Below are 57,671 nucleotides of genomic sequence, written 5' to 3'. Positions count from 1 at the left end.
TTTTTCTATAGTGATACAAATATAAGCTATTAATACAATAATCCTATTTTTTGAAAATTAATTGTATGTAAAGGATTGTATTTATTGAGAAAATCATGAAAAACCATTACAATCTTTAATGTGCATTATTTCAGTTAGTTATTAAAACCAAAAAAAATATCTTCCCACTTTACACTCTTTAAATTATTCTCATAAATCAATATGAAAATCAGTTAAATATTTCGATTTTAATATCATTTACTCTTTTTTGGATAATTATCTTCAAAAATATAGGTAATGGCTTTAGTCTTAAAATTGTCCAAAATCAAAAACTTATTAACAATGTGGTAGAAAGTGGTAAAAGGTGGTAATTTATTTTATATTTTTGCTTCATATCATTTAAAAATTAGTTTTTTGAATTCATTAATAGGGACATATGAGTGTAAAGTAGATGCTAAAGGAAGGCTGTTGTTGCCAGCGCCTTTCAAGAAGCAATTGGCTGCCTCTCTTCAAGACGGATTTGTCTTGAAGCGTTCTGTTTTTCAACCTTGTTTGGAGCTTTATCCAATGAAAGAGTGGGGGTTAATGATGCAAAAAATCAATAAACTAAACCGTTTCGTTAAAAAGAATAATGATTTTATTCGTCGTTTTACCGCAGGTGTAAAGGTGGTTGAAATAGATGCTCTAGGGCGTTTATTGGTTGCTAAAGATTTAGCAGGCTTTGCTCAAATCAATAAAGATATCGTGCTTTCATCGGCGGTGAATATTATTGAAATCTGGGATAAGGACCTTTATGAAAAAGCTATTGATGATTCGATAGTAGATTTTGCTGACTTGGCAGAAGAAGTTATGGGTGATGTAAAAGACGACGAGCATGGAATATCATAACCCAGTTTTATTAAAAGAAACGGTAGACGGTTTGAATATTCAACCTAATGGAATTTATGTTGACGTCACTTTTGGCGGCGGCGGACATTCAAAAGAGATTTTAAGTCGGCTTGGTGCAAACGGAAAATTGTTTGCTTTTGATCAAGACGAAGATGCTTGGGAGAATGCTATTCCAGATGATAGATTTACTTTAATTCAGGAGAATTTTAGATACATAAAACGTTTTTTGAGATTTCATGGTGTGAAGCAAGTGGATGGCATTTTGGCCGATCTTGGAGTTTCTTCTCATCAGTTTGACGTTCCAGAGCGAGGATTTTCTACTCGATTTGATGCCGATCTGGATATGCGAATGAGCAAAAGAAATGAGCTTGATGCAAGTAAAGTCATAAATGAATATGATGAAGCCAATTTGAAGCGTGTTTTTTTAGATTATGGAGAGTTAAAAGTGGCTCCTGCACTTGCAAGAACCATTGTAGAAGCTAGACAAAGAGCTACAATTAACACCACAGAAGAACTAAAAATTGTATTGAATAAGTACTTGCCAGAACAATTTAAGAACAAGATTCTTGCTCAAATTTATCAGGCAGTTCGAATAGAAGTGAATCAAGAGATGGAGGTTTTAAAAGAATTTTTAGAGCAATCCTTAGAGATTTTAAAACCAGAGGGAAGACTAAGTGTTATTTCGTATCACTCATTAGAAGACCGATTGGTAAAACGATTCATGAAAAATGGCTTATTTGAAGGAGAGCCAGAGCGAGATTTCTTCGGAAACTTCTCGGTTCCGTTCAAAAACATTGGAAAACTTATTGTTCCAAGTGAAGCCGAAATTAAGATTAACAACCGTGCTAGAAGCGCAAAGTTACGAATAGCAGAAAAGAAGTAGTTTTTAAATTAAGTTATAGATAAGCAGATATGAAAGGCGGAGTTTTCAACTTATTAAAAGCACGATTTCTAGTAAATGAAGATGCTATTAAAAATTGGCGATTCATACTTTTTATAGTGGTATTAGCCATCATAATGATTGCAAATTCACACCAATACGATCAGAAAATATTCAAAATAGCTGATTTAACAAATGAAGTAAAAGAATTGCGGTCTGAATTTGTTGACAGAAGATCCGAATTGATGAAGTTAAGAATGGAATCTACTGTTTCTGAAAAAATGAAATCACGTGGAGTAGTGCCGTCTCAGGTACCACCAATTAAGATAAAAGTTAAAAAAACCGAAGAAAAAAGTTTCTTTAAAAGATTATGGGAGTAGAAGATAAAAACATCTCTTACCGAATTTATTTAGTTGCATTCGTTATTTTTTTGATAGCGATGGCAATTACTATAAAGCTGACTAATATTCAGTGGGTACATGGTGCGCATTATCGAAAATTAGCCAAAGATCTTACCGTTAAAATGTGTGTAATCCATGCAAACAAAGGAAATATTTATTCTTCAGATGGAAGTTTACTTGCTACTTCAATTCCAAATTACACTATTCGTTTTGATGCCGTGGTTCCAAAAGAAGAACTTTTTGAAAAAAATGTAAAACCACTATCTGAAAGCTTGGGTAAATTATTTGGGAAACCTTCTTCTTATTATGAAGTGATTTTAAGAAAAGCCAGAAACACCAAAAATCGTTACACACTTATTGCAGATAAATTAAGCTATACCGAGTACTCTAAAATAAAAGAATTTCCAATGTTCGAGAAAGGTTCTAACAAAGGTGGAATTATTGTTGAGCAAAAACCAGTTCGTGTGCATCCAATTGGTCAAATAGCAGAAAGAACTATTGGTTACGATAAAATTAATGAAGACGGGGTTAGAAAACAAGTGGGTATTGAAGGTGCTTTTGGTAAGTATTTAAATGGAAAAGACGGAAAGGTATTAAAGCAAAAAATTGCTAAAGGGCAATGGAAACCTATTAGAGATCGAAACGATGTAGATCCTCAAGATGGTTATGATGTGATTTCGAGTATTGATGTTTACATCCAAGATATTGCTCACCATGCCTTGTTAAAACAATTGCAAGATTATAATGCAGAACACGGTTGTGTAGTGGTTATGGAAACCAAAACAGGCCAAATTAAAGCCATCTCCAATTTAGGAAAAGATGCCTCTAGTGATACGTATTATGAAACTGAAAATTATGCAATTAAAGAAGCACATGAGCCAGGTTCTACTTTTAAACTAGTAGATCTACTTGCCTTATTAGATGATAAAAAAGTAGATACTAGCAAGATTTATGATCGAAAAGGTGGGTTAATTAAGTTCTACGGAAAAGATGTTGAGGATTCACACAGAGGTGGAAACCAAAAAATTTCTTTAGGCCGCGGAATGGAAATTTCTTCCAATACGGTTATGGTTCAGGCGGTATATGAAAACTACAGAAACAACCCAAAACAATTCATTGATCGTATTGATAGAATGGGATTGAGCAAGCCGTTAGGGTTGCCAATTCAAGGAGAAGGAACACCTGTAATTCCGCATCCTGCTGATAAAAGATGGAGTGCCATTGCTTTGCCATGGATGGCTTTTGGATATGGAGTTGCGGTAACCCCATTGCAAACATTGACTTTGTATAATGCTATTGCAAATAATGGTGAAATGATCAAGCCACAATTTGTGTCTGAGATTAAAGAATGGAGCAAAACCATAAAAAAATACGATAAGGAAGTAATTAATCCGAAGATCTGCTCGGATGAAACTGTGAAAAAAATTCAAGCCGTTTTAAAGAATGTGGTTCAAAAAGGAACTGGAAAATCATTGTATTCAAAAGATTTTTCAATGGCTGGAAAAACAGGAACTGCTCAGGCAAATTATGGAACAAATGGCGGAAACGATAAACATTATATTTCCTCATTTGTGGGATATTTCCCTGCTGAAAATCCTAAATATTCGTGCATTGTGGTGGTACATAAACCAGATGCAAAAAACAAAGGATATTACGGAGCAGATGTTGCGGGACCAGTATTTAAAAGAATCGCACAAAAAATCTTTACCGATGCGCCTTCAACTAATGAAATTAAAAATCTAAACCAAAAAATAGCGCTTCAAGAAAACAACTATAGAGATAATGATCCTAAAGCTGTAGCGGTAAAAAATACCATTCCAAATTTAAAAGGAATGACTGGTATGGATGCTGTTGCTTTATTAGGAAACTTAGGTGTTAAAGTGAAAGTAAAAGGAATTGGGAAAGTGAAAAGACAATCTATTCCTGCGGGAGGATCAATTACAAAAAATACAGTTATTCTTTTAGAATTATCATAAGCAATGAAAGTGGTATTAAAAGACATATTATATAAAGTTGGCATTGAAGCGGTAAAAGGTTCAACAGATATTGCTGTGAACAAAATCGAATTCGATTCAAGAAAAGTTCAAGAAAATGATGTTTTTGTTGCCATTAGAGGAACCGTTTCAGATGGCCATGATTTTATTGAAAAAGCAATTGATCTGGGAGCTACCGCTATTATCTGCGATACATTACCTGAGATTATTGCTGCAAATGTGACTTACATTCAAGTACAGGATACCAATTCGGCATTGGCATTTATTGCTTCCAATTATTTCAATACTCCTTCAGATAAAATCCGATTGGTTGGGGTTACCGGTACCAACGGGAAAACTACTATTGCCTCTTTGTTGTATCAATTATATAAAAAAGCAGGTTACAAAGTGGGTTTATTATCTACCGTTAAAATCATGGTGGACGATACCGAATACAAGGCAACTCACACTACACCGGATTCTTTAACCATCAATCAGTATCTGAACGAAATGATTTCGATGGGTTGTGAATACTGTTTCATGGAGGTTAGTTCTCATGGAGTACATCAAAAACGCACCGAAGGACTTCATTTTGAAGGTGGTGTTTTCACAAATTTATCGCACGACCATTTAGATTATCACCCAACATTCGCAGAATATAGAGATGTGAAAAAATCATTTTTTGATCATTTGCCAAAAACTGCTTTTGCATTAACTAATGTTGATGATAAAAATGGTGCTGTGATGTTGCAAAACACCAACGCAAGAAAACGTACGTATGCTTTAAAATCCTATGCCGATTATAAAGCTCAAATATTAGAAAATCAATTATCGGGATTGTTATTAAAAATTAACGATAATGAAGTTTGGGTAAAATTAATCGGAACTTTTAATGCCTATAACTTATTGGCTATCTATGGAACTGCCATTGAGTTAGGAATGGACAGCTTGGAAGCTTTACGATTATTGTCTGAATTAGAAAGTGTTTCTGGGCGTTTTCAATTTATTGTTTCTTCCGATAAAATTACGGCTATAGTTGATTATGCTCATACTCCGGATGCATTAGAAAATGTATTAAATACCATTAATAACATCCGAACCAATAATGAAAAATTGATTTCTGTAGTAGGTTGTGGTGGTGATCGTGATAAAACCAAACGTCCAATTATGGCAAATATCGCTTCTCAAATGAGTGATACTGTAATTTTTACTTCCGATAATCCGCGTACAGAAAATCCGGCAACTATTATTTCTGAAATGGAAAAAGGAGTAGAGCCACAAAATTATAAAAAGACACTTTCCATTGAAGATAGAAAGCAAGCAATTAAAACCGCTTGTCAATTGGCAAATGCAAATGATATCATATTAATTGCTGGAAAAGGTCATGAGAATTATCAAGAAATTAATGGGGTAAGACACCATTTTGATGATATGGAAACCGTAAAAGAATTTTTAAGCTAATTAACTAAATACCTAAGAACCGATGTTATACTACTTATTTGAATATTTAGACAAAACTTTAGATGTTCCAGGAACTGGGGTTTTTCAATACATAACCTTTAGATCAGCTTTGGCGTTAATGTTATCGCTTTTAATTTCTACAGTTTATGGTAAAAAAATCATCACCATTTTAAAGAACAAACAAGTTGGTGAAACGGTAAGAGAATTAGGCTTAGAAGGTCAAAATCAAAAAGCGGGTACTCCAACAATGGGTGGTATCATTATCATTATTGCAACACTTATTCCGGTGTTGTTGCTTACAAAATTAAACAACATCTATATTGTTTTGTTAATCATCACCACCATTTGGATGGGAACTATCGGTTTTATTGATGATTATATTAAAATATTCAAAAAAGACAAACAAGGCTTAAAAGGAATCTTTAAAGTAATTGGTCAAGTTGGATTGGGGCTTATCGTAGGGTCGGTATTGTATTTTCATCCAGGGGTAACCGTTCGTGAGAAATTGGCTAAGCCAGTTGCTTTTAATCAAACAGAAAATGCAATTAGCTCACCAGCTCGTGAAATGAAATCAACTACCACAACGATTCCATTTACTAAAAACAACGAATTGGATTATGCCAAAATTATTGAATGGACTGGTGAAGGGTATGAAAAATGGGCATGGTTGGTATTCATTCCAATTGTAATTTTCATCATCACTGCGGTTTCAAATGGAGCCAACTTAACCGATGGAATTGATGGGCTAGCTGCGGGTACTTCAGCAATATCGGTGCTTGCACTCGGAATCTTCACCTTTATTTCGGGGAACATCATCTTATCAAGCTATTTGAATGTTATGTATATCCCAAATTCTGGGGAGATGACTGTTTTTGTTTCTGCATTTGCAGGAGCCTTGGTAGGGTTTTTATGGTACAATTCCTATCCAGCATCCGTATTCATGGGAGATACGGGTAGTTTAACTATTGGAGGGATCATAGCGGTATTGGCCATTTCGGTAAGAAAAGAAATGTTACTTCCGGTTTTATGCGCCATTTTCTTTGCAGAAAGCGCTTCGGTAATTATTCAAGTAGCCTATTTTAAATACACCAAAAAACGATTTGGCGAAGGTCGACGCGTTTTTCTAATGTCGCCATTACATCACCATTATCAGAAAAAAGGATACCATGAAAGCAAAATAGTAACTCGTTTTTGGATTGTTACCATCTTGTTAGCTATCGTGGCAATTGTAACATTAAAATTAAGATAATGCCAAGGTTAGTTATTCTTGGTGGAGGCGAGAGCGGTGTTGGAACCGCCTTATTGGGAAAGCAAAAAGGATACGATGTTTTTGTTTCCGATTTCGGAAAAATAAAAGAAAATTACAAAGAAGTTCTTACGAATAATGAGATTAAATGGGAAGACGAACAGCATACAGAAGCGTTAATTCTGAATGCCGATGTTGTTATGAAAAGTCCAGGAATTCCAGATAAAGCCCCGATTGTAAAAAAATTGGTAGAAAAAGGGATTCCGGTAATTTCTGAAATTGAATTTGCAGCACCATTTACCAATGCAATAACCATTGGAATAACAGGAAGCAACGGAAAGACAACCACTACGATGCTTACCTATCATTTGTTAAAAGAAGGCGGATTAAATGTAGGACTTGCAGGTAACATTGGTAAAAGTTTTGCTTGGCAAGTGGCCTTTGAAAACTATGATTACTATGTTTTGGAATTAAGCAGTTTTCAATTGGATGGGATCATTAATTACAAGCCACACATTGCAATTCTTACGAACATCAGTCCAGACCATTTAGATCGCTATGAATATAAGTATGAGAATTATATAGAATCAAAATTTAGAATAACATTAAATCAAAGCAACCAAGATTATCTGATTTATGATGCAGATGATGAAGCAATTCACAATTGGTTACAAATAAATAAAGTAAAAGCACAATTAATACCATTTTCAATCACAAAGAACCTTGAAAAAGGGGCGACTTTAAAAAATAACACTATGGAAATCAACATCAACGAAGAAGAGTTTTTAATGGAAACCGCTGATATCGCATTAGAGGGAAAACATAATATAAAAAATGCAATGGCAGCGACCTCAGTTGCTACTATTTTACGCATTAGAAAACAAACCATTCGCGAAAGTTTATCCAATTTTCAGGGAGTAGAACACCGTTTAGAGAAAGTATTGAAAATTCAAAATGTGCAATACATCAATGACAGTAAAGCAACTAATGTGAATGCTACTTTCTTCGCTTTGGATAGTATGACTACACCAACCGTTTGGATTGTTGGGGGTGTAGATAAAGGAAATGACTATGCCGAATTAATGCCTTTGGTGTTTGAAAAAGTAAAAGCAATTATTTGTCTTGGTGTTGAAAATAAAAAAATAATTGATGCTTTTGGGAACATGGTAGACATGATGGTTGAAGTTGATAACATGCACGATGCAGTAAATACTGCAAGACACATTGCAGAAAAAGGAGACACCGTATTACTTTCTCCGGCTTGCGCAAGTTTTGATTTGTTTCAAAACTATGAAGACCGTGGTAACCAATTTAAAAGAGAAGTTAGAAACTTGTAAATAGAATTTAGGCTTATTTAAGTCTACTATTCAAAACTCAATTATGAAAGAAATAATAAACAGTTTAAAAGGAGATAAAGTCATTTGGGCATTCATTGCTCTTTTGGCATTATTTTCATTTATGTCTGTTTATAGTGCCAGTAGTAATTTGGCCTACATGCGCCACGGATCTGGAAATGCATTAACCTATTTGTTAAAACATGCAATTCAGGTTTTCTTGGGATTCATAATTATTTATAAAATACATAAAGTTCCGTATCACTATTTTAGAGCACTTTCATTAATAGCATTGCCTTTTATTTGGGTGCTTTTAGTGTATACTTTATTCAAGGGAACGGTAATCGAAGGAGCTAATGCGAGCCGTTGGGTAGAGATTCCGTTTATTGGAATTTCCTTTCAAACTTCAACTCTTGCGGCAATAGTGCTGTATGTATATGTAGCCCGTTATTTATCTAAAAAGAGAGAAGAGAAAGTTACTTTTCAAGCTTCCTTTATAGAGTTATGGATTCCGGTGTTTATAACCTTGGCGCTCATATTACCTGCCAACTTTTCTACCGCAGCTTTGATTTTTTCAATGGTAATTATGCTCACTTTCATTGGGCAATATCCAATTAAGTACATCGGAATAATCATTGGTACGGGAATAGCAGCTTTAGTACTATTTGTATTAGTGGTAATTGCTTTTCCAGATGCTTTTAGAAACCGTGTAGATACTTGGAAAAACCGTATTGAAAATTTCACAAGCGACAAGCCAGGTGAAGACGATTACCAAATAAAAAATGCTAAAATAGCCATCGCTTCGGGTGGATTATATGGATTGGGTCCTGGGAAAAGTGTTCAGAAAAACTTCTTACCACAATCTTCCTCCGATTTTATTTTTGCCATTATTGTAGAAGAATACGGATTATTAGGAGCATTAACTGTTTTAGGATTGTATCTTTTGTTGTTGTTCCGATTTGTAATAGCCGCACATAAGGCCAATTCGCTTTTTGGTAAATTATTGGTTGTTGGCCTCGGATTCCCAATTGTTTTTCAGGCATTAATTAATATGGCTGTTGCCGTTGAATTACTTCCGGTAACAGGGCAAACATTACCACTTATTAGCTCGGGAGGAAGTTCCATCTGGATGACTTGTATTGCCATTGGAATTATTCTTAGTGTAACCAAGAAAGACGAAGAAATTGCTCAAGAATTAGAAGAAAAACAAAAACGAGATGAGGCGCTTCAAAAATTAATTGACAAACAATTACAAGAAGACGAAGAGGGAAGTGAAGTTGAAGAAGATGATTTTTCAATTACCGAAAATCCATTGAAGGCGGTTCAAAATAAAAAATAATATAAGAAAATGAAGCAATACAAATTCATATTAAGCGGAGGTGGAACTGGTGGGCATATTTACCCAGCGGTTGCAATTGCCAATGAATTGAAATCTCATTTTCCTGATGCAGAAATTTTATTTGTGGGAGCACAAGATAAAATGGAAATGCAAAAAGTACCTCAAGCAGGCTACAAAATTGAAGGTCTTTGGATTGCTGGTTTGCAAAGAAAATTGACACTTCAAAATTTAATGTTTCCGTTTAAATTACTTAGTAGTTTATGGAAATCAAGAAAGATAATAAAACAATTCAAGCCCGATGCGGTAATTGGAACCGGTGGTTTTGCAAGCGGTCCGTTATTGCAAGTGGCAAATAGTTTTGGTATTCCAACTGTTATTCAGGAGCAAAATTCCTATCCTGGAATAACCAACAAAATATTGAGTAAAAAAGCCAATTCCATTTGTGTGGCATACGATAATTTGGATCGGTTTTTTCCAAAAGATAAAATCGTTTTTACAGGAAATCCGGTACGACAAGATTTGTTGGATGTAGATTCAAAAAAACGAGAAGGTATTACTTATTTTAATTTGGATGCATCCAAAAAAACGCTTTTAGTTCTTGGTGGAAGTCTTGGCGCTAGAAGAGTAAATCAGTTGATTGAAAAAGAACTTGATTTTATTTTGGAAAACGACATACAAGTGTTTTGGCAATGCGGTAAGTTATACCATGAGGCTTACCAACATTATAATGAAAAAGCAAATGTGCAAGTGGTTGCTTTTATTGACCGAATGGATTTGATTTATGCAGCCGCCGATTTTGTGATTTCAAGAGCTGGAGCTTCTTCGGTATCGGAATTGTGTTTGGTAGGAAAACCAACAATTTTCATTCCGTCACCAAATGTGGCTGAAGACCACCAAACAAAAAATGCCAATGCAATTGTAAATAAAAAAGGAGCAATTCTAATTAAAGAATCGGAGTTGGACGAAAAGTTTGAATCCACTTTTTCAGAATTGATTTCAAATAAAAAATTGCAAAACGAATTAAGTGTAAACATCAAGCAGTTGGCTAAGCCAAACGCAACAAAAGATATCGTAAAAGAAATAATTAAATTAATAGAATAACTAAAGAATAAGTCCTCAGATCATTAGATCCAAAGAAACTTAGAGTCTTTAAAAATGAATTTAAACCAAATACATAACGTCTATTTTATAGGAATCGGAGGCATCGGAATGAGTGCACTGGCTCGCTATTTTCAGAATGTAGGCAAGAAGGTTTCGGGTTATGATAAAACACCAACCATGCTTACAGATGAATTAATTGCAGACGGTATGGATATTCATTTTGAAGATGCTATTAATTTAATTCCAACCGATTTTTACACCGAAAACACCTTGGTTATTGTAACCCCGGCTGTTCCGGTTACGCATTCGGAATGGAATTATTTTATTGAACGCGACTATACGATTAAAAAGCGTGCCGAAGTTCTTGGATTAATTACCAAAGACACCTTTTGTTTTGCTGTTGCAGGAACACACGGAAAAACAACGACTTCGAGTATTCTTGGACACATATTATATGAAAGCGGAGCCGATGTTACGGCTTTCCTTGGCGGAATAGTTGAAAATTATCATTCCAATTTAATCGGAACTGGTAAAACGGTAACCGTTGTTGAAGCCGATGAATTTGACCGATCGTTTTTGCATTTACATCCAAATATCGCTTGCGTGACTTCTATGGATGCCGATCATTTGGATATTTATGGAGATAAAGCAGCAATTGAAGATTCATTTAGAGAATTTGCTGATAAAGTTCAGGATAAAAGTAATTTGTTTGTGCCAAAAGGCATGGATTTACAAGGAGTTTCCATTGCAATAAACGAAGAGGCAAGCTTTAAAGCGCATAATATTCGAATTGAAAACAGCAGTTATGTTTTTGATGTACAAACCCCAACAGAAACGATTTCAAATATTGCTTTTGGATTGCCAGGGCATCATAATTTAATGAATGCTTTAATGGCTTTGGCAATGGCCAAAACCTATGGCACTTCGAGCGAAGCTATTAAAAATGCATTAGCAAGTTTTAAAGGAGTGCAGCGTCGTTTTTCATATCAAATAAAAACGAATGAGTTGGTTTATATTGATGATTACGCACACCACCCAACCGAAATTAATGCGGTGCATCAAGCGGTAAGAGAATTGTATCCGAATCAAAAAGTAGTGGCCATTTTTCAGCCCCATTTGTTTAGTAGAACCAAAGATTTTGCTGATGATTTTGCGAAAAGTTTGTCGCAATTTGATGAAGTAGTATTGATGGATATTTATCCAGCGCGCGAGTTACCAATGCCCGGAATCACTTCTGCGTGGTTGTTGGATAAAATGACCAATACCAATAAAATATTAGTTTCCAAAGAGCAACTGATTGATACAATTAAACAAAGTGACGCCAAAATAGTTGTGACAATTGGAGCGGGAGACATTGGAGAATTAGTGCCTTCTATTAAAAAAGCATTACTATGAAAGTATTTAATTGGATAAACCTTCGATTGATCATGATGTTTGCATTAGTAATTTTTCTATTTGCATTTACATCCAATAGAAATGCGCACAGAAAATTGATCAAAACAGAGGTAATTTTTGTAGATAATGACGCCGATTTTATTAGCAAAAAAACGGTTAATAAATTGTTAATAGAAAATAAAACAGATGTGCGAAGTATAGCAAAAGAGGACTTAAATTTGAACAAATTGGAAAATTCTATCAACAAGAATCCGATGGTTGAAAAAGCAGAGGTGTATGTAACTGTTGATGGAGTGCTAAAAGCCATAGTCAAACAAAAGACCCCAGTTGCAAGGGTTTTTGATAGTGTAGGAACCTATTATCTAGATAATGAGGGAAATACGATGCCGTTATCAGGATTAAATACGGCTAGGGTTCCATTGGTTGTTGGTGAAATTAGTCCAAGAAATAGAAAAAAACTGGCTCAAGTTTTAAGGGTAATTTACAAGGATCCCTTTTTGAAAAAAAATATAATTGGAGTGGAGTTGGATGCAAATGACGACGTAAAAATGACCAATAGAAATTTTGATTTTCAAATTGAGTTTGGAAAAATGGTTCAGATTGAGAAGAAATTTAACAATTATAAAGCATTTTTTCAGAAGACAATTGTAGATAGTTCTTTAACAAAATATAAGAAAATAAATTTGAGATTTAGTCATCAAGTAGTTTGTACTAAATAGCAATTATAAAGCATAAAAAAAGCTTGAATTAGTCAAATTAGGCATAATATGGAGAATAAAGAAAGCATTGCGGTAGGCTTAGACATTGGAACTACGAAAATCGTAGCAATGATTGGCAAGAAGAATGAATATGGCAAACTTGAAATTTTAGGTTTAGGTAAATCTAAAAGTTTAGGTGTGGCGAGAGGTGTAGTGAATAACATCACCCAAACTATTCAATCGATCCAGCAAGCTGTCACGGATGCCGAAGAAAATTCTGGTTACAAAATTAATGATGTGGTAGTAGGTATTGCAGGGCAACACATTCGTAGCATCCAGCATACCGATTACATCAGCAGAGGAAATTCTGAAGAGGTAATTACCCAGCAAGACATTCAATCGTTGATTGATCAAGTGAATAAATTAGCGATGTTGCCCGGTGAAGAAATTATTCATGTTTTGCCACAAGAATATAAAATAGACGGACAAGCAGAAATAAAAGAGCCAATCGGAATGTATGGCTCAAGATTGGAAGCTACTTTTCACGTGGTGGTAGGGCAAGCGTCATCAATTCGAAATATTGTTCGTTGTGTACAAAGCACCGGAATTGAATTATCCGGAATTACCTTAGAGCCTTTAGCATCTGCCGATGCGGTTTTAAGTCAAGAAGAAAAAGAAGCGGGTGTTGCTTTAATTGATATAGGTGGTGGAACAACCGATTTAGCCATTTTTAAAGACGGAATTATTCGCCATACAGCTGTAGTTCCTTTCGGAGGAAATGTAATTACCGATGACATTAAAGAGGGATGTTCTATTATTGAAAAACAAGCAGAATTATTAAAAGTAAAATTTGGTTCGGCTTGGCCAGGTGAAAATAAAGACAATGAAATAGTTTCAATCCCTGGATTAAGAGGAAGAGAGCCTAAAGAAATATCATTAAAAAACTTATCTAAAATAATTCATGCTCGTGTAGTTGAAATTATTGAACAAGTTTTTGCAGAAATAAAAGCTTATGGTCATGACGACCCTAGAAAAAAATTAATTGCCGGAATTGTATTAACAGGTGGTGGAGCACAATTGCAACACATTAAACAGTTGGTTGAATACATTACAGGTATGGACACCCGAATAGGATATCCAAACGAACATTTGGCAGGAAATTCTGGAGAAGAAATTTCAAGTCCGTTATTTGCGACAGCAGTAGGATTGGTGATGAACAGTGTGGCAAATAATACACAAAGTGCTTACAAATTACAAGCTTCAATTGTGGAAGCTCCAAAACCAATTATTACTAGAGAAGTGCCTCCAGAAGTTGAAGAAGAGCCACAAATTGTAGATGAAGTAGAAGAAGAAAAGCCGGTTGAAAAGCCAGTAAAGCCAACTAAACCAGAAATTAATGAATCCTTTATGGATAAAATATTAGGAAGAGTAAAAGACTTTCTTGACAACGCAGAATAAAGACAATTAAAGATTTAAAGTAGAATAAAAAAAACCCAAAGTTTTATGATGAGCAACTCAGAATTTGGAAACATTTCATTTGATTTACCTAAGAATCAGTCCAATGTAATTAAAGTAATCGGTGTAGGCGGTGGCGGTAGCAACGCAATCAACCACATGTTTAGACAAGGTATTAAAGGTGTAGACTTTATAGTTTGTAATACCGATTCACAAGCATTGCAAAATAGCCCTGTGCCAAATAAAATCCAGTTAGGTGTTAACTTAACCGAAGGATTAGGTGCTGGAGCAAATCCAGAAGTTGGACAACAATCTGCAATTGAAAGTGTTGCCGATATTGAAAAAATGTTAGATACCAATACCAAAATGGTTTTCATTACTGCCGGAATGGGTGGTGGAACCGGAACAGGTGCAGCGCCAGTAATTGCTCAATTGGCGAAAGAAAGAGATATTCTTACTGTGGGTATTGTAACTATTCCGTTTCAATTTGAAGGTAAAGTGCGTCAAGATCAAGCATTACTTGGAGTTGAAAGATTGCGTAAGCAAGTAGATTCTTTAATTGTCATTAATAATAATAAACTAAGAGAAGTATATGGTAACCTTGGCTTCAAAGCTGGTTTCTCAAAAGCAGATGAAGTATTAGCTACAGCATCAAGAGGAATTGCGGAAGTAATTACACACCACTACACTCAAAATATCGACTTAAAAGATGCTAAAACTGTTTTAGCAAATAGTGGAACAGCAATAATGGGATCTGCAGTTGCTAGCGGAGAAAATAGAGCTAAAGAAGCTATTATTTCTGCATTAGATTCTCCATTATTAAATGACAATAAAATTTCGGGTGCTAAAAACGTATTGTTGCTTATCGTTTCTGGTACAAGCGAAATCACTATTGATGAAATTGGAGAGATCAACGATCACATTCAAGCCGAAGCAGGTTACAATGCCAACATTATCATGGGAGTTGGTGAAGATGAAGCGCACGGTGATGCTATTGCGGTAACGATCATTGCAACTGGATTTAATGTAGAACAACAAAACGAAATCGTAAATACTGAGCCTAAAAAGATCATCCTTCAATTAGAAGAGGATCAGAAAATGGTTCACGATTTATCTCAAAATAATGTAGCTGAAATTCCATCAATTATTGATGCGCCAATTGCTGTAAAAGAAGAGAAAATTATCTTTGAATTAATCGAAGAAGAACCAGCAGTTGTTGAAGCTCCTGTATTTGCTAAAGTAGACAACGATCTAGTTGCTATGAATGAATTTATTCGCAACTTAGATGTTACTTTTGAAATCGTTTCACCTATTAATGATTTGGATTTCCAATTTGAAACGCCTTCAATTAATGAAATTAAAGTAAATGAGCCTAAGTTTATTGTTAGAGAAGAAGAGCAAATTACATTCTCTTTTGATTTACCTGTAGAGCAACCAATTGAAAGCAAAAAAGAAGAAAACATTTATTTTGACTTAACTGCCGAAACTAAAAATATTGAAGTTAATGAGCCAATCGAATTTGTTTCGGTAACCGAATTAAATGAGAACGGAGTGATCAAATATTCTTTAGAAGAGTATATGGAAATAGATAATGATTTATTGAATTCTAAACCAACAGAAACTATTTCTGAGCCAGTAGAAGAATCATTAAATATTACTATGAAAGTAGCGGATTTAAATAAACCAACTTACGCTACACATATCGAAGATATTTCTCCTCTAGAAATGACTATTGAAGAGACTTTAAAACTTCGTGCAGACGAAAGAAGAAGAAAGTTAAAAGAGTTTAATTACAAGTTTCATAACAATCCATCTCGTGTAGATGAGTTAGAGAGAGAGCCAGCATATAAGAGATTAGGAGTAGATTTATCTGAAAACAGCAGCATGAATGCCAACTCTAGAATGTCTTTAGGAATTGATAGCAATGACGATGTGCAGTTGCGTTCAAATAATTCTTTTTTGCATGACAATGTAGATTAGTCAGAATTATCAAATAAGATTTAACTCGAAGTTTCCATTAGAAATTTCGGGTTATTTTTTTATCTTTGCCTCTGCTTAGTGGTTTAAATTATTGGTTTTTATATCAAATAATACCCACAAAAATTAATCATGCTTTTAATTAAATAAAATAGAAATAGATGAGTTTATCTGTAAAAATCATGGATGAAATGAAGAACGCCATGAGAACCAAAGATATGGTTGTTTTAGAGGCTTTGCGTGCCATTAAATCGGAATTATTGTTGGCGCAAACTTCAAGTGGATCCAAAGAGGAAATCTCTGAAGCGGATGAAATTAAAATTTTACAACGATTGGTAAAAATGCGTAAAGACAGTGCAGAGATTTTTACTACTCAAAATCGTCCCGATTTAGCAGAACCAGAATTAGCGCAAATTGCAGTTATTGAAAAGTTTTTACCTGCTCAATTATCAGAAGAAGAAGTTGAAGCCGTAGTTGCTAAAATCATTGCAGAAACAGGTGCTACAGGAATTGCTTCTATGGGTAAAGTGATGGGATTGGCCTCGGCGCAAATTGGTGGTCAAGCAGAAGGGAAAGTAATTTCTACAATAGTGAAAAAATTATTGGTATAGATTAGACTTCTTAGATTGTTAGACATCTTAGAAACCTTAGAATTTATCTAACTTTCTAAAAATCTAACCAGTCAAAAGATCTAACAATCTAATAATCTAAATAAAAACGGCTGCGTAGTTCAACTGGATAGAATATCAGATTTCGGCTCTGAGGGTTGGGGGTTCGAATCCCTTCGCGGTCACAGTTGTACCAATAACCTCTAATGAATTTTTAGGGGTTATTTTTTTTAATATTAAGTTATAAAATTTTCAAGAAACTCAATAATTTGATTTGAAAATAAGTCTAAATCGCTCACTAATAAATAGTAAAATAAAAAAAAATGCCAAGTTTGCTTGAGCGTTTTTTTTGTATGATAGAAGAAAAACCTTTTTTAACTTCCATTAATATAATTGATTATTTAGGCAAGCTATTTACGAAATTAATGGCTTATTAGTTAATGTTATTAAATCATATTTTATAATGCCATTTACTTATTTTATAAGTAGTTCCCGTTTCAAAGAAAGTAGTTGACATTTTCTTATATCCTTCTCTCGTTTCAAAGAAAGTAGTTAACGTTTTCTTATATCCTTCTCTCGTTGCAAAGAAAGTAGTTGGCATTTCTTTACAAATAGTTCCCGTAACAAAGAAAGTAGTTGGCATCTTGAAGAAACACGAACTGACTTTATTAAAACTTAACTTAATTGCTTAGGGAGGTGCACTATTTTCTTTAGAAGTTGAATCCTAAATTAATAGTTAATTGTTATTTTTTTTTGCATTAAGCATATTGATGTACTCTGAAGGAGTAGAATTTGTGATGGACTTAAATGCACTGTAAAAATTTGATCGTGTAGCAAATCCTGCTTTTTGTCCTATGGCATCAATAGTAATGAATTCGGAAGTGTTATTTTCTAATAAATTTTTGGCATAATTTACTCGCAATTCTTTTTTAATCTCGCTAAATTTTTTCCCGTAAATGATTGTTAGGCATTCATTGATTTGATTTTTTGGAATTTGTAAATCTAACGAAATAGTATAAATAGAAAATTCTGGATTCACATAGGGTTTGCTTTCATCAAAGTAAATAATAATTTTGTTGATGATGTCATTTAAAGGATCTTCAGTATTTAATTTTTTTTGAGTTACATTATCGTCCTTTTTTACTGTATTTTTTGTGGTTTTATTTTTAATTTCATTTTGAGGAGAAGATATTCCATAAAGTACATCTGGAAATAGCAAAAGTGAAAAAGTTAAAATGAAGAAGGATATTTCTAAGATTAATAATAAAGAGTGAGTTTTGGTAAGTCCAACACTAGGTTGGTTTATCATGCAGTTGTAGGTAAGCACTAAACCCACAAATACAAATATTAAAGGAACAATGTTTAATATCCACAACCATTGAATTAGCTTATTTGAAAATGAACCGATCTCACTTTTTTTATTTTTCGAAAATGTAAAATTTGTTAGATAGGATATAGAAGCAACAATATAAATTAAAAACAAAACAAATCGAATAGTGAAATTTTCGTAGGTATTGAAAAATATATTAGTACTTACTTGGTTTACATAATCAACGTTTTCTGTAATTCTTTTAGCAAATTCCATTTTGTATGAAAATGGTTTTAGGCAATAGGGCATTATGGCAAATAACTGAATGACTGCGGGAATAATATGTAAATAATCTATTTTAGTTAAGCCTTGTTTCTTATTTATTGTATTTCGGGTATACCAAAATAATAAAGGACCTGGTAATAAAGTAAGTGGTGAAATATGATTGTATAAAACTGCAGTCCAGAATACTGACTTATCAATCGCTAGAAAAGCATGTGTGATGATATAAACTGAAAGTACTATGAAAAATAAAGCAAGGAATAATGTGTTTTTGTTGGTCTTCCAATTATTGTAAATCAAAAGAGCAGCTAATATAATAGTAAAGATGGAAATTGAAATTACCATTGATATTCTAGTTTGTACTTACAAAATTATATAATTTTTTCTTACATATATGTTGTAAATATTAAAATTATAAGCAAAAATTAATTATTAGTTAAATTGAATATTAAAGTATACTTTTGTAAATTATTAAATTGGAACCTTTTAATTTTAAAAGCCCCCGCTTTTTTTTTAGAATAAAAAAAAGAAATCTACTTTTCTAATAACCTAACTAGCAAAATAATGATAGATATTTTTAAAAAAAATATATCGCTATTAAGTATTGTCTTTTGTATGTTTTTCTTTCTAAACGGAAAGGCTGCAACCATATACTTTAATCAAATATATAAAGCAACTGGAACTACTTACAATGTAAATACACAAAGTATAACAGGTCTACAACTTGTTTCTGGTTATTCCTTTAAAGTTGTATCTGCAGTTCCTACAGCTACTACTTTTAACTCAGGAAATAATGAAAATGTAGTACTTTACTATGTTAATTCAAGTGGTGTACAAATTAGTATTTACGGAACAATTTCTAGGCAAGATAAATCTGGGAATACTACCATAGGATTAAATTTTTTGGTTTCAAATTCAACTTATACAACTTATACAGGCGAAGCATATTTATTAGTTATTCCTGGTAAAGAAAGTAATTATTCTAATGGAGGTTCTGCATCTACCTCTTCAGATCCAATTGATCCTGTATTGAATTCCTTGCTTTCATTTCAGGCAACACAGCCTGTAATTAATTCTACAGTTTCTTCTGTTACAGTTTTAGAAAATGCCGGATATGCAGTTTTTACTTTTTCATTATCAAATGCTCCAACATCTAATTACAGTTTTACACCTTATTTAACAGGAGTAACAGCCGTTTCTGGAACTGATTTCACAAATACTATTCAATATTTAAACGGTAGCACATGGCAAACCATCTCTGGAGCATTAACGATTACCTCTTCTTCTTTAAGTTTTCAACTGCGAGTGCCAATCATCAATTATAATACTTCAGTTACCGATAAAACTTTTAATATTAATACAGGAACAATTACTGGTGGAGGGATATTAAATAATTATGGTACTTATGGAGTTGGAACTATTCAAGTACCAGTTATTTCTACTTCAGGGTCTTTAACTTCATTTTCTAGTTGTAGTGGTGTGGCCTCTTCACAGCAAAGTTTCACTGTTTCAGGAGTAAATTTAATTGATAATTTAATCGTTACTCCTCCATCAGGGTATGAAGTTTCTACAACTTCTGGCTCGGGTTTTACAACAAGTGTGAGTTTAGTTCCAGTTAGCAATGCTGTATCAAATACTACCATATATGTTCGTTTGACAGCTTCTGCTTTAAATAATGCTTCGGGTAATATTGTTTGCAGTTCAACTAGTGCTGTTTCTGTAAATGTTGCTACAAATACTGCTTCTGTAACTGCAAGTTCTGTAGGTGGAACTATATCTAGCAATAATTCAAACGTTTGTTCAGGAACAAACAGTACTCTCTTTACTCTAACAGGGTATACTGGTTCTATTCAATGGCAGCAATCTTTAAATGGTTCTTCTTGGTCAAATGTTAGTGGAGCAACTTCTGCAACTTACACAGCAACCAACTTGACAGCAACGACCTACTTTAAAGCATTTGTTACAAATGGATCCTGTACTTCAGCAACTACAAGTGTTAGTACTTTAACGGTTGACGCTTTGGTTACTGCAGGTTCGATTTCTGGAGCCGGTACAGTTTGTTCATCTATTACAAACAGTAAAGTATTAACCTTAAATGGAAATGTAGGATCTATACAATGGCAGTCTTCAAGTACTTTAGCAGGAACTTATACCAATATAAGTGGTGCTACTTCTTCAACATATACAGCTACTAATTTATCTGCAAATACCTATTTTAGAGCTGTAGTTTCTAATGGTAGTTGTCCTTCTGCAACAACATCAAGTGTATTAATTACGGTTTTATCTTCTAATGTTTGGAATGGTTCTGTAAGTACTGCATGGAACAATGCTTCCAACTGGAGTTGTGGTGTGCCTGCCTCAGGAGAAAATATTGAAATCCCTAGTGGTCTAACTAATTATCCAATTTTGGATGGTCCAAGATCTCCAGGTAACATTATTCTTGCAAGTGGAGCAACGATCAATTTAAATAATTCTACATTATCTATTTCGGGAGCAATAACAGGTGCCGGAACTTTAATTGGTAGTGCCACTTCGAGTTTAACAATTAATGGATCTGGTAATCAAGGTACATTCTACATGAGCCAAACTACTCCAGGAACTTCCAATATTTTAGGTGATTTTACTTTAAACTCAACAAGTTCAGGCAGTATTACTCTTGGAAACACTATGGGTATTTCAGGAAAATTAACATTAACTAATGGTACTTTTAATACAGGAGGTAATCTTACATTAAAGAGTAACGGAACTACTACTGCTGTAGTTGCACCTATTACCGATTGTAGTGCAGTTGCGATTAATGGAGATGTAACGGTGGAACGATTTTTTCCTGCTCGCCGTGCATTTAGATTTATTTCTTCTCCAGTAACAACTTCGACTACTATTAGAGACAATTGGCAAGAAGGAGTAAATAATCCGCCACCTGCTTATACAACCAATTTAAATCCAAATCCGGGTTATGGAACGCATATTACAGGTAATATTACTGCTGATTATGGATTTGATGTAACACAAACTACTAATAATTCGATGTTTACCTTTAATAATACTACAGGGGTATGGGCAGCGGTTCCAAATACTAATGTGTTAACACTTACTGCTGGAGTTCCTTATCGTTTAATGATTAGAGGAGATCGATCTATAAGTATGAGTACCAATGCTCCAACACCTACTAATACAACCCTTCGTGCTAAAGGTGCGCTTAAAATTTGTGATGCTTCTGCTGGAACTATTAGTCCAACTGCAAATGGTTATAATTTTATAGGAAATCCATACCAAGCAACGGTAGATATCAAACAAGTATTAACTCAAAATGCGAATTTCAATACCAATTACTATTGGGTTTGGGATCCTAAAATTAATACTAGAGGTGGATATGTAGCTTATGATTTATCTACAGGAATAAATCCGGTTAATGGTTCGCAAGTAAATCAATATTTACAACCATGGGAAGGGTGTTTCATTAAAAATGATGCTACTGCTGGTGGTACAATTACCTTCCATGAGTCCAATAAATCAACATCAGTAGTAAATGAAAATGTTTATAAAGCAACTACAACCGTTCCTGCTTATATTAGAGCTACACTATATGAAAGTAATACATTGGCAACAACTGGTGTCGCTGCAGACGGACTTGTGGTAAAGTTCGATTCGAGTTATGATAATCTTGTTGATTCTAATGATGCAAATAAGTTAACCAACCAAGATGAGGTATTTGCTATTAAAAATAGTACTTCTTTATTGAGTATTGAAAGTAGAAATTTTCCAATTGAAACGGATGTTATTCCGTTGAATATTACTCAATATAGAAATACCAATTATACTATTGTGGCACAAGGAAATAATATAAGTGGTATTCCTGCCTATTTGCATGATCAATTATTGCAAACCTACACTGAAATTCCACAGTCAAGTTCGGTGAGTTATTCGTATTCCATTTCGAGTACAGATACTGCTACATCGGCTCCTGATCGTTTTAGAATTGTATTCCAAAACCCTAATTTGAGTACGAATACCAACTCGAATTTAATTTTCACTTTGTATCCAAATCCATCAAAACAAGGAGTTTTTGATGTGGTTATGAATAACACAACACAGGATTCTAAACTGACTATTTACAATTCAATCGGACAAACAGTGTATTCAACTAATTTGACTGCTTCTCCAATTAATCACATTAACCCAAATAGCGTTTTTGCAACCGGAGTATACTATGTTAAAATAGCTAAGGAAGGTGTGACTACAATTAAAAAATTAATAATAGAATAGATAATGCAAAAGATGAAGAAATTTAATATCAAAAAAACAATAGTTACAGTTGTGCTATTTTTAATATCAAGCTTTGCCTTTTCACAAGATATTGGCTTTGGAGACAATGTTCAAGATAATAATCCACCAGCTTCTCCTATAGATTCTAATATTTATTTTGTACTATTTATTGGAATAGTTTATGCATTTTTAATTATTAATTCAAGAAAACGAAAAGTTGAAAATAAAGTGAATTAATAGAAAGTATTAATAAATAAAAAAGGCTCCTATTTAGGAGCCTTTTTTATTATAATGAAGTTATTTTTTTCAAATCCGCTATGGTTGCAATTGGATCTTCTGCTTTAAAGACATAATTTCCGGCAACCAGAGCATCGGCTCCAGCTCGAACTAATTCGGCTGCATTTTTATTTGTCACTCCGCCATCAATTTCAATTAAGGTAGCGGCATTGTTTTTAACGATAAGTTCTTTCAATTGTGCTACTTTTTTATACGTGTTTTCAATATAAGATTGTCCGCCAAAACCAGGGTTAACACTCATAATACAAACCATATCAATATCCTGAATCACATCTTCCAATAAACTTACATTGGTATGTGGATTCAAAGCAACTCCGGCTTTCATTCCTTCTGCTTTGATTGCTTGAAGTGTGCGATGCAAATGCGTGCAGGCTTCATAATGTACTGTAAGAATATCGGCGCCCAAGTTTTTAAATGTTTTTATGTATCGATCTGGATCTACAATCATTAAATGCACATCGATTGTTTTTTTAGCATGTTTGGTAATCGCTTCCAAAACAGGCATTCCAAAAGAAATATTTGGAACAAATACACCGTCCATAATATCAATATGAAACCAATCGGCTTCACTGGAGTTTATCATTTCAATGTCGCGTTGTAAGTTGGCAAAATCAGCTGCAAGAACGGAAGGGGCAATAATGGTATTTTTCATTTTTTTGAAATTAAAAAACTCCGGTATGGAGCCGGAGTTTTATAAGGTTTAACCTAAATATGTTTTTAATATTTTACTTCTTGAAGTGTGTTTTAATCTTCGGATTGCTTTTTCTTTAATTTGACGCACACGCTCACGAGTTAAATCAAAAGTTTCTCCAATCTCTTCTAAAGTCATTGGATGTTGATCACCTAATCCAAAATACAAACGAACTACATCGGCTTCTCTTGGAGTTAAGGTTTCTAAAGAACGCTCAATTTCGGTACGTAACGATTCGTGAATTAATTCTCTATCTGGGTTTGGAGATTCTCCAGAACGCAATACGTCATAAAGGTTAGAATCTTCTCCTTCAACCAAAGGAGCATCCATAGAAAGGTGACGACCCGAATTTTTCATCGACTCTTTAACATCGTTAACAGTCATGTCCAATTCTTTTGCAATTTCTTCTGCAGAAGGTGGTCTTTCATTAGATTGCTCTAATAATGCATACATTTTATTGATCTTATTGATCGATCCAATTTTATTTAAAGGCAAACGAACAATACGTGATTGCTCTGCAAGCGCTTGAAGAATCGATTGACGAATCCACCATACCGCATAGGAAATAAACTTAAATCCACGAGTTTCATCAAATCGTTGTGCTGCTTTTATCAAACCTAAATTTCCTTCGTTGATCAAATCAGGAAGTGTAAGCCCTTGATTTTGATACTGCTTAGCAACAGATACCACGAAACGTAAATTGGCTTTGGTTAGTTTTTCAAGAGCGCGTTGGTCTCCTGCTTTTATACGTTGTGCTAATTCTACTTCTTCATCAGCAGTAATTAAGTCAACTTTTCCAATTTCTTGTAGGTATTTGTCTAGGGAAGCAGTTTCACGGTTGGTAACCTGCTTGGTGATTTTAAGCTGTCTCATTTATTTTCAATTGCTTTAAGTGTTCAGTTTATTATACGACGTACTATCATAAAAAGTTACAAAAAACTAGAAATAATTTCTTTCTTTTTAAATATTTCTATGTTAGTATTAATGCTTAATTTTACCGCGTAGCATAAAAATGGGTTTATGGAACATAAATCGCATTACTAAAATTAAAAAAATGGATGTAAAATTTCTTGATTATTTTTCAAAATATGAAAAGATAATTCTTCTTATTATTTGTTCTATTTATTTTAATAATCTGTTTATAGATATCATGAATGTAGATGCAGCACAGTATGCATCAATTTCTTTAGAAATGCTCCACAACCATTCCTATTTGCAGGTTATGGATTTGCAATGTGATTATTTAGATAAACCACCACTTTTATTTTGGATATCCAGTATTAGTTTGGGTCTGTTTGGGGTGTCTAATTTTGCCTATAAATTGGGGGCTTTTTTAATGTTACTGCTTTCGCTTTATTCTATTTTTAGATTTACTTCTATTTATTACAGTCAGCACGTTTCTAAAAATGCAGTGCTTATTTTTGGAACCTGTCAAGCATTTTTTTTAATGACTAATGATGTGCGAACCGATGGAATATTAACCTCTAGCGTCATCACAGCGATTTGGTTGCTCACCGAATATTTGCAAAAATACAAAATAAAACACCTGCTCTTTGCAGCACTTTTTACTGCATTTGCAATGATGGCTAAGGGGCCAATTGGGATAATAGCTGTATTAATGCCTGTTGGTTTGCAGTTGTTATTTAAACAAAGCTGGAAGCAAATTTTCAGTTTCTCTTGGGTTTTTTATTTGCTAATAGTTGGCTTACTTTTAATTCCGATGTCCTACGGATTGTACATGCAATTTGACATGCATCCGGAGAAAATAGTAAACGGTGTTCCGCATCAAAGCGGACTTTATTTTTATTATTGGCTGCAAAGCTTTGGTAGAATAACTGGCGAAAATGTGTGGGACAACGGATTGCCTTGGCACTTTTTTATAGGAACCATAAGTTGGGATTTCTTCCCTTGGATATTGATATTGTATTTTGGTTTGTTTTTTCAAATAAAGAGATTGTTTCAAAAATCACTTCCGGAAATTAGCACCTTGAGTGGGTTTTTAATTCTGTTTGCTTTGCTTTCTATGTCTCGTTATAAACTGCCACATTATATATTTGTAACCCTTCCTTTTGCAAGTATAATTTGTGCCTCTTACTTAGAAACATTAAATCCGAAGCAATGCAAAATTTGGAATAAAGTATATTTTGGCTTTGGTTGTATCATATTAGTTTTGCTAATTATTTATCAAACCCTATTCTTTACCGAAATCAATTTTATATTGATAGCCTTGCTGTTAGTGCAGTTTGTTGTTTTGCTTCAAATGAAAAAAACATCCCTTGAAGGTACAAGTAAAATGATTGGATATGTATTAATATTGAATTTGTTTTTGAGTTTTGTTTTTTATCCTAAGCTATTAACATATCAAGCCGATTCTATGGCTGGGCGCTGGTTTTATGAAAATAAATCCAAAGAAACCGTTTATTTAATAGATGAAAAATCGCATGCTTTTAATTTTTATTCTAAAAATCCGGAGAATAAATCAATTGCATTAACTGAAATTGGAGCATTAAAAAACAGCTGTTGGCTATTTACAAAAGCAGAAAATTTAAATAAAATTGAAACAAAATTTGAAGTAATAGAAAAAAAGAAATTCGAAAATTATCCAATAACTCGTTTAAAATTACCATTTTTGCTGCAGCAAAAAAGGGAGCAAACCTTAGAATATTATTATTTAATAAAAATTAAACCAAGAATATCATCGTGAAAAAATTATCCATAATTATTCCTGCTTACAACGAAGGAAAAACGATCCATTTAATTTTAGATAAAATTAAAAATGTTGAGTTGATCAATGCAATTGAAAAGGAAATAATAATAGTAAATGATTGCTCTAAAGACGATACCGAGGAAGCAATTTTGAGTTATATCAATGCCAATCCTGGTTCGAATATTCAATATTTTAAACACGAGATCAATCAAGGGAAAGGTGCAGCGCTTCACACCGGAATTAGTAGAGCTACCGGAGATTTTACTGTGATACAAGACGCCGATTTAGAGTATAATCCGTCAGAATATAACTTATTGTTGCAGCCTTTTATTGATGGTTTTGCTGATGTGGTTTATGGTTCAAGATTTATGGGTGGAAATCCACACAGAATATTATTCTTTTGGCACACCATTGGAAATAAATTCCTAACCACCATGTCTAATATGTTTACAAATTTGAATTTAACAGATATGGAAACCTGTTATAAAATGTTCAAAACAGATATTATTCAAGGAATTAAACTAAACGAAAAAAGATTTGGTTTTGAGCCTGAAGTGACTGCAAAAATCTCAAGAATTCCTAAAATCAGAATTTACGAAGTAGGTATTTCTTACTACGGAAGAACCTATGAAGAGGGTAAAAAAATTGGATGGAAAGACGGTGTAAGAGCTTTGTATTGTATCACTAAATACGGTTTGTTAAAGCTGTAATACTTACCATTCATTTACTTTATTGGCGTCCATTTTTAAGAAAATGAACAACAATATGGTAAAGCCCCATAGTCCGGATCCTCCATAGGAAAAGAAAGGAAGCGGAATACCAATAGTTGGGAATATCCCCACAACCATTGCTATATTTACAAAGAAGTGAATGAATAATATTCCGGCTACACAATAGCCGTATACTCTACTGAACTTGGTTTTTTGCCTTTCAGCTAAATAGATTAATCGCAGCACTAAGGTTACAAACAATCCAATTACAATAACCGATCCAAAGAATCCCCATTCTTCACCAACCGTTGTAAAAATATAATCGGTATGTTGCTCGGGAACAAAGCCTCCTTTTGTTTGAGTGCCTTCTAGATACCCTTTTCCAAACCAACCTCCCGAACCAATAGCAATTTCCGATTGGTGGATGTTATATCCAATTCCCTTCATGTCAACTTGTTTTCCTAGGAGAATGTTGAAACGATCACGGTGGTGTTGCTTGAATACATTATTAAATACAAAACTTACCGAAAAAGAAAAAATCGCAACCAATACCAGCATTATTCCGCTTGCAATAATGTTTCGTTCTATTAATCGGCTTCGGAAATAATTAAAAGTTAAGGCGACCGCAGCAATACCAATTACAATATAAGGATTGTTAGTAATAAGCATTAAAATAAATAAAATAATTGCTGCAAATCCACTAAATAAATACCAACCAGGAAGTCCTTCTCTGTAAAGAACAACAAAGAATATCATGTAAATTAAGGCGCTACCAGGGTCGTGCACCGCAATTAATAAAACAGGAAAAAACACAATAGCTAGGGCTACAATTTGATCTTTTACTAATTTTAAATTTACTTGTACATCCGATAGGTATTTGGCTAAGGCCAATGCCGTAGCAGCTTTAGCAAATTCTGAAGGCTGAATTCCAAAGGAACCAAAGGAATACCAGTTCGCCTGTCCTTTAACCGATTTTCCAAAAACAAATAATCCCGCTATTGAAAGTACCGAAATGGTATAAATGATAGAGGAATATTTTTCGTAAAATTTTCCCTCAACAAATAGTATTACTAAGATTAGCGGAAAGGTTAAGGCAATGTATAAAAGTTGTTTTCCGTAGAACTGTGAAAGATCAAAAATACTTGAATCACCCGTAACTGCAGATAGGGAAGAAGAGTAGATGTTTAACCAACCCAAAATTACTAACGTAATAAATAGGCCTACAGTAATCCAATCAATATGGTTTGTTATACTCTGATTTTTCATTAATTTTTCTTCTTAATGCTATCTTTTTTTACTTTTTTAGAATCCTCTCCGTTTTTAAATTTTTCAATACTATCTTTAATTTTAGCATTCATTATAGATAGACTGTCTTGATGTTTTTGAGGATATAACTTATTGTATTGATCTTTTAAACTTCCTTCTAACATGCGTTTTTCAAAATCAACTTTTGTTATTTTTCTTCTCAAATATTTTTCAATCATTAGCGAAGTAATAGGTCCAGCCCAACGTTTACCCCAGTATCCGTTTTCAACAAATACCGCAATAGCAATTTTAGGATTGTTTTTTGGTGCAAAAGCCACAAAAATAGAGTGATCCTGAAGTTTGACACGCTTTCCATTTACTTTTAAGTAGTTTTCGGCCGTTCCTGTTTTTCCACAAATATCAATTCCTTCAACACCTAGACCAAAGGCAGTTCCTTTGTTATATACATCGAACATTCCATTAATTACGGGCTCAAAATGCTTTCTATCGATGGATGTAACATGCTTGGTTCGGAATTTTTTATCTAGAAGTTCTCCTTTAATTTTCTTTACGATGTGTGGGGTGTAATAATATCCTCTATTAGCCACAGTCGCCATTAAATTAGCCAACTGAATAGGAGTCATTAATACTTCTCCTTGTCCAATAGCATTCGAAACAATTGTTTTACTATCCCAACGCCAACCTGGATATAATCTTTTATAGGTTTTAGAGGTAGGAATTTTTCCTCGTTTCCCAATAGGTAAATCATATCCCATAAAATTTCCTAATCCGAATGTTTTTAAGTGATTACTCCAAACATCAACTGCATAAGACGGGCTGTTGTACTTATTTATCGTTTTCATGTAGATGTTAGAAAAATAAGTATTACACGACTCATAAATACCATTATGAAGCTGCATTGGTCCACCATGGCAGTGGCATTTCATAAATCTTCCACGTGCATAACTAAATCCGTGGTTGCACATGAATGTCGTGTTTTCATCTATTACTCCTTCTTGTAAAGCTACTAAAGCAGTAAGAATTTTAAAAGGGGAACCAGGAGGATATTCTGCAAGAAGTCCTCTGTCATAAAGCGGTTTTGCAATAGAGTCGTTGTGTAATAGGGTGTAATTTTTTGATCTTTTTCTTCCTACTAATAAAGCGGGATCGTAATCGGGAGCACTTACTAAGGCTAAAATTTCACCGGTTTTTGGTTCGATTGCAACAATTCCTCCCCATTTATTTACCATTAATTCTTCACCATACTTTTGAAGTTCGCCGTCAATTGTTAAAGTGATATCATCTCCTTGTTTAGCAACCGTATCATATTTCCCTTCTTTATAGGATGCAATTTCTCTGTTAAATTTGTCTTTTAGTAAATATTTTACCCCTTTTTGACCTCTTAAATAAGTTTCATAGCTTTCTTCTATTCCTTGTCTACCAATTAAGTCACCACCAACATAATACGGGTTTTTCTTTACAATGTTCTCATTCACCTGAGTGATGAATCCAAAAACATTGGCGCCATACGATACCTGATAGTCACGCAATGATCTCTTTTGAATATAGAAACCACTAAACCTTCTAATTTTTTCTTGAAAGGCAGCAAATTCCAATTTGTTTAATTGAGATAAGAAAACCGAAGGCAACATAGGGCTGTACACCTTTGCTTTTTTCATTTTTTCATGAAAAAAGTCTTCGGTGATGTCTAAAAGCTTACAGAATTTTGGTATATCCATTTCCTTTTCATTCACATCTTTTGGTATTACCATGATGTCATATGAAGGCTGATTGGCAATTAATAATTTTCCGTATCGGTCATAAACATAGCCACGCTCTGGATATTCATATTTGATTTTGATGGCATTATTTTCCGATTTTAATTTGAAGGAATCGTCAATAATTTGCAAATAGAAAAGCCTTATAATCAATAAGCCAGCAGTGATAATGATTATGGTAGGAAGTAGCGCTTTTCTCATCGTTTACTTGGCTTTATTAAGTAAATAATAAATATACAAATAAGTGTTGTGAATAGGGTACTAACTATAGTTCTTAGAATAATATTCCAGAAATAGCTAAAGGTAAAAATCTCTAATACAAATAAAGTAATGTGATGAATTATTACCCCAAGTAAAATAAACGAAAAGCGTTCTGGGGTAAGTACATCATTAATTCTAACGGTTTGGTATTCGTAACTTAATCCGAATGAAAACTTAAATAAAGAAGGTCTAAAATAAGCCAATAGCACACAAGCTGCTGTGTGAACTCCACCCGAATTACAAAATAAATCCATGATTATACCTAGCAAAAAACTGGCACCTAGAAGACCATATTTATTTCCGTTTACTGGATACAATAAAATAAATAACAAATACGGATAGGGATTAATAAAACCTAAAAAATTTAAATTATTAAAAACAAGAATCTGTGCCGCAAGCAGCAAAATGAATCGGGCTACATTGTATAATATCGCACTATTCATCTTTTTTTGATTTGTTTTCTAAATTAGTAATTTCTGGAGTGTCTTTATTTTTGATAATGTAAACATGGCCCAAACTGGTCATGTCATTAAATAATTTGACATCAATAGTATAAAAATTGGTTTCATTGTCAATATAAATTTTTTCAATTGACCCAATATTAATGTTTTCTGGAAAGATGGTAGATTGCGCTCCGGTAACAATAGTATCTCCTTTTCTCACCGATGCCAATCTAGGAACGTCAACCAATTGAACATAACCTGTGTTTTTCCCATTCCAAGTTAAAGAACCAATGTGATTGGATTTTTTAATCTTAGCGTTAATAGGAGATTCGGTATTTAAAATACTTAAAACCGTACTGTAATTTGGAGATACATTTTCAATGACTCCAACTATTCCAAGACTATTAATAACGCCCATTTCTGGTTTTACTCCTTGTTTAGATCCAGAATCTAAAGTTAAAAAGTTTACTTGAGAACTATAAGAGTTTTTGATCACCTTAGCAATTACGATATCTATTTTTTTAACACCACTTATAGAATCTAAAGAAGGAACTTTAGTGCTGTCTTTGATATTAAAAAGTAAACTTTTTAGACGCGCATTTTCTTTTGCTAATTCTTCGTTTTGAATTTTCAAATTAAAATAGCCTTCAATATTGCTGGTCATTTGATAAACTCCACCCGTAAATGAATTAGCAGAACTTATAATTTTGCTTTTGTGATACGAATGTGATTGAATGGTGAGCAATAAGGATATTAGCATAAGCAGCAAAAACAGCATACGATAGCTGTTTTTAAATATAAAATTAAATATTTGCTGCATCTTTTAAGTATTCAATGTTCAGTAATCAGTTTTTAAATTAAGTACGGGTTAAAAACTATTTGATAAGGATGCTTCTAAATTTAGGTATGTTTTTTAGCGCCATTCCGGTTCCTCTAACAACTGCTTTCAATGGATCTTCAGCAATGTAAACAGGTAAATCAGTTTTTAACGAAATACGTTTATCTAAACCACGCAACATAGATCCTCCACCTGCTAAATAAATACCAGTATTGTAAATATCGGCTGCTAATTCTGGTGGGGTTTGCGATAATGTTTCCATAACTGCATCTTCAATACGTTGAATCGATTTGTCTAATGCTTTAGCGATTTCTCTGAATGAAACTTCTACTTGTTTTGGCTTACCGGTAAGTAAATCCCTTCCTTGAACCGACATATCATCTGGTGGAGAGTCTAATGAATCGGTAGCTGCTCCAACTTGAATTTTAATTTTTTCTGCTGTAGTTTCTCCAACAAATAAATTGTGTTGGGTACGCATGTAGTAAATAATGTCATTGGTGAAAACATCTCCAGCAATTTTAACCGATTTATCACAAACAATTCCACCAAGTGCAATTACTGCAATTTCGGTTGTACCACCTCCAATATCCACAATCATGTTTCCTTTTGGTTGCATGATATCGATACCAATACCGATTGCTGCTGCCATTGGTTCGTGAATTAAGTATACTTCTTTTCCGTTAACACGCTCACAAGATTCTTTAACCGCACGCATTTCCACTTCGGTAATTCCAGAAGGAATACAAACTACCATTCGTAATGCTGGAGTAAACATTCTTTTCTTTAATGCCGGAATGCTCTTAATGAACATGCTGATCATTTTTTCTGAAGCATCAAAATCGGCAATTACACCGTCTTTTAATGGTCGGATGGTCTTAATGTTTTCATGGGTTTTACCTTGCATCATGTTGGCTTCTTTACCAACAGCAATGATTTTTCCAGTTACTCTGTCTCTTGCAACAATAGAAGGGCTATCAATTACAACTTTATCGTTGTGAATGATTAGTGTATTAGCGGTACCAAGGTCAATTGCTATATCCTCGGTCATGAAATCAAAAAATCCCATAATTATATAGAAGGTGTTTAGTTCGTTATAAATTTATTTACAAACAAAAATAATAAATTAAATGTACCGCTTGCCGATTAATTTTGAAATTTCAAAAGCAATTAACTTACGTTTTCAAAGAAGAAATTAGGTTATTATTTTTGTTTCGTAAATTAACGATTAATTTTCTAATTTCTTATCTGTTTTTTTTAATTTTTTTTAATGTTTGAAATGTCTCGTTCCGGTAAAGACCATTGCAATATTATTTTCATTACAATAATCAATACTTAAATCATCTTTGATTGATCCACCCGGTTGAATAACAGCCGTAATTCCTGCATGATGTGCAATTTCTACACAATCAGGAAATGGGAAAAAAGCATCACTTGCCATTGAAGCTCCTTTTAACTCAAATCCAAAAGTATGCGCTTTTTCAATAGCTTGTTTCAATGCGTCAACTCGAGAAGTTTGTCCGGTTCCAGAAGCAATCAAGGTATTGTTTTTAGCAAATACAATCGTATTGGATTTGGTGTTTTTACAAATTTTAGAAGCAAATAATAAATCTTCTATTTCCTGACTTGTTGGGCTCGTTTGTGTAACCGTTTTTAGATCCTCTTTAGAGTCGGTGATGTTATTTCTATCTTGAACCAATAATCCATTTAAACAAGTTCTAACTTGTCTTTCTGGTAAAGGCACTTCATTGATGGTTAAAATAATTCGGTTCTTTTTCTCTTGAAGAATAGTAATTGCTTCCGCATCATAACTTGGAGCAATAACCACCTCACAAAACAAAGAATTAATTTCTGAAGCTGTAGCAGTATCAATTTTTCCATTAGCCATTAACACACCTCCAAAAGCCGATGTCGGATCGCAAGCTAATGCTGCAAGATAAGCTTCTTTCATGGTTTGTCTTGTTGCTAAACCACATGCGTTATTGTGTTTTAAAATAGCAAATGTTGGTTCGTTTTCTTTAAATTCAGAAATCAAGTTTACCGCTGCATCTACATCCAACAAATTGTTGTATGACAATTCTTTTCCGTGTAATTTGGTAAACATGGCGTCAAAATCGCCAAAGAAAAATCCTTTTTGATGCGGATTTTCTCCATAACGAAGTACTTGGCCATTAGCAATACTTTCTTTGTAATACGTATCTTCAGTATTGAAATAATTAAAGATTGCTGTATCATAATTGGATGAAACATGAAATGCTCTTGTTGCCAAATATTTTCTTTGCTCTAAAGTTGTAGCTCCGTTACCTTGGGTGATCATTTCTAAAAATAATTCGTATTCGTCTACAGACGGAACGATAACGGTGTCTTTGAAATTTTTTGCAGCAGCACGAATTAATGAAATCCCACCAATATCTATTTTTTCTATAATGTCTGCCTCACTTGCTCCAGAAGCAACTGTTTTTTCAAATGGATATAAATCTACAATTACCAAATCAATTTGCGGAATGTTAAATTCCTTCATTTGCTCCACATCAGTTGGGTTGTCTTGACGGTTCAAGATACCTCCAAAAACTTTTGGATGTAATGTTTTAACTCGTCCACCTAAAATAGAAGGATACGAAGTTACATCTTCAACAGGAACTACCGGAATACCTAAATTTTTAATAAAATCTTCGGTTCCGCCAGTTGAATAAATTGTTGCGTTTTGCTTGTGAAGCTGTCTCACGATTGGCTCTAAACCGGTTTTATCAAATACCGAAATAAGAGCAGATTGAATGGTTTTTGTAGTGTTCATTTGGATGTGTTGTTAAGCGTGCAAAAGTAGTTTATTGCTCAGTATTAAGCAATTTACTTTTAATTTTTTTTAATAAAAAACATGCATTTTTTTATCAATTGTGTTTACAATACAATTTTGACAAACAAGTATTATAAATATATTTATATATTTGACAATTATACGCTGCGCTATTTCGAAATTTGCTCAATTTGAGAGTAGAATCAAGGAGAAATTTCATTTTGAAAATTATTTTTCAAATTCAAAATAGCACAGGTTATGAGTTTATAATTATTCAATATGTTAAGTAAATTTATTGCATTTAATCCGGAAACAAGAAACAGAATCAACTCGAATGTAACTGCAAATTATTCCAAGCTCAAAGTATCTTTACTTTTTACTCCTCTACTTTTATTAAGCGCAATTGCAGTGTTTTTATACAGTAAGAATTCTTTATCTACATCAGGGTATCTAACTATTCAGAGGGATTTGTTTTATTTTATTAATTCAAAATTATCTCAGTTTCCAGCTGTAATTTACAATCTTACACAATTAGGTGATGCCTTGATTTTCATGTCGTTGCTTTCCGTTTTCCTTTTATATGCGCCAAAATTATGGGAAAGTTTACTTTCGGCGTCTATTGTTTCTGCTTTGTTATCCAACCTATTGAAAAATCTATTTTCAATACCAAGACCTGCTGCTGTTTATGATTCGAATACATTTGTAATCATAGGTCAAAAATTAGTTGGACACAGTAGCTTACCTTCAGGTCATTCAATAACAATTTTCACCGTTTTAACGGTATTATTATTTGCATTTATGCCGAAAAAATTAAATATCAAATTCATTTGGTGTATTACTATTATAAGTATTGGTTTGTTGTTGGTTTTTACTCGAGTTGGAGTAGGGGCGCACCATCCATTGGATACCCTTACAGGAAGTTTGATTGGTTATATTTCGGGAGTTTTAGGGATTTTTATTAGCAGAAAATATAAAATCTGGAATTGGGTTCATAACGTAAAATACTACCCAATTTTTATGGCTTTGTTTTTTATTTGTAGTGTGATTATGATAAATAAAATCAGCAATGAAAACCTATTCATATTTTATATCACCTTAATTAGTTTGATTGTTTCACTTTTTAAAATTAGTTATGTTTACATTAAAAAGTAAAATTAAAATTACGCATTTCGTTGCGGTATTGAGTGTTCTCAATTTTTTATTTTTTCACTTTCCTTTCTTCAAATTTGTTTTCAACAATTTAGATTACAAAAGCTTTAGTGGTATTACTATAATTATTAGTTTGGTGATATTAATGTTGGTTTTAAATGCTTTTGTTTTTTACTTGTTTTTTTCACTTTCTCGTTATGTAGGTAAATTTTTATTGGCATTATTTTTTATCATCAATTCAATTTCAGTTTATTTTATCAATACCTATGGAGTGATTTTAGATGAATCCATGATTGGTAATGTGCTCAATACCAAATACGAAGAATCAAGTAGTTTTATCTCTTTCAAATTTTTTGTATATCTTATTTTCTTTGGAATAATTCCAAGTATCTACATCGTTAAAGCGCAAATAGTTACGGTTCCTTGGAAGAAGTTCTTAAAAACAATTTCACTTACATTAGTATTCCTTTTGACGATAATTTTTGCCAATGCAAGCAATTGGCTTTGGATCGATAAAAACTCAAAAACCCTTGGCGGACTTGCAATGCCATGGTCTTATACAGTAAACATTTCACTTTTTTATATTCATGATTTTAAGAAAAATGAGAAAGAGATTATTCTGCCTAATGCTACTATCAAAGACAATCAAAAATCGGTAGTAGTTTTGGTTATTGGAGAATCAGCACGCAGTCAAAATTTCTCATTGTATGGATACAATAAAAATACCAATCCACTTCTTTCAAAAATTCCTAACGTAGTTCATTTTAATGCCACTTCATGCGCAACCTATACTACAGCAGGGGTGAAAGGAATTGTTTCGCATTCAGATTCGGGTGACTTGTATGAAATTTTACCAAATTATTTGTTTAGAAATAATGTTGAGGTGGTATGGCGAAGTAATAATTGGGGGGAGCCTCCAATTCACATTAAAAATTTTCAAGACCGAGAATTTTTATCCAAAAATTGCCAAGGAGAAGGCTGTAATTATGATGAAGTATTGCTTTCGGGATTAAAAGAGCAAATTCAATCGAGCACAAAAAATAAAGTACTTATTGTGTTGCATACCAGCACCAGCCACGGACCATCCTATAGTAAGAAATATCCTCCGCAATTTGAAAAATTCAAACCCGTTTGCAATAGTGTAGAATTAGGAAATTGCTCACAAGCAGAATTGATAAATGCTTACGATAATACCATTGTTTATACGGATTATATTCTATCTAAAATTATTGGAGATTTAAAAGAACTAAAAGAATACCATAGTTCGATGATTTTTGTTTCCGATCATGGTGAATCATTAGGGGAAAAAAATCTATACATGCATGGGCTTCCATTAAGTATTGCGCCAAAAGAACAATATGAAATACCATTTATTGTATGGACTTCAGATGGGTCAAAAAAATTGAAACCAATAAAAACAGTTTCTCAATATCATGTATTTCATAGTGTTTTAAATTTCTTAAATCTTCAAAGTCCAATTTATGATGAAGAAAAGAATATTTTTAAATAACATTTGAACTTCACCAGGTAATTTATTTGATTTTTGTGTAACAAATGCGTCTTTCTAATTACTAATGCACTAAATTTGACTTACAAATACTACCATTATGTTAGTTTACCTTCGTTTACTTAAAGAAAGTTTTGGTTTTGCTATGAATGCTTTGCGAAACAATAAGTTGCGAACGCTACTTTCGTTGCTTGGGGTAACTATTGGTATTTTTTCTATTATCGCAGTCCTTGCCGCGGTGGATTCATTGGATAGAAAAATCAAAAAAGATCTAAGTAGTTTAGATAAAAATACCATTTATTTATTTCAAGGTTCTTTTGGTCCCTCTGAAATTCCGAAATGGAAAAGAGAGCAATTTCCAGATGTAAAATATACAGAATATGAATATTTAAAAGCAAATATGCCGGACGCACAAGAAATGTGCTTTCAGTTATTTGTAAAAATGGAAACCTTAAAATACGAAACCAAATCGGTGAGTAATGTGAATGTAGTTCCAGTTTCGCATGAGTTTATTGATATTCAAGGTTTGGAATTTGCCGAAGGCAGATTTTATAATGAATCCGAATCCAATTCGGGGGCACAAGTAGTTGTAATTGGAGATCAATTAGCAAACAGTCTTTTTGAAAATGTTGATCCAATTGGAAAGCAAGTGCGTTTGTACGGTCAACGGTTTACGGTTATTGGAGTATTGAAAAAACAAGGTGCCGGAATGTTTGGCGATAGTAACGATACTTCGGTGTTTATTCCAGTAAATTTCTTACGAAGATTGTATGGAGAAAACAACAATTCGATGACGCCTGTTATTGTTATTAAGCCTCAAAAAGGGATTGATATGGATGCTTTTAAAGCAGAATTATCTCAGAAACTTAGAGCATTTAGAGGGCTTAAAACAGGAGAAATTGATAATTTCTTCATCAATGTATTATCAGGTTTCACCGATTTATTAGACGGAATTATAGCTAACATGAATTTGGGAGGCTGGATAATAGCTGGTTTTTCGCTTCTTGTAGGTGGTTTTGGAGTGGCAAACATTATGTTTGTTTCTGTGAAAGAACGCACCAATTTAATTGGAATTCAAAAATCACTTGGTGCTAAAAACCGATTTATCTTGTTTCAGTTCTTATTTGAAGCGGTAATCTTATGTTTGATTGGCGGGTTAATCGGAATACTATTAGTTTGGTTTATTGCTTTAGGATTAACTAAAATGCTCGACTTTGAGTTTGTTTTGAGTTTTTCAAATATAATGCTGGGATCGGGATTGGCAATATTAATTGGCTTAATTGCCGGAATCTTGCCTGCAATATCGGCATCTAAGTTAGATCCGGTGGAAGCAATTCGAAGTGGAATGTAAACGTAATTCAAATAAATGAAAAACCCACAAAGTACTTTGTGGGTTTTTTGTTATCCAATAAAATATCAATTAGCGAATATCTTGATTTAAGATTAAGTCGATGTATAAATTGATTTTGTCTTTTAATTCTTTTCTTGGAGCAATAAAATCTAAAAAGCCATGCTCTAAAACAAACTCTGCAGTTTGAAATCCTTCCGGTAAATCTTTACCTGTTGTATCACGAACAACACGAGGTCCGGCAAAACCAATTAACGCTCCAGGTTCAGAAATATTTATATCTCCAAGCATTGCATAAGATGCCGTAGTACCTCCTGTTGTAGGGTCAGTACATAAAGAAATATACGGTATTTTAGCTTCGGCTAATTGCGCTAATTTAGCCGATGTTTTTGCTAATTGCATTAACGAATAAGCGGCTTCCATCATACGAGCACCTCCCGATTTGGAAATCATTACAAACGGTACTTTATTTTTGATTGAATAATCAATTCCACGAGCAATTTTTTCTCCAACTACAGCTCCCATTGATCCTCCAATAAAAGCAAAATCCATACAGCACACCACAAGGTCTTTTCCTTTTGATTTTCCAAATCCTGTTCTAACCGCATCTTTCAATTTGGTTTTGTCCATTACGTCTTTTAATCGATCAGAATATTTTTTAGTATCTACAAATCCAAGCGGATCTTTAGAAGTCATTTTGGCATCTAATTCTTTGTATTCGTTATTGTCAAATAAGATTTCAAAATATTCTTTACTTCCAATTCTAACGTGAAAACCATCTTCTGGACTTACCCATAGATTGCGTTCCAACTCATCGGCATCAACAATTTTACCTGTAGGTGATTTATACCAAAGTCCTTTTGGTACATCTTTCTTGTCTTCTGTAGCGGTAGTAATACCTTTTTCTGTTCTTTTAAACCAAGCCATAGTTTATAATTATGAATTATAAATTATGAATTATGAAAATTTCGTAATTCGTAATTTTTAAAGTGTGTTTACATTGTTTAAGTCAGCAAATGCTTGCTCCAATCTTGTGTTGAAAGTTACCTCTCCTTCACGAACCCATTTTCTTGGATCGTAATATTTTTTATTTGGAGCATCAGCACCTTCTGGATTTCCAATTTGAGTTTTTAAATACTCAATATTATTCACCATATAATCACGAATACCTTCGGTGAAAGCAAATTGTAAATCGGTGTCAATGTTCATTTTAATAACTCCATATGAGATAGCTTCTCTAATTTCTTCTAATGTTGAACCCGATCCTCCATGGAAAACGAAATCTACCGGATTTGCACCGGTTTTAAATTTTTCTTGAACATAATCTTGAGAATTTTTCAAGATTTTTGGAGTTAATTTTACATTACCTGGTTTGTATACTCCGTGAACATTTCCAAATGAAGCTGCAATTGTAAAACGCGGACTTACTTTTGATAATTCTTCATAAGCATAAGAAACTTCTGAAGGTTGGGTGTATAATTTAGAGCTATCTACATCAGAATTGTCTACACCATCTTCTTCACCACCCGTAATTCCAAGTTCTATTTCTAATGTCATTCCCATTTTACTCATACGAGCTAAATAGGTTTTACAAATTTCAATATTTTCTTCAATTGGCTCTTCCGATAAGTCAATCATGTGGGAAGAGAACAATGGTTTTCCAGTTTCTGCAAAGTGTTTTTCAGATGCATCTAATAAACCGTCAATCCAAGGTAAAAGTTTTTTTGCACAGTGATCGGTATGAAGAATAACAGTTGCACCGTAAGCTTCAGCCAAAGTATGGATGTGTTTTGCACCCGCAATACCACCAGCAATAGCCGCTTTTTCACCAGCATTTGAAAGTCCTTTTCCAGCATTAAATTGGGCACCACCATTAGAAAATTGAATAATAACAGGTGCATTTAATTTTGCTGCTGTTTCTAATACTCCATTTATAGTGTTGGATCCTGTTACATTTACTGCAGGCAATGCAAATCCTTTTTCTTTAGCATAGGCAAAAATTGCTTGAACTTCATCTCCTGTAGCAACTCCCGGTTTAATATTGTGTGACATGTTTTGTTTATGTAATTAAATTAAGTTTACAAAAGTAATAATTTCTAAAATTAGAACGGATAATTTATACCAATATTTAATACCGACTTGGCTAAATTTATCTCTTTAAACCATTTTTCATTTTCTGAATTCGCAGGATTGTAAGTTTTAAATCCAAAATCAAAACGAACAACAAACAAGCCTTGATCGTAACGAATTCCAGTTCCTGTGCCTAAAGCAATGGTGTTTAGGGAAGAAATTCCGTTGAATGTATACGAATCATCTTCTGTGTTGTCAAGTACATTCCAAATATTTCCTGCATCAGCAAATAGAGCACCATTAAATTTTCCAAATAAATTAAAACGAAGCTCTGCGCTTAAAGTTAGTTTTAAATTGGCTTCGTTAAAATCGTTCAAGCCACCACTTTTTCCGGGACCTAAACTATAAGGTTGCCATGCTCTAATATCATTTGAGCCTCCCGAAAAATAACTTCGAGAAAACGGAATACTCTTAGAGTTTCCATAAGGAACAGCTAATCCAGCAAAGCTTCGAATTGCGAAAACTTTTTTTCCAGGCAAAGGCCAGTGTTTGATGTATTCAAATTCACCTTTTAAATATTGAGAATATTCTACTTCAAAAAATGTATCTGCGCCTCCTTGCTTGTTTAACTGTTTGGAAACCCTTGCTAAAAGTGAAAGGAAATTCCCCGCAGATTCAAATTTGGTTCTGAAAGCATGAAACGAATTGTCGGTAAGGTCTTTTTTTGTGGTTTGAGAATAACTAATGCTTGTGGCAAAAATCAGGTTATTTTCGGTTAATCTTTTTCTTCGTTCTTCAATGCTTCGAATCGATTTTAAATCGGTTTCAGTTATTGAATATCCACTCGGATTAGTTAAGGCGTCTGCTGTAAATCCGTTGGTTCCATTTTCAATAGTTAGTTGATGGGTGTCGTTTGTGAAATAATTTTGGTTCACCGTTGGATAATTATTTGCAATAGCATTTAATGCATTGTAGGAAGATTGGTAAATATTGAAATAATTTCCTGTATTTAAATTTTTAACATATTGAATATTAAAAAGATCCAGTCTAAAAGTAGAATTAGTTTTGGGAGACCAATTGTAAGAAAACGAACTGGTGAAGTTTTGTTTGTCTAAACCAATATTAGTTTGTTTTGCATAACCTACACTAATAGTAGTGGAAGGAATCATACTTTTACGAATAATTTTATCTAAATTAAATGGGAAAAATAGTCTAGGAAAACTCAATTTGGCATCTACCCCAATTTCCGAAATATTAAAGAAATTGTTTTTTGGATTTGCCAAGTCTTTGGATGCACCAACATTACCTCTGAATCCAATTTGAAACGTTTCAGCACCATTAAATACATTACGAATTCCAAGTGAGGTGTTTCCCGAAATACCAAAATCTTGAATGTTTGAATGGATAAAATCAGCAGAATAACCAAAACTAAATTTGTCTCTAGGCTTTAAATAAATGTTGGCAATTAAAGATTTATTGTCTTTTGGGTCAATTTTATATTCAATTGCTGGATAATCAAAAACTCTTAAATTACTTAAATATTTGGTTGTTAGTTGGGTATTTGTGTCCGAAAACAAACTTCCTTTGGTAATGAAAACCGAGTTAGTAATTGATTTTGGATGGTATTTTAATTTTTTTTCGCTGTAAAGCATAAAATCTTTATACTGCACGCTGTCTTTAATAGGAGCTTCTACTTTATTGGTGGATCGATCGGTGTAAATGGCCACTTTACTGATTTTATACAATTCAAATGGAGCCGTTTTTGAGGAATCATTCTCCCTATAAGAATAATCTTTTACGATTAATTTTACATTTACTTTTTTGCTAGTATTAATGGTGTCTAAAGCATATGAAATGTAATTTTGTTGAAATAAATAGGCGCCGTTATTTCTAAATTCGGTGGTGATTCTATTTCGTTCTTCCTCTAAATTTTCTGTAGCATATTGCTTGTTTTTCTTAATAATTGAGTTTGCAACCTTTGCTTTATATAATGAATCTAAGGCAGGGCTTCCAATTTGAGTGGAAATACTATCGATTAAATAAGGTTTTTTTAATGCAATTTGGTATTTGATATTGGTTTTTTTCTTCAATGTGGTGTCGCTTGTAAAATTGGCTTTTACATCAAAATACCCTTTGTTATAGTAGTAGGCTTCTAGTCTTTTTAAAGATTTTTTGGTATAGGTTGAATCATAAATTACAGGCGCTTCACCTGTATTGATTAAAAAGTCACTCCATCCGGAAACTAAAAAGGATTTTCCAAGTCGGTCAACTTGTTTTTGAGATAGCAGTTTAGCAAGGCGCGCTTTTCTTTTTGGTTTTTTATTAAGCCAAATGGCATATGTAGAATCAGCATTTGGTTTTGATAAATTGAATAAATTTAAACGTAATCGATAACCTAAAATAGAACTGTTAGGTTTTTGATACAATTGAAAAAACAAATTCTCGTCTTTAATTTCTTTGCCATCCACCGAAATTTCGTTTTTCATCAACAAACGTTTTCCTTCGGCAACTCGTTTTGTTGTGTTACAAGCAACAAATAAGAGCAGAATTACAATAATTAATGATATTTTTGTAAGGTGTTTTTTCAAAAGATGCAAAATTTAATCCAAAAGTACATTTTTTTATGGTTAGTAAAAACCAAATTAAACTAATTACGAGTTTACAGCAAAAAAAATTCAGACAACTTCACAAATTATTTATTGCCGAAGGGGTGAAAGTAATTCAGGAATTGCTGGATTCTAATTTTGTCTTAGAACATTTATTTGTTACTGAATCTATTTTTGAAAACATAAAAAACGACTCAAAGTCGCTCATTTCTGAAGCCGAATTAAAGAAAATTTCTTATCTAGCGACACCTAATAATTGTTTGGCATTATTTCAAATTCCTGAGCCTGAATTAATGGCTTCTTCCGGATTGATTGTGGCTTTAGATGCTGTTAGAGATCCTGGAAATTTAGGTACTATTATTCGTTTGTGCGATTGGTATGGAATTGAACAATTGTGGTGTAATGAACAAACGGTTGATTTGTACAATCCTAAAGTAGTTCAGGCAACAATGGGTTCTTTGGCAAGAGTAAAAGTGCGTTATTTGGATCTTGAAAAACAAATTAGTGAAACCAGACTTCCTGTATTTGGAACTTTTATGGACGGTGAAAACATCTATCAAAAAAATCTACCAAATGAAGGTGTCCTGATTTTAGGTAATGAAGCAAACGGGATTTCAAGCGCTATTGAAAATTTAGTTACTACAAGATTGGCGATTCCAAGATTTGGAAAAATTCAAAAAACTGAAAGTTTGAATGTTGCCACAGCAACCGCAATATTTTTAAGTGAATTTAAGCGAAGCACTGTTTAGTGAAAGGTAAAATTCACAAAGATGGCTCTGGTTTTCATCGCATCGATATTACCAGTCCATGGGCTGTCTGGGTTATTATCACGAATTAATTCATCATTTAATCCAAAGACTCCGCGGATTGATGGTGAGAATTTGAAGTATTCTAAGAAAAAATCTATTCCGAAACCAATTTGGTAATTTTGTGTCCAAGGTTTTAAGCGAAATTTTTGTTGGTAATTATCGTCAGTAGATTTAGAATTACTGGCTAAATTCAAAGTAGCGGATACACCACCTACAAGATATGGTCGTATATTTCCTGTTCTTTTAGATGAAAATTTTACCAATAAAGGAAAGTCAATATAGGTAGAACGAATTTCTCTTTCGGCATCTATTTGTCTTGTAAACCCGCTATAATAAAGATTCCTTTGGGTATAATATAAGCCCGGTTCAAAACGGATGTTAATGTATTCTTGTAGTCTTAAATCGCCAACAATTCCCACATTAAATCCTGTAGAAGTGGTAACCGAAATGTCTTTACTGGGGTTGTTTAAATAATCGATTTTAAAATCATATGTGTTGAATCCCAAATAATAACCAAAGTAAACTTTTTGCTTGTCAAAATTCTCTAAATTTATTATTGGGTCACTTGAAAAGATCCCTTTAGTTTGCGCGGTTAGTTGCAAACTTAAAATTAGAAAAAGTGAATATAAAAGTTTCTTCATAATGCAGTTATTCCAATCGTTAAGAAAGGAGAGTTATTTTTTGGTTGCCGAATAAATTGTTGCTACACCAAATGTTTGCGGCATTGCTACCACATCTATAAACCCAATTTTTCTTAAAATATTGTTCAACTTTTCTCCATATGGAAAAACAGATGCCGATTCGGATAAATAACCGTAGGCCACATTGTCTTTAGAAAACAGCTTGCCAATTACAGGCAATATGTATTTTGTATATAAATAGTATCCTTGTTTGAACGGTGCTTTTTCGGGTACGGAAGTTTCTAAAATCACAAAGATTCCTTCTGGTTTCAATACTCTTAAAATTTCTTGAAGTCCTTTTTCTAGCGTTTCAAAATTACGAATTCCAAAAGACACAGTAATTGCATCAAAATGATTATCTGGAAAAGGCATGCTTTCACTATCGCCTAAAACCATTTCAATAACCGAATCTAATTTTTTTTCAGCAATTTTCTTTTTGCCTACTTCAAGCATTCCTGCCGAAATATCTAGTCCAATAATATTTTTTGCATTTGTTTTAGCCATTAAGATAGCTAAATCACCGGTTCCTGTAGCAATGTCTAAAATGGTTTCAGGATTTTTGGCAGCAACCAATTGCAGTACTTTTTTTCGCCATTTCACATCAATTCCAAAAGAGATTACTCGGTTTAAACCGTCGTAATTTCCAGAAATTGTATCAAACATTTGAGTAACCTGCTCTTTTTTTCCTAAAGTAGAATCTTTGTAAGGAGTAACATTTTTTGACATTATTACGGGTGCTTTTAATCGCGCAAAAATACAAATAATAAATGGAACTGCTTATTTTTTTAAATAAGTCTCAAAGGTGAAATCGTATTGGTGTTTTTCATCCTTGAAATGTTTTTCAGAAAAAACTAAATTCCATTCAGAAGCATTAAATTCTGGAAAAAAAGCATCGGCATCTAGACTTGTATGCACGCGTGTTAGGTCAATTTTATCTGCCAATGGAATGGATTGCTCATAGATTTGGGCACCACCAATGATGAAAACTTCCTCATTTTGCGGGGCAATAGCTATAGCTTCTTCAAGTGAATGCACCACAATACAATTTTCAACGAGGTATTCTTTTTGACGAGTGATTATGATATGTGTTCGATTAGGCAGAGGTTTTGGAAAACTTTCAAATGTTTTTCTCCCCATGATGATGTGATGTCCCGAGGTTATTTCTTTAAATCGCTTAAAATCATTGGGTAAGTGCCAAAGCAAATCATTGTCTTTTCCTAACGCATTATTTTCGGCTGCCGCAGCAATAAGTGTGATCATAGTAGAATTGAATTAAACCGCAACAGCACCTTTAATATGTGGGTGCGGATCGTAACCTTCTAAAGTAAAATCATCAAAATCGAAATCTAAAATATTTTTGATATTTGGATTGATAATCATTTTAGGTAACGCTCTACAATCTCTTGAAAGTTGTAATTCAAGTTGCTCAATATGGTTGTTGTAGATGTGTGCATCGCCAAAAGTGTGAATAAAATCGCCTGCCTCTAAGTTGCATACTTGTGCAATCATCATAGTAAGTAGGGCGTAAGACGCTATATTAAAAGGTACGCCCAAGAAAATATCGGCACTTCTTTGGTACAATTGACACGATAATTTTCCTTCCGAAACATAAAACTGGAAGAAAGCATGGCAAGGAGGCAAAGCTACTTTTCCGTTGGCAATATTTTCTGCAAAAGATTTGGATGTATCTGGTAAAACCGATGGATTCCATGCAGAAACCAGCATTCTTCTACTGTTTGGATTGGTTTTTAGGGTTTCAATTAATTCGGTAATTTGATCTATTTCTTCACTATTCCAATTGCGCCATTGGTGTCCATAAACAGGACCTAAATCTCCATTTTCATTTGCCCATTCATCCCAAATTTTAACCCCATTTTCTTGTAAATATTTAATATTGGTATCGCCTTTTAAAAACCACAACAATTCATAAATAATTGATTTTAAATGCAGTTTCTTAGTTGTTACCATTGGGAAACCTTCACTTAAGTCAAAACGCATTTGGTAGCCAAATACACTCTTTGTTCCGGTTCCTGTGCGATCACCTTTTTGGGTTCCGTTTTCTAAAACATGTTTTACTAAGTCGTGGTATTGTTTCATTTTGGATTATTGGGTAAAGGGTTCTGGGTCTTAGTTATTAAATATTTGGTTCTAGATTAGTGTCCTCTCTCTTTGAAATCTCGTCTCTAATTCTAGCTGCTTTTTCATAATCTTCTTCTTGAACTGCAACCTCTAACTGATCGTGCAATTCAAACAAACTCAATTTTTTATACGGCGATTGATTTTCTTCTTCAGCTCCAAATGTTTCAGGTTCTGTAAGTGAGCCATCTTCCATGGTGGTGTTACTTTCAGAATCGGCAGTGTTATAAAAACCTGCTTTTTCTAGAATATTTTGATAGGTGAAAATTGGTGCCTGAAATCGTAATGCAAGGGCAATAGCATCTGAAGTTCGGGCATCAATAATTTCTTCTATTTTATCTCTCTCACAGATGATACTTGAAAAGAAAACGCCATCAACTAGTTTGTGTATGATTACTTGTTTGACTAGTATGTCAAATCGATCCGCAAAGGTTTTAAATAAATCATGAGTTAGCGGGCGTGGTGGCTTGATTTCGTTTTCTAAAGCAATAGCAATAGATTGCGCTTCGAATGCACCAATAACAATTGGTAGTTTTCGATCGCCATCCACCTCATTTAAAATCAATGCGTAAGCACCGTTTTGCGTTTGGCTGTAAGATATCCCTTTAATTGTTAGTTTTACTAAACTCATAATTTTGTCATTGCGAGGAACGAAGTAATTTAATGAAATAATACTTATGCATTCCTTTGTTTGATTCTTAGCCCTGATTGCAGCAAGTATCCTTTATTGTTTTTCTTTATAACAATAAAGATACTGCGTAAAGCAGGAAAAGGCTTTGCAAAGTAACAAAAAAGTTTTGCTTTTGAAAACAAAAAAATAAGCTATCTAAAATTTTATTCGGATAGCTTATTAATTATTTATTTGGTTTTGATTTAGCTGTTTTGCGCCTTAAACTCTTTTAATTTTTGAGTCAAACGAGGAACCACATCAAAGGCATCGCCTACAATTCCGTAATCTGCAACTTTAAAGAAAGGAGCTTCTGGGTCGGTATTGATAACTAATTTCACCTTAGAAGAATTGATTCCGGCAATGTGTTGGATGGCTCCAGAAATTCCGATGGCTATGTATAAATTGGTTGCTACAGGTTTTCCTGTTTGCCCTACGTGTTCGCTGTGAGGGCGCCAACCAATATCAGAAACTGGCTTAGAACATGCAGTTGCAGCACCAAGAACGGATGCTAATTCTTCTAGCATTCCCCAATTTTCTGGTCCTTTCATTCCGCGCCCACCAGAAACTACTACATCGGCATCTGCGATGGTAACTTTTCCTGATGATTTTTCTACTGATTCTACTTTTACAGAAAAATCGGCATCATTTAAACTCGGATTGAAATCTTCCTCAGTTAATGAAGTTGAATTTTCAACTAATCCGAATGAGTTTTTACTGATTGAAAGTACTTTTATGTCGGTTGCGATTTCGGTAATGTTGAAAGCTTTATTTGAAAATGCTGTTCTTTTTACTTGAAATGGACTGGTAGAAATTGGCAATCCTACAACATTACTTGCTAAACCTGCTTCTAAACCAATAGAAACTAACGGTGCTAAATACAAACTATCTGTGGTAGAAGAAAGAACCACTACTTTAGCTCCTTCTTTTTGAGCAGTTTGTTTTAATACATCGGCATAGGCTTTTGCATTAAAGTTGGCTAATTTATCGTTGTTTACTTTTACTACTTTTGAAACTCCGTATTTAGATAATTCAGAAGTGTTAGAACAGTTTATGGTTACTGCAGTAACTGAAGTTCCTATAGAATCTGCTATTTTTTTTGCATAAGAGGCTAATTCAAAAGCTACTTTTTTAATTTTCCCTTCGGATGATTCTGCGTATATTACTATTGACATTTTATTTTATTTTAAATGTTGAATTATAAATTTTGAAATTAAATAACTTTTGCTTCGTTATGAAGTGCGTTTACTAATCCGTCAAGATCATCTGCAGCAAATAATTTTACAGCTGATTTAGCGGCAGGTTTTTCAAATTTTACAATTTTAGTTTGATTTTCGGCTCCTATAGGCTCTAGAATAGTAAGAACTTTAGTTCGTGCAGTCATGATGCCACGCATGTTTGGAATACGTAAATCTTTTTCTTCAACTAATCCTTTTTGACCACCAATAATTAATGGTAAACCAGCAGAAATAATTTCTTTTCCTCCGTCAATTTCTCTTGCTGCTTTCGCAGAATTTCCATCGATCGTTAATTCAGTACACGAATTTACAAAGTTGTAATTCAATAAGCCTGCTAGCATTCCAGGTACCATTCCGCCATTGTAGTCTAACGATTCTTTTCCACAAATTACTAGATCGTAACCTCCGGTTTTAACTACTTCAGCTAATTGTTTTGCAACAAAAAAACCGTCAGTTGGATTTGCATTCACACGAATTGCTTCATTTGCACCAATTGCTAGCGCTTTTCTTAGCGTTGGTTCGGTATCGGCTCCACCAACATTTACAACAGTTACCGTTGCACCTTGTTGCTCTTGAAACCAAATTGCTCTTGTTAAGCCAAATTCATCATTTGGGTTGATTACATATTGTACGCCATTGGTATCAAATTCAGAATCGCTATTAACAAAGTTGATTTTGGAAGTTGTATCGGGTACGTGACTTATACAAACTAATATTTTCATGGTATAGATTTTAATTTTTTCTGTCTGTAAAAGTATAAAATATATTTCTAATTTTAATATGCGTGCATATAAAATTATCTTAAATTATCCCTATTATATCGATTTCGCTGAAGACCGCTTCATTCATTTGCTTTCATTGATTTTATAAAGTGCTAATTTGTATTGATATAATTTAAGTTTAATATGTTTTTTTATCATTTTAAATTTTTACTTTTGCTATCCAAAATTGTCCTTCGGCTGCGAAAAGGACGATAAATAAATTAGAAAATATGAGAACTATACAATTTAGAGAAGCTATTGCTGAAGCGATGAGTGAAGAAATGCGTCGCGATGAATCTGTTTATTTAATGGGAGAAGAAGTTGCCGAATACAATGGTGCTTACAAAGCTTCCAAAGGTATGTTGGATGAATTTGGACCAAAACGTGTTATTGATACTCCAATTGCTGAGTTAGGTTTTGCTGGAATTGCGGTAGGATCTGCAATGAATGGTTGTCGTCCAATTGTTGAATACATGACCTTTAACTTTTCGTTAGTTGGTATTGATCAAATTATTAATAACGCAGCAAAAATGCGTCAAATGTCGGCTGGGCAATTCCCAATGCCAATGGTTTTTCGTGGGCCAACTGCTTCGGCTGGACAATTAGGAGCTACGCATTCTCAGGCATTTGAAAACTGGTTTGCAAATACTCCAGGACTTAAAGTTGTTGTTCCTTCAACAGTTTATGATGCGAAAGGTTTATTGAAAGCTGCTATTAGAGATGACGATCCAGTTATTTTTATGGAAAGTGAGCAAATGTATGGTGATAAAGGAGGAGTTCCAGAAGGAGAATACATTATTCCTCTAGGAGTTGCCGATATTAAAAGAGCGGGTACTGATGTGACTATCGTTTCTTTTGGAAAAATAATAAAAGAAGCACATATTGCAGCAGATGATTTAGAAAAAGAAGGTATTTCTTGTGAAATTATCGATTTGAGAACAGTTCGTCCAATGGATTATGATGCAATTATCACTTCGGTTAAGAAAACCAATCGTTTGGTAGTTCTTGAAGAAGCTTGGCCATTTGCAAGTGTTGCTTCAGAAATCACTTACATGGTTCAAGAAAAAGCATTTGATTATTTAGATGCGCCTGTTCAAAGAATCACAACTGCAGATACGCCTGCGCCGTATTCGCCAACTTTATTAAAAGAATGGTTGCCAAATGCAGCAGATGTTGTAAAAGCTGTTAAAAAAGTGATGTACAAATAATAATATTCTATTATATTTGAAGCTTCATCTGAGAAATCGAGATGAAGCTTTTTTATTTAGTATCTATTCCTATGTTTAAAAAAATAACTTTCCTATTTTTCTTCTGTTTTTCGATGGCTCTAATCGCACAAACTAAAGTTAGTGGGGTAGTTGTGGATAAAAAAAACAAACCAATATCATACGCGAGTCTTGTATTTAAAGGTTCAAATGAAGGAACAGTGTGTGATGAGAACGGTAAGTTTTATTTGGAATCAAATGCTACATACACGGCTTTCAGAGTTGCTTTTTCAGGATATACTACAAAGGATGTGGTGCTTTCAAAATCGGTCACCTATAATATTAAAGTGATATTAGATAGCGAAATCGTTTTGAAAGACGTGGTAATTTATAAAGGAAAAACTTCCAAAAAAAACAATCCTGCTTTAGCTATTTTAAGAAAAATATGGGAGCGTAAAAGAAAAAATGGTCTTCGTATTTTCAATCAGTATCAATATGAAAAATACGAAAAAATAGAATTTGATTTAAATACCATTGATAGTGCTTTTATGAAAAGCAAGGTATTTAAAGGAATGGAATTTATTTTTAATAAGTTGGATACATCTAAGGTAACTGGTAAAACCTATTTGCCTGTTTTTATTAATGAATCATTATATGATGTGTATGGTGATAATAAAATTAATAAGGAAAAAGCCGTATTAAAAGCGAATAAAAACTCGGGATTAGGTAATGGAGAAGGGGTTAATAATTTCATGAAAGACCTGTATAACGATTACAATATTTATAACAATCACCTTACTTTTTTCGACAAAAGTTTTACAAGTCCGCTATCAACTACAGGTATTGACGTTTACAATTATGTACTTAGAGATAGTTCCTATATTGATAATAAATGGTGTTTTAATATTGAATTTTATCCAAGAAGGAAGAACGAACTTACTTTCAAGGGAGATTTTTGGGTAAATGACACCACTTTTGCCATAAAAACCATAAATATGGCCGTTTCAAAAAGCGCCAATATTAATTGGGTAAAAGATATTTTCATTGAACAAGAGTTTGATGTTCAAAATGATTCGGTATTCTTATTAACTCGTGATTACATGATGTCTGATTTTTCTTTTAGCAAAAAAGAAGAATCAAAAGGAGTTTATGGAAAACGAACTACATTATTTAGAAACCATAAATTTAATGAGCCAAAACCAGATAAGTTTTACAGAGAGGAAGTGAACTTTTTAGATAATTCAGTATTTAAAAAAGATAATGAATATTGGGAGAAAAACCGATTTGAAAAATTAAACAAAGATGAGATTGGGGTTTATAAATTAATTGATACCTTGAAAAAGGTGCCTCGATTTAAGCAAATGTATAATTTGGTCACTATACTCGGTAGTGGTTATATTAATTACGATTGGTTTGATTATGGACCTATATTTTCAACTGTTGGATACAATGAAGTAGAGGGAATGCGATTACGTGTTGGAGGTAGAACTTATTTTGGGCATAATGATAAATGGCGTTTACAGGGGTATACTGCCTATGGATTTCATGACAATAAAATTAAGTATGGTTTCTCTGGTAAATGGATGATTGAACCCAAAAACAGAATCATAATTTCTGGAGGTAATCGAAGGGATGTAGAGCAAATTGGTGCTAGTTTAACTAGTTCTAATGATGTTTTAGGTAGGAGTTTTGCTTCTTCAAGTCTATTTAGTTTTGGGGCAAATGGAAAATTAACTAATGTGAATTTTTCAAATATATCTTTTGAAATAGAACCTTTGAAAAATTTAATTTTTGAAACTAGTCTTTCATATAAAACATTAGAATCGGCTTCGGATGCTTTCCGATTGGATTATTTTACAGATGATTCTCATACTACCACAAAAAGTTCAGTACAACAATCAGAAGTTGGATTTCAAATTGAGATCACACCCAATAAAAAAACGTCAGGATATGGCGTAGAGCGATCAATTGTTGATAGCCCATATAGTAGAATATTTTTAAATTTAAGTCAAGGGGTTAAAGGGTTATTTAATAGTGATTTTGAATACAGTAAAGTACAATTATTTTACAAGCAGCCTATATTAATTGGTCCTTTAGGAAGAACCAATTTGACTATGGAATTAGGAAAAACATTTGGAAATGTTCCCTTAGGATTGATGAGTGTAATACCAGGTAATCAAACGCTTTTCAATATAAAAAACACGTTTAACAACTTGAACTTTTATGAATTTGTTTCCGATAGATATGCAACATTACAATGGGAGCATAATTTTCAAGGCAGATTATTTTCAAGAATCCCGTTCATGAGAGAATTGAATTGGAGAGAAATAATTGGGGTAAAAACAGTTTATGGTGATATTTCTATTGAAAACAAACTTCTTAATGCCTCTGGATTAATTTATAAGGCACCAACCAACCCGTATTGGGAATATAGTTTTGGAGTTGGAAATATCTTCAAAGTGTTGCGATTAGACGCTAGTTTTAGAGGGAACTACCGCGATGTTCCTGAAACTAGTAATTTTACAATTAAGGCGCAAATTGGGTTTTATTTTTAGAACTATATAAAATTAGCATATTTTTTACTAGTTAAATTACGCAATTTGCATTAGTTCTTAAAAAATTGTTATTTTTGCAGCCGATAAAATTTATAACAAACATTTAAATTTATGGAATCAATAATGATTTATGTGCCTATAATAATGGCATTGATTGGATTAGCTTTTATGGCAATCAAAAGATCTTGGGTTTTAAAACAAGATGCTGGGGATGGAAAAATGAAAGAAATTTCAGATTTTATCTATGAAGGTGCCTTAGCTTTTCTTAAAGCAGAGTATCGTTTATTAGCAATTTTTGTTGTTGTAGCAAGTGTTGTTTTGGCTGGGATTACTCAAATCGACGGAGTTAAAACACATTTATTAATTGTTGTAGCATTTGTTTTTGGTGCCTTTTTCTCTGCTTTAGCGGGAAATATGGGTATGAAAATTGCAACTAAAACTAATGTAAGAACTACGCAAGCAGCTCGTACTAGTTTGCCACAAGCTTTAAAAGTTTCTTTTGGAGGAGGTACAGTAATGGGATTAGGTGTTGCTGGTTTAGCTGTTTTAGGTTTAACAGGATTTTTTATTATTTTCTATACTATATTTATGGGTGGAGCTTGGACTAATGGTGAAGACATGACCAAAGTTCTTGAAACTCTTGCTGGTTTCTCTCTTGGAGCAGAATCTATTGCATTGTTTGCTCGTGTAGGTGGAGGTATTTATACTAAAGCTGCCGATGTAGGTGCCGATTTAGTAGGTAAAGTTGAAGCTGGAATTCCTGAGGATGATCCGCGTAACCCTGCTACTATTGCAGATAACGTAGGAGATAACGTAGGAGACGTTGCAGGTATGGGTGCCGATTTATTTGGTTCTTATGTTGCTACAGTTCTAGCTGCAATGGTTCTTGGTAACTATGTAATTAAAGATATGGGTGGTAAAATCGAGGACGCTTTTGGTGGAATCGGACCAATTTTATTACCAATGGCAATCGCTGGTTTCGGAATTTTATTCTCTATCATCGGAACCATGTTAGTAAAAATTAATAGTGATGATGCTAAAGAAGCTCAAGTTCAAAAAGCATTAAATATTGGTAACTGGGTGTCTATTATTTTAACAGCAATTGCTTGTTATTTCTTAGTAGATTTTATGTTGCCTAAAGTAATGACAATGGAATTCTTTGGAGAAGGTGCTCAGCAAATTTCTTCAATGCGTGTTTTCTATGCTACATTAATAGGATTAGTTGTTGGTGGAGCTATTTCATCAGTAACAGAATATTATACAGGTTTAGGTACAAAACCAGTTTTGGCAATCGTACAAAAATCTTCAACAGGAGCAGGAACAAATGTTATTGCTGGTTTAGCTACCGGAATGATTTCTACTTTCCCAACTGTATTATTATTTGCTGGTGCTATTTGGGCATCGTATGCATTTGCAGGATTCTATGGAGTGGCTTTAGCAGCTTCTGCAATGATGGCTACAACTGCAATGCAGTTAGCAATTGATGCATTCGGACCAATTTCTGATAACGCAGGAGGTATTGCGGAAATGAGTGAATTACCTAAAGAAGTTCGTACAAGAACCGACATCTTAGATTCAGTAGGTAATACTACTGCTGCAACAGGAAAAGGTTTTGCAATTGCTTCCGCTGCATTAACTTCATTGGCGTTATTTGCTGCTTATGTTACTTTTACAGGAATTGATGGAATCAACATCTTTAAAGCTCCTGTATTAGCTATGTTGTTTATTGGAGGTATGATTCCTGTAGTTTTCTCTGCATTAGCAATGAACTCTGTAGGTAAAGCTGCAATGGATATGGTATATGAAGTACGTCGTCAGTTCAAAGAAATTCCAGGAATTATGGAAGGAACTGGAAAACCTCAATATGGAAAATGTGTTGAAATCTCTACTAAAGCGGCATTAAGAGAAATGATGTTGCCAGGAGTATTAACTATTGGTTTCCCAATTGCAATTGTATTATTAGGTAAATTAGTTTACGGAGATAACAACCAATTAATCGCTGAAATGTTAGGTGGTTATATGGCAGGAGTTACTGTATCTGGAGTATTATGGGCTGTGTTCCAAAATAATGCAGGTGGTGCTTGGGATAATGCTAAAAAATCATTTGAAGCAGGTGTTGAAATTAACGGAGAAATGACTTACAAAGGTTCAGATGCGCATAAAGCAGCGGTAACTGGAGATACAGTTGGAGATCCATTTAAAGATACTTCAGGTCCTTCTATGAACATTTTAATCAAATTAACTTGTTTAATTGGATTAGTAATTGCTCCAATCTTAGGAAACGGAACTGCTCCAGAAGGAAAAGAAATGAAATGCGTTATCAAAATGGAATCGTCATGTTCTGAAGAGAATATGATGGGGAAATGTGATATGAGCAAATGTGCTACTATGACTAAAGACGAGTGTGCAGCAATGTGCGATAGTCTTAAATGCTCACCAGAAGAAAAAGAAATGTGTTTATCGCATTATGATGAAAATGGTAAATTCGTTGCTCCAAAAGAATGTAAAGAAGGAGAAGGAAAATCGTGTTGTGTGAAAAAAGAAGAAAAAAATGTTAAGGTAATTTTAGTTAATGATAAAGGAAATGCAAAAGCTACTGTAATTACTACCGAAAAAGGTAAAGCAACCACTCAAGTTTTCGAAGGATCTATTGATGAGGTGAAAGCTAAAGTTGAGTCAATGAAGTAATCTTCAATATCAATATTCTTTTAAATGCCTCACTTTGTGAGGCATTTTTTTTACTATCATTAACATTCAATCAAATCAATAAAATATTAATTCATAATTCTACAATACCCAATCTTTTATTATCTTTGAACGCTTAAAAAATATCCTATGCAACTTTCAGAACAAGAAATCATTAGAAGAGAAAAACTAGACGCTTTGCGTGCTTTAGGAATCAATCCTTATCCAGCCAATTTATTTCCAGTAACCCATACTTCTAAGCAGGTAAAGGAAGGTTTTGAAGAAGGTAAGAAGGTGGTTCTTTCTGGACGATTGATGAGTGTTCGTGATCAAGGTAAAGCTTGTTTTGCAGAGTTACAGGACAGCGAGGGTAGAATGCAATTGTATCTAAATCGTGATGTAATTTGCCCGGGTGAAGATAAAACTACTTACAATCAGGTGTTTAAAAAACTAACCGATTTAGGGGATTTTATTGGAATTGAAGGCGAATTGTTCACTACACAAGTGGGTGCAAAATGTGTTCGTGTAGACGGTTTCACTTTTTTAAGTAAAACACTGCGTCCATTACCAATGCCAAAAACAGACGAAGAAGGGAATGTACATGATGCCTTTAATGATGCTGAATTACGTTACAGAATGCGTTATGTAGATTTAGTTGTAAATCCGCAAGTAAAAGAGGTTTTTATTAAAAGAACGAAGCTTTTTACCGCAATGCGAAATTATTTCAACGCAGCGGGTTATATGGAGGTGGAAACACCAGTTTTACAATCTATAGCGGGTGGAGCTGCAGCTCGTCCATTTATTACGCATCACAATAGTTTGGATATTCCTTTGTACATGCGTATTGCTAATGAATTGTATCTAAAAAGATTAATTGTTGGTGGATTTGATGGGGTTTTTGAATTTTCAAAAAATTTCCGAAATGAAGGTATGGATCGTACCCACAATCCAGAATTTACAGCAATGGAAATATATGTAGCCTACAAAGACTACAATTGGATGATGGTATTTACTGAAAACTTATTAGAGCATTGCGCTCTAGAAGTAAACGGAACCACCGATGTCGTTTTTGGTGAACATAAAGTAAGTTTCAAAGCGCCTTATGCTAGAGTAACCATGACCGATGCCATAAAAAACTTTACAGGAATTGATATTTCGGGTAAGAGCGAAGCACAGTTACTAGAAGCTGCTAAAAGCTTGGGAATTGATGTGGATGAAACGATGGGTAAAGGAAAATTAATCGATGAAATTTTTGGTGCAAAATGTGAAGGAAATTTCATTCAGCCAACATTTATTACCGATTATCCAAAAGAAATGTCACCATTGTGTAAAGAACACCGCGATAATCCAGAATTGACCGAACGATTTGAATTGATGGTTTGTGGAAAAGAAATTGCAAATGCCTATTCGGAGTTAAATGATCCAATTGATCAAAGAGAGCGATTTGAGGCGCAATTAAAGCTTGCTGAGCGCGGAGACGATGAAGCGACTCAATTTATCGATAACGACTTTCTAAGAGCCTTAGAATACGGTATGCCGCCAACTTCAGGATTGGGTATCGGAATGGATCGATTAATAATGTTCTTAACCAATAATGCGTCGATACAAGAAGTGTTGTTTTTCCCTCAAATGCGACCAGAAAAAAAGCAAGTTGAATTATCTGAAGAGGAGAAGTTTATCATTAGCTTGTTGAAAGCAGAAAACAACCAGCCCTTAGGGCAGTTAAAAGAGCGATCTGCATTAAGCGGAAAGAAATGGGATGCTGCAATGAAAGGATTGTCTAAACATGGATTAGTTAAAGTAGTTGTAGAAGGAGATTCTAAAACAGTAGAGTTAAAATCATAAATTTTTGATTTTTATATTATTTGTAAAAAAAAATATTAAATTAGCATCTTAAATAAT

At 33.6% G+C, this 57,671-nt stretch carries 46 protein-coding genes and 1 tRNA gene; 27 read left to right on the top strand and 20 right to left on the bottom strand.

Annotated elements, in window-relative coordinates:
- Positions 1-393 precede the first annotated feature (393 nt).
- From mraZ to ACKOWY_RS08790, 15 genes are all read left to right on the top strand, one after another.
- On the top strand, positions 394-867 hold the full coding sequence (gene mraZ / locus ACKOWY_RS08860) for a division/cell wall cluster transcriptional repressor MraZ (RefSeq protein ID WP_408941078.1): 474 nt from the start codon (positions 394-396) through the stop codon (positions 865-867).
- Positions 854-1,750, top strand: a complete 897-nt coding sequence (gene rsmH / locus ACKOWY_RS08855) for a 16S rRNA (cytosine(1402)-N(4))-methyltransferase RsmH (RefSeq protein WP_408941077.1) — start codon at positions 854-856, stop codon at positions 1,748-1,750. The genes mraZ and rsmH overlap by 14 nt, the downstream gene beginning before the upstream one ends.
- A gap of 29 nt (positions 1,751-1,779) precedes the next feature.
- A complete protein-coding gene (locus ACKOWY_RS08850; RefSeq protein WP_408941076.1) occupies positions 1,780-2,127 on the top strand; it encodes an FtsL-like putative cell division protein in 348 nt (115 codons plus the stop codon).
- A complete protein-coding gene (locus tag ACKOWY_RS08845; protein WP_408941075.1) occupies positions 2,118-4,124 on the top strand; it encodes a penicillin-binding protein in 2,007 nt (668 codons plus the stop codon). Before ACKOWY_RS08850 ends, ACKOWY_RS08845 begins: the two co-directional genes overlap by 10 nt.
- Before the next feature lie 3 nt (positions 4,125-4,127).
- Positions 4,128-5,582: a UDP-N-acetylmuramoyl-L-alanyl-D-glutamate--2,6-diaminopimelate ligase gene (locus ACKOWY_RS08840; RefSeq protein WP_408941074.1), complete on the top strand. Its 1,455-nt coding sequence runs from the start codon at positions 4,128-4,130 to the stop codon at positions 5,580-5,582.
- A 22-nt stretch (positions 5,583-5,604) separates the two neighbouring features.
- Complete coding sequence (gene mraY, locus ACKOWY_RS08835) at positions 5,605-6,831, top strand: phospho-N-acetylmuramoyl-pentapeptide-transferase (RefSeq protein WP_408941073.1); 1,227 nt, start codon at positions 5,605-5,607, stop codon at positions 6,829-6,831.
- Positions 6,831-8,165 carry a UDP-N-acetylmuramoyl-L-alanine--D-glutamate ligase gene (gene murD / locus ACKOWY_RS08830; protein WP_408941072.1) on the top strand — a complete coding sequence of 445 codons (1,335 nt, stop codon included), beginning with the start codon at positions 6,831-6,833 and terminating at the stop codon, positions 8,163-8,165. Before mraY ends, murD begins: the two co-directional genes overlap by 1 nt.
- A gap of 43 nt (positions 8,166-8,208) precedes the next feature.
- A complete protein-coding gene (locus ACKOWY_RS08825) occupies positions 8,209-9,501 on the top strand; it encodes an FtsW/RodA/SpoVE family cell cycle protein (RefSeq protein ID WP_408941071.1) in 1,293 nt (430 codons plus the stop codon).
- Positions 9,502-9,510: 9 nt separating this feature from the next.
- Complete coding sequence (gene murG, locus ACKOWY_RS08820) at positions 9,511-10,602, top strand: undecaprenyldiphospho-muramoylpentapeptide beta-N-acetylglucosaminyltransferase (RefSeq protein ID WP_408941070.1); 1,092 nt, start codon at positions 9,511-9,513, stop codon at positions 10,600-10,602.
- 54 nt (positions 10,603-10,656) lie between these two features.
- Positions 10,657-11,997: a UDP-N-acetylmuramate--L-alanine ligase gene (gene murC / locus ACKOWY_RS08815; protein WP_408941069.1), complete on the top strand. Its 1,341-nt coding sequence runs from the start codon at positions 10,657-10,659 to the stop codon at positions 11,995-11,997.
- Positions 11,994-12,716, top strand: coding sequence for a cell division protein FtsQ/DivIB (locus tag ACKOWY_RS08810; protein WP_408941068.1), 723 nt, complete (start codon positions 11,994-11,996; stop codon positions 12,714-12,716). Before murC ends, ACKOWY_RS08810 begins: the two co-directional genes overlap by 4 nt.
- Positions 12,717-12,764: 48 nt before the next feature.
- Entirely contained in the window at positions 12,765-14,153 is a 1,389-nt protein-coding gene (ftsA, locus tag ACKOWY_RS08805; RefSeq protein WP_408941067.1) for a cell division protein FtsA, read from the top strand.
- A 45-nt stretch (positions 14,154-14,198) separates the two neighbouring features.
- The gene (ftsZ, locus tag ACKOWY_RS08800) at positions 14,199-16,130 is read left to right on the top strand and encodes a cell division protein FtsZ (protein WP_408941066.1); all 1,932 of its coding nucleotides are present in this window, start codon (positions 14,199-14,201) and stop codon (positions 16,128-16,130) included.
- Positions 16,131-16,288: 158 nt separating this feature from the next.
- Positions 16,289-16,738 carry a GatB/YqeY domain-containing protein gene (locus ACKOWY_RS08795; RefSeq protein WP_408941065.1) on the top strand — a complete coding sequence of 150 codons (450 nt, stop codon included), beginning with the start codon at positions 16,289-16,291 and terminating at the stop codon, positions 16,736-16,738.
- Between the two features lie 108 nt (positions 16,739-16,846).
- A tRNA-Arg gene (locus ACKOWY_RS08790) sits at positions 16,847-16,920 on the top strand.
- A 266-nt stretch (positions 16,921-17,186) separates the two neighbouring features.
- On the opposite strand, the gene ACKOWY_RS08785 is transcribed toward ACKOWY_RS08790, so the two are convergent.
- Both ACKOWY_RS08785 and ACKOWY_RS08780 read right to left on the bottom strand, forming a co-directional pair.
- Positions 17,187-17,378, bottom strand: a complete 192-nt coding sequence (locus ACKOWY_RS08785) for a hypothetical protein (protein ID WP_408941064.1) — start codon at positions 17,376-17,378, stop codon at positions 17,187-17,189.
- 93 nt (positions 17,379-17,471) lie between these two features.
- The gene (locus tag ACKOWY_RS08780; protein WP_408941063.1) at positions 17,472-18,671 is read right to left on the bottom strand and encodes a helix-turn-helix domain-containing protein; all 1,200 of its coding nucleotides are present in this window, start codon (positions 18,669-18,671) and stop codon (positions 17,472-17,474) included.
- A gap of 219 nt (positions 18,672-18,890) precedes the next feature.
- Between ACKOWY_RS08780 and ACKOWY_RS08775 the strand changes: the two genes are divergently transcribed.
- Both ACKOWY_RS08775 and ACKOWY_RS08770 read left to right on the top strand, forming a co-directional pair.
- Positions 18,891-22,592 carry a beta strand repeat-containing protein gene (locus ACKOWY_RS08775; RefSeq protein WP_408941062.1) on the top strand — a complete coding sequence of 1,234 codons (3,702 nt, stop codon included), beginning with the start codon at positions 18,891-18,893 and terminating at the stop codon, positions 22,590-22,592.
- A 12-nt stretch (positions 22,593-22,604) separates the two neighbouring features.
- Positions 22,605-22,829, top strand: a complete 225-nt coding sequence (locus ACKOWY_RS08770) for a hypothetical protein (RefSeq protein ID WP_408941061.1) — start codon at positions 22,605-22,607, stop codon at positions 22,827-22,829.
- A gap of 49 nt (positions 22,830-22,878) precedes the next feature.
- Here the strand turns inward: ACKOWY_RS08770 and rpe are convergent, their stop codons facing one another.
- Positions 22,879-23,541: a ribulose-phosphate 3-epimerase gene (gene rpe / locus ACKOWY_RS08765; protein ID WP_408941060.1), complete on the bottom strand. Its 663-nt coding sequence runs from the start codon at positions 23,539-23,541 to the stop codon at positions 22,879-22,881.
- Positions 23,542-23,589: 48 nt separating this feature from the next.
- Positions 23,590-24,453: an RNA polymerase sigma factor RpoD/SigA gene (locus ACKOWY_RS08760; protein WP_007804760.1), complete on the bottom strand. Its 864-nt coding sequence runs from the start codon at positions 24,451-24,453 to the stop codon at positions 23,590-23,592.
- Positions 24,454-24,634: 181 nt separating this feature from the next.
- On the opposite strand from ACKOWY_RS08760, the gene ACKOWY_RS08755 reads away from it, so the two are divergent.
- Positions 24,635-26,284 (top strand): ArnT family glycosyltransferase, encoded by a 1,650-nt coding sequence (locus tag ACKOWY_RS08755; RefSeq protein WP_408941059.1) that lies wholly within the window; start codon positions 24,635-24,637, stop codon positions 26,282-26,284.
- On the top strand, positions 26,278-26,997 hold the full coding sequence (locus tag ACKOWY_RS08750; RefSeq protein ID WP_408941086.1) for a glycosyltransferase family 2 protein: 720 nt from the start codon (positions 26,278-26,280) through the stop codon (positions 26,995-26,997). The genes ACKOWY_RS08755 and ACKOWY_RS08750 overlap by 7 nt, the downstream gene beginning before the upstream one ends.
- A gap of 3 nt (positions 26,998-27,000) precedes the next feature.
- Here the strand turns inward: ACKOWY_RS08750 and rodA are convergent, their stop codons facing one another.
- The 6 genes from rodA to purH all read right to left on the bottom strand — a co-directional run bounded on the left by rodA (position 27,001) and on the right by purH (position 34,353).
- Positions 27,001-28,263: a rod shape-determining protein RodA gene (gene rodA / locus ACKOWY_RS08745; RefSeq protein WP_408941058.1), complete on the bottom strand. Its 1,263-nt coding sequence runs from the start codon at positions 28,261-28,263 to the stop codon at positions 27,001-27,003.
- Positions 28,263-30,221, bottom strand: a complete 1,959-nt coding sequence (gene mrdA, locus ACKOWY_RS08740) for a penicillin-binding protein 2 (RefSeq protein ID WP_408941057.1) — start codon at positions 30,219-30,221, stop codon at positions 28,263-28,265. Before mrdA ends, rodA begins: the two co-directional genes overlap by 1 nt.
- On the bottom strand, positions 30,218-30,724 hold the full coding sequence (locus ACKOWY_RS08735) for a rod shape-determining protein MreD (RefSeq protein ID WP_408941056.1): 507 nt from the start codon (positions 30,722-30,724) through the stop codon (positions 30,218-30,220). The genes mrdA and ACKOWY_RS08735 overlap by 4 nt, the downstream gene beginning before the upstream one ends.
- Positions 30,717-31,544, bottom strand: a complete 828-nt coding sequence (gene mreC / locus ACKOWY_RS08730; protein WP_408941055.1) for a rod shape-determining protein MreC — start codon at positions 31,542-31,544, stop codon at positions 30,717-30,719. Before mreC ends, ACKOWY_RS08735 begins: the two co-directional genes overlap by 8 nt.
- Before the next feature lie 55 nt (positions 31,545-31,599).
- Complete coding sequence (locus ACKOWY_RS08725) at positions 31,600-32,628, bottom strand: rod shape-determining protein (protein WP_408941054.1); 1,029 nt, start codon at positions 32,626-32,628, stop codon at positions 31,600-31,602.
- 198 nt (positions 32,629-32,826) lie between these two features.
- A complete protein-coding gene (gene purH / locus ACKOWY_RS08720; protein ID WP_408941053.1) occupies positions 32,827-34,353 on the bottom strand; it encodes a bifunctional phosphoribosylaminoimidazolecarboxamide formyltransferase/IMP cyclohydrolase in 1,527 nt (508 codons plus the stop codon).
- Positions 34,354-34,632: 279 nt separating this feature from the next.
- On the opposite strand from purH, the gene ACKOWY_RS08715 reads away from it, so the two are divergent.
- From ACKOWY_RS08715 to ACKOWY_RS08705, 3 genes are all read left to right on the top strand, one after another.
- A complete protein-coding gene (locus ACKOWY_RS08715) occupies positions 34,633-35,505 on the top strand; it encodes a phosphatase PAP2 family protein (RefSeq protein WP_408941052.1) in 873 nt (290 codons plus the stop codon).
- Positions 35,486-37,012, top strand: coding sequence for a phosphoethanolamine--lipid A transferase EptA (gene eptA / locus ACKOWY_RS08710; RefSeq protein WP_408941051.1), 1,527 nt, complete (start codon positions 35,486-35,488; stop codon positions 37,010-37,012). Before ACKOWY_RS08715 ends, eptA begins: the two co-directional genes overlap by 20 nt.
- Positions 37,013-37,109: 97 nt before the next feature.
- Positions 37,110-38,360, top strand: coding sequence for an ABC transporter permease (locus ACKOWY_RS08705; protein WP_408941050.1), 1,251 nt, complete (start codon positions 37,110-37,112; stop codon positions 38,358-38,360).
- Positions 38,361-38,429: 69 nt separating this feature from the next.
- On the opposite strand, the gene accD is transcribed toward ACKOWY_RS08705, so the two are convergent.
- Genes accD through ACKOWY_RS08690 form a run of 3 tightly spaced genes read right to left on the bottom strand, consistent with a single transcriptional unit; the run spans position 38,430 to position 43,015 of the window.
- Positions 38,430-39,284: an acetyl-CoA carboxylase, carboxyltransferase subunit beta gene (accD, locus tag ACKOWY_RS08700; RefSeq protein ID WP_408941049.1), complete on the bottom strand. Its 855-nt coding sequence runs from the start codon at positions 39,282-39,284 to the stop codon at positions 38,430-38,432.
- 57 nt (positions 39,285-39,341) lie between these two features.
- Positions 39,342-40,409 (bottom strand): class II fructose-bisphosphate aldolase, encoded by a 1,068-nt coding sequence (fbaA, locus tag ACKOWY_RS08695; protein ID WP_408941048.1) that lies wholly within the window; start codon positions 40,407-40,409, stop codon positions 39,342-39,344.
- A 50-nt stretch (positions 40,410-40,459) separates the two neighbouring features.
- Complete coding sequence (locus tag ACKOWY_RS08690) at positions 40,460-43,015, bottom strand: BamA/TamA family outer membrane protein (RefSeq protein ID WP_408941047.1); 2,556 nt, start codon at positions 43,013-43,015, stop codon at positions 40,460-40,462.
- Positions 43,016-43,050: 35 nt separating this feature from the next.
- Here ACKOWY_RS08690 and ACKOWY_RS08685 point away from each other — a divergent pair, with 35 nt between their 5' ends.
- A complete protein-coding gene (locus ACKOWY_RS08685) occupies positions 43,051-43,782 on the top strand; it encodes a TrmH family RNA methyltransferase (RefSeq protein ID WP_408941046.1) in 732 nt (243 codons plus the stop codon).
- Here ACKOWY_RS08685 and ACKOWY_RS08680 read toward each other — a convergent pair.
- From ACKOWY_RS08680 to ACKOWY_RS08650, 7 genes are all read right to left on the bottom strand, one after another.
- The gene (locus tag ACKOWY_RS08680; protein ID WP_408941045.1) at positions 43,779-44,483 is read right to left on the bottom strand and encodes a porin family protein; all 705 of its coding nucleotides are present in this window, start codon (positions 44,481-44,483) and stop codon (positions 43,779-43,781) included. The two genes, ACKOWY_RS08685 and ACKOWY_RS08680, sit on opposite strands and share 4 nt — an antisense overlap.
- Positions 44,484-44,516: 33 nt before the next feature.
- Entirely contained in the window at positions 44,517-45,248 is a 732-nt protein-coding gene (gene ubiE / locus ACKOWY_RS08675; protein WP_408941044.1) for a bifunctional demethylmenaquinone methyltransferase/2-methoxy-6-polyprenyl-1,4-benzoquinol methylase UbiE, read from the bottom strand.
- A gap of 51 nt (positions 45,249-45,299) precedes the next feature.
- Entirely contained in the window at positions 45,300-45,782 is a 483-nt protein-coding gene (locus ACKOWY_RS08670; RefSeq protein WP_408941043.1) for a dihydrofolate reductase, read from the bottom strand.
- 12 nt (positions 45,783-45,794) lie between these two features.
- Entirely contained in the window at positions 45,795-46,619 is an 825-nt protein-coding gene (locus tag ACKOWY_RS08665) for a thymidylate synthase (RefSeq protein WP_408941042.1), read from the bottom strand.
- Between the two features lie 37 nt (positions 46,620-46,656).
- Positions 46,657-47,289, bottom strand: a complete 633-nt coding sequence (locus tag ACKOWY_RS08660) for a bifunctional nuclease domain-containing protein (RefSeq protein ID WP_408941041.1) — start codon at positions 47,287-47,289, stop codon at positions 46,657-46,659.
- A 242-nt stretch (positions 47,290-47,531) separates the two neighbouring features.
- The gene (locus tag ACKOWY_RS08655; RefSeq protein ID WP_408941040.1) at positions 47,532-48,500 is read right to left on the bottom strand and encodes an electron transfer flavoprotein subunit alpha/FixB family protein; all 969 of its coding nucleotides are present in this window, start codon (positions 48,498-48,500) and stop codon (positions 47,532-47,534) included.
- Positions 48,501-48,538: 38 nt separating this feature from the next.
- Entirely contained in the window at positions 48,539-49,285 is a 747-nt protein-coding gene (locus tag ACKOWY_RS08650) for an electron transfer flavoprotein subunit beta/FixA family protein (protein ID WP_408941039.1), read from the bottom strand.
- Positions 49,286-49,503: 218 nt separating this feature from the next.
- Between ACKOWY_RS08650 and ACKOWY_RS08645 the strand changes: the two genes are divergently transcribed.
- The 4 genes from ACKOWY_RS08645 to lysS all read left to right on the top strand — a co-directional run bounded on the left by ACKOWY_RS08645 (position 49,504) and on the right by lysS (position 57,614).
- Positions 49,504-50,532: a pyruvate dehydrogenase complex E1 component subunit beta gene (locus ACKOWY_RS08645; RefSeq protein ID WP_408941085.1), complete on the top strand. Its 1,029-nt coding sequence runs from the start codon at positions 49,504-49,506 to the stop codon at positions 50,530-50,532.
- A gap of 113 nt (positions 50,533-50,645) precedes the next feature.
- A complete protein-coding gene (locus ACKOWY_RS08640) occupies positions 50,646-53,084 on the top strand; it encodes a DUF5686 family protein (protein ID WP_408941038.1) in 2,439 nt (812 codons plus the stop codon).
- A gap of 111 nt (positions 53,085-53,195) precedes the next feature.
- Positions 53,196-55,772: a sodium-translocating pyrophosphatase gene (locus tag ACKOWY_RS08635; RefSeq protein WP_408941037.1), complete on the top strand. Its 2,577-nt coding sequence runs from the start codon at positions 53,196-53,198 to the stop codon at positions 55,770-55,772.
- A 147-nt stretch (positions 55,773-55,919) separates the two neighbouring features.
- Complete coding sequence (gene lysS / locus ACKOWY_RS08630) at positions 55,920-57,614, top strand: lysine--tRNA ligase (RefSeq protein ID WP_408941036.1); 1,695 nt, start codon at positions 55,920-55,922, stop codon at positions 57,612-57,614.
- Positions 57,615-57,671 lie beyond the last annotated feature (57 nt).

Origin of the sequence: Flavobacterium sp., assembly GCF_046073885.1 — a bacterium.
Taxonomy (GTDB): Bacteria; Bacteroidota; Bacteroidia; order Flavobacteriales; family Flavobacteriaceae; genus Flavobacterium.
Note: the sequence above shows the minus strand (reverse complement) of the source record. Positions and strands in the feature narration are given on the sequence as shown.

Excerpts from the sequence above, each read along its gene's own strand:
- ACKOWY_RS08770 (WP_408941061.1), top strand. The coding sequence starts at position 22,605 with ATGAAGAAATTTAATATCAAAAAAACAATAGTTACAGTTGTGCTATTT.
- ACKOWY_RS08775 (WP_408941062.1), top strand. The coding sequence starts at position 18,891 with ATGATAGATATTTTTAAAAAAAATATATCGCTATTAAGTATTGTCTTT.
- ACKOWY_RS08840 (WP_408941074.1), top strand. The coding sequence starts at position 4,128 with ATGAAAGTGGTATTAAAAGACATATTATATAAAGTTGGCATTGAAGCG.
- ACKOWY_RS08725 (WP_408941054.1), bottom strand. The coding sequence starts at position 32,628 with ATGGGATTTTTTGATTTCATGACCGAGGATATAGCAATTGACCTTGGT.
- ACKOWY_RS08655 (WP_408941040.1), bottom strand. The coding sequence starts at position 48,500 with ATGTCAATAGTAATATACGCAGAATCATCCGAAGGGAAAATTAAAAAA.
- accD (WP_408941049.1), bottom strand. The coding sequence starts at position 39,284 with ATGGCTTGGTTTAAAAGAACAGAAAAAGGTATTACTACCGCTACAGAA.
- eptA (WP_408941051.1), top strand. The coding sequence starts at position 35,486 with ATGTTTACATTAAAAAGTAAAATTAAAATTACGCATTTCGTTGCGGTA.
- ACKOWY_RS08660 (WP_408941041.1), bottom strand. The coding sequence starts at position 47,289 with ATGAGTTTAGTAAAACTAACAATTAAAGGGATATCTTACAGCCAAACG.
- ftsA (WP_408941067.1), top strand. The coding sequence starts at position 12,765 with ATGGAGAATAAAGAAAGCATTGCGGTAGGCTTAGACATTGGAACTACG.
- ACKOWY_RS08685 (WP_408941046.1), top strand. The coding sequence starts at position 43,051 with ATGGTTAGTAAAAACCAAATTAAACTAATTACGAGTTTACAGCAAAAA.
- lysS (WP_408941036.1), top strand. The coding sequence starts at position 55,920 with ATGCAACTTTCAGAACAAGAAATCATTAGAAGAGAAAAACTAGACGCT.
- ACKOWY_RS08780 (WP_408941063.1), bottom strand. The coding sequence starts at position 18,671 with ATGGTAATTTCAATTTCCATCTTTACTATTATATTAGCTGCTCTTTTG.
- purH (WP_408941053.1), bottom strand. The coding sequence starts at position 34,353 with ATGAACACTACAAAAACCATTCAATCTGCTCTTATTTCGGTATTTGAT.
- ACKOWY_RS08680 (WP_408941045.1), bottom strand. The coding sequence starts at position 44,483 with ATGAAGAAACTTTTATATTCACTTTTTCTAATTTTAAGTTTGCAACTA.
- ubiE (WP_408941044.1), bottom strand. The coding sequence starts at position 45,248 with ATGTCAAAAAATGTTACTCCTTACAAAGATTCTACTTTAGGAAAAAAA.
- ACKOWY_RS08635 (WP_408941037.1), top strand. The coding sequence starts at position 53,196 with ATGGAATCAATAATGATTTATGTGCCTATAATAATGGCATTGATTGGA.
- ACKOWY_RS08665 (WP_408941042.1), bottom strand. The coding sequence starts at position 46,619 with ATGAAACAATACCACGACTTAGTAAAACATGTTTTAGAAAACGGAACC.
- ACKOWY_RS08670 (WP_408941043.1), bottom strand. The coding sequence starts at position 45,782 with ATGATCACACTTATTGCTGCGGCAGCCGAAAATAATGCGTTAGGAAAA.
- murC (WP_408941069.1), top strand. The coding sequence starts at position 10,657 with ATGAATTTAAACCAAATACATAACGTCTATTTTATAGGAATCGGAGGC.
- ACKOWY_RS08810 (WP_408941068.1), top strand. The coding sequence starts at position 11,994 with ATGAAAGTATTTAATTGGATAAACCTTCGATTGATCATGATGTTTGCA.
- ACKOWY_RS08760 (WP_007804760.1), bottom strand. The coding sequence starts at position 24,453 with ATGAGACAGCTTAAAATCACCAAGCAGGTTACCAACCGTGAAACTGCT.
- mreC (WP_408941055.1), bottom strand. The coding sequence starts at position 31,544 with ATGCAGCAAATATTTAATTTTATATTTAAAAACAGCTATCGTATGCTG.
- murD (WP_408941072.1), top strand. The coding sequence starts at position 6,831 with ATGCCAAGGTTAGTTATTCTTGGTGGAGGCGAGAGCGGTGTTGGAACC.
- ACKOWY_RS08705 (WP_408941050.1), top strand. The coding sequence starts at position 37,110 with ATGTTAGTTTACCTTCGTTTACTTAAAGAAAGTTTTGGTTTTGCTATG.
- ACKOWY_RS08785 (WP_408941064.1), bottom strand. The coding sequence starts at position 17,378 with ATGCCAACTACTTTCTTTGTTACGGGAACTATTTGTAAAGAAATGCCA.
- ACKOWY_RS08795 (WP_408941065.1), top strand. The coding sequence starts at position 16,289 with ATGAGTTTATCTGTAAAAATCATGGATGAAATGAAGAACGCCATGAGA.
- ACKOWY_RS08850 (WP_408941076.1), top strand. The coding sequence starts at position 1,780 with ATGAAAGGCGGAGTTTTCAACTTATTAAAAGCACGATTTCTAGTAAAT.
- rodA (WP_408941058.1), bottom strand. The coding sequence starts at position 28,263 with ATGAAAAATCAGAGTATAACAAACCATATTGATTGGATTACTGTAGGC.
- ACKOWY_RS08640 (WP_408941038.1), top strand. The coding sequence starts at position 50,646 with ATGGCTCTAATCGCACAAACTAAAGTTAGTGGGGTAGTTGTGGATAAA.
- mrdA (WP_408941057.1), bottom strand. The coding sequence starts at position 30,221 with ATGAGAAAAGCGCTACTTCCTACCATAATCATTATCACTGCTGGCTTA.
- mraY (WP_408941073.1), top strand. The coding sequence starts at position 5,605 with ATGTTATACTACTTATTTGAATATTTAGACAAAACTTTAGATGTTCCA.
- ACKOWY_RS08650 (WP_408941039.1), bottom strand. The coding sequence starts at position 49,285 with ATGAAAATATTAGTTTGTATAAGTCACGTACCCGATACAACTTCCAAA.
- rpe (WP_408941060.1), bottom strand. The coding sequence starts at position 23,541 with ATGAAAAATACCATTATTGCCCCTTCCGTTCTTGCAGCTGATTTTGCC.
- ACKOWY_RS08845 (WP_408941075.1), top strand. The coding sequence starts at position 2,118 with ATGGGAGTAGAAGATAAAAACATCTCTTACCGAATTTATTTAGTTGCA.
- ACKOWY_RS08735 (WP_408941056.1), bottom strand. The coding sequence starts at position 30,724 with ATGAATAGTGCGATATTATACAATGTAGCCCGATTCATTTTGCTGCTT.
- ftsZ (WP_408941066.1), top strand. The coding sequence starts at position 14,199 with ATGATGAGCAACTCAGAATTTGGAAACATTTCATTTGATTTACCTAAG.
- ACKOWY_RS08825 (WP_408941071.1), top strand. The coding sequence starts at position 8,209 with ATGAAAGAAATAATAAACAGTTTAAAAGGAGATAAAGTCATTTGGGCA.
- fbaA (WP_408941048.1), bottom strand. The coding sequence starts at position 40,409 with ATGTCACACAATATTAAACCGGGAGTTGCTACAGGAGATGAAGTTCAA.
- ACKOWY_RS08755 (WP_408941059.1), top strand. The coding sequence starts at position 24,635 with ATGGATGTAAAATTTCTTGATTATTTTTCAAAATATGAAAAGATAATT.
- ACKOWY_RS08715 (WP_408941052.1), top strand. The coding sequence starts at position 34,633 with ATGTTAAGTAAATTTATTGCATTTAATCCGGAAACAAGAAACAGAATC.
- rsmH (WP_408941077.1), top strand. The coding sequence starts at position 854 with ATGGAATATCATAACCCAGTTTTATTAAAAGAAACGGTAGACGGTTTG.
- murG (WP_408941070.1), top strand. The coding sequence starts at position 9,511 with ATGAAGCAATACAAATTCATATTAAGCGGAGGTGGAACTGGTGGGCAT.